General features: G+C 43.8%; 43 protein-coding genes (1 of these 43 running past the window's edge). 23 read left to right on the plus strand and 20 right to left on the minus strand.

The window, feature by feature from the left end:
- Window position 1 precedes the first annotated feature (1 nt).
- The gene (locus DB520_RS02945) at window positions 2–1,300 is read left to right on the plus strand and encodes a nucleoside hydrolase-like domain-containing protein (RefSeq protein WP_114748140.1); all 1,299 of its coding nucleotides are present in this window, start codon (window positions 2–4) and stop codon (window positions 1,298–1,300) included.
- Window positions 1,301–1,549: 249 nt separating this feature from the next.
- Here the strand turns inward: DB520_RS02945 and pruA are convergent, their stop codons facing one another.
- The 3 genes from pruA to DB520_RS02960 all read right to left on the minus strand — a co-directional run bounded on the left by pruA (window position 1,550) and on the right by DB520_RS02960 (window position 4,489).
- The gene (gene pruA / locus DB520_RS02950; protein WP_114748141.1) at window positions 1,550–3,187 is read right to left on the minus strand and encodes an L-glutamate gamma-semialdehyde dehydrogenase; all 1,638 of its coding nucleotides are present in this window, start codon (window positions 3,185–3,187) and stop codon (window positions 1,550–1,552) included.
- 219 nt (window positions 3,188–3,406) lie between these two features.
- Window positions 3,407–4,105 carry a YjjG family noncanonical pyrimidine nucleotidase gene (locus DB520_RS02955; protein ID WP_114748142.1) on the minus strand — a complete coding sequence of 233 codons (699 nt, stop codon included), beginning with the start codon at window positions 4,103–4,105 and terminating at the stop codon, window positions 3,407–3,409.
- The gene (locus DB520_RS02960; protein ID WP_114748143.1) at window positions 4,106–4,489 is read right to left on the minus strand and encodes an ArsR/SmtB family transcription factor; all 384 of its coding nucleotides are present in this window, start codon (window positions 4,487–4,489) and stop codon (window positions 4,106–4,108) included.
- Between the two features lie 195 nt (window positions 4,490–4,684).
- Here DB520_RS02960 and DB520_RS02965 point away from each other — a divergent pair, with 195 nt between their 5' ends.
- Window positions 4,685–5,269, plus strand: a complete 585-nt coding sequence (locus DB520_RS02965) for a carboxypeptidase-like regulatory domain-containing protein (RefSeq protein WP_114748761.1) — start codon at window positions 4,685–4,687, stop codon at window positions 5,267–5,269.
- 111 nt (window positions 5,270–5,380) lie between these two features.
- On the opposite strand, the gene DB520_RS02970 is transcribed toward DB520_RS02965, so the two are convergent.
- The 3 genes from DB520_RS02970 to DB520_RS02980 form a co-directional block, all read right to left on the minus strand.
- Window positions 5,381–5,812, minus strand: a complete 432-nt coding sequence (locus DB520_RS02970; RefSeq protein WP_114748144.1) for a UPF0158 family protein — start codon at window positions 5,810–5,812, stop codon at window positions 5,381–5,383.
- A gap of 290 nt (window positions 5,813–6,102) precedes the next feature.
- Window positions 6,103–6,963 carry a type IX secretion system membrane protein PorP/SprF gene (locus tag DB520_RS02975; RefSeq protein ID WP_114748145.1) on the minus strand — a complete coding sequence of 287 codons (861 nt, stop codon included), beginning with the start codon at window positions 6,961–6,963 and terminating at the stop codon, window positions 6,103–6,105.
- Window positions 6,964–7,072: 109 nt separating this feature from the next.
- Window positions 7,073–8,269: an alpha/beta hydrolase family protein gene (locus DB520_RS02980; RefSeq protein WP_114748146.1), complete on the minus strand. Its 1,197-nt coding sequence runs from the start codon at window positions 8,267–8,269 to the stop codon at window positions 7,073–7,075.
- 542 nt (window positions 8,270–8,811) lie between these two features.
- Between DB520_RS02980 and htpG the strand changes: the two genes are divergently transcribed.
- Window positions 8,812–10,695, plus strand: coding sequence for a molecular chaperone HtpG (gene htpG / locus DB520_RS02990; RefSeq protein WP_114748147.1), 1,884 nt, complete (start codon window positions 8,812–8,814; stop codon window positions 10,693–10,695).
- A 626-nt stretch (window positions 10,696–11,321) separates the two neighbouring features.
- Here htpG and DB520_RS02995 read toward each other — a convergent pair.
- Both DB520_RS02995 and DB520_RS03000 read right to left on the minus strand, forming a co-directional pair.
- A complete protein-coding gene (locus DB520_RS02995; RefSeq protein WP_114748148.1) occupies window positions 11,322–13,055 on the minus strand; it encodes a M56 family metallopeptidase in 1,734 nt (577 codons plus the stop codon).
- Window positions 13,055–13,441 carry a BlaI/MecI/CopY family transcriptional regulator gene (locus DB520_RS03000; protein ID WP_394340925.1) on the minus strand — a complete coding sequence of 129 codons (387 nt, stop codon included), beginning with the start codon at window positions 13,439–13,441 and terminating at the stop codon, window positions 13,055–13,057. Before DB520_RS03000 ends, DB520_RS02995 begins: the two co-directional genes overlap by 1 nt.
- Window positions 13,442–13,596: 155 nt before the next feature.
- Here DB520_RS03000 and DB520_RS03005 point away from each other — a divergent pair, with 155 nt between their 5' ends.
- A complete protein-coding gene (locus tag DB520_RS03005) occupies window positions 13,597–14,355 on the plus strand; it encodes an NRDE family protein (protein WP_114748149.1) in 759 nt (252 codons plus the stop codon).
- Between the two features lie 49 nt (window positions 14,356–14,404).
- Window positions 14,405–15,385, plus strand: coding sequence for a YpdA family putative bacillithiol disulfide reductase (locus DB520_RS03010; protein WP_114748150.1), 981 nt, complete (start codon window positions 14,405–14,407; stop codon window positions 15,383–15,385).
- Here the strand turns inward: DB520_RS03010 and DB520_RS03015 are convergent.
- Together DB520_RS03015 and ade are read right to left on the minus strand one after the other, a co-directional pair.
- A complete protein-coding gene (locus tag DB520_RS03015; protein ID WP_114748151.1) occupies window positions 15,379–16,695 on the minus strand; it encodes a sensor histidine kinase in 1,317 nt (438 codons plus the stop codon). The two genes, DB520_RS03010 and DB520_RS03015, sit on opposite strands and share 7 nt — an antisense overlap.
- 43 nt (window positions 16,696–16,738) lie before the next feature.
- Complete coding sequence (ade, locus tag DB520_RS03020; RefSeq protein WP_114748152.1) at window positions 16,739–18,364, minus strand: adenine deaminase; 1,626 nt, start codon at window positions 18,362–18,364, stop codon at window positions 16,739–16,741.
- A gap of 151 nt (window positions 18,365–18,515) precedes the next feature.
- On the opposite strand from ade, the gene cmk reads away from it, so the two are divergent.
- From cmk to DB520_RS03070, 10 genes are all read left to right on the plus strand, one after another.
- Window positions 18,516–19,193: a (d)CMP kinase gene (cmk, locus tag DB520_RS03025; RefSeq protein ID WP_114748153.1), complete on the plus strand. Its 678-nt coding sequence runs from the start codon at window positions 18,516–18,518 to the stop codon at window positions 19,191–19,193.
- Between the two features lie 12 nt (window positions 19,194–19,205).
- Complete coding sequence (locus tag DB520_RS03030) at window positions 19,206–20,105, plus strand: 4-hydroxy-3-methylbut-2-enyl diphosphate reductase (RefSeq protein WP_114748154.1); 900 nt, start codon at window positions 19,206–19,208, stop codon at window positions 20,103–20,105.
- A gap of 115 nt (window positions 20,106–20,220) precedes the next feature.
- A complete protein-coding gene (locus DB520_RS03035; protein WP_114748155.1) occupies window positions 20,221–21,585 on the plus strand; it encodes a Na(+)-translocating NADH-quinone reductase subunit A in 1,365 nt (454 codons plus the stop codon).
- Window positions 21,586–21,591: 6 nt separating this feature from the next.
- Window positions 21,592–22,794: an NADH:ubiquinone reductase (Na(+)-transporting) subunit B gene (locus DB520_RS03040; protein ID WP_114748156.1), complete on the plus strand. Its 1,203-nt coding sequence runs from the start codon at window positions 21,592–21,594 to the stop codon at window positions 22,792–22,794.
- Window positions 22,781–23,548, plus strand: coding sequence for an NADH:ubiquinone reductase (Na(+)-transporting) subunit C (gene nqrC / locus DB520_RS03045; RefSeq protein ID WP_114748157.1), 768 nt, complete (start codon window positions 22,781–22,783; stop codon window positions 23,546–23,548). The genes DB520_RS03040 and nqrC overlap by 14 nt, the downstream gene beginning before the upstream one ends.
- A 27-nt stretch (window positions 23,549–23,575) precedes the next feature.
- Window positions 23,576–24,262, plus strand: a complete 687-nt coding sequence (locus tag DB520_RS03050; RefSeq protein ID WP_114748158.1) for an NADH:ubiquinone reductase (Na(+)-transporting) subunit D — start codon at window positions 23,576–23,578, stop codon at window positions 24,260–24,262.
- 12 nt (window positions 24,263–24,274) lie between these two features.
- Window positions 24,275–24,886, plus strand: coding sequence for an NADH:ubiquinone reductase (Na(+)-transporting) subunit E (gene nqrE / locus DB520_RS03055; protein ID WP_114748159.1), 612 nt, complete (start codon window positions 24,275–24,277; stop codon window positions 24,884–24,886).
- A 102-nt stretch (window positions 24,887–24,988) separates the two neighbouring features.
- Window positions 24,989–25,606, plus strand: coding sequence for a DUF502 domain-containing protein (locus DB520_RS03060; protein ID WP_114748160.1), 618 nt, complete (start codon window positions 24,989–24,991; stop codon window positions 25,604–25,606).
- Window positions 25,607–25,894: 288 nt separating this feature from the next.
- Window positions 25,895–26,353 (plus strand): (2Fe-2S)-binding protein, encoded by a 459-nt coding sequence (locus DB520_RS03065; RefSeq protein ID WP_114748161.1) that lies wholly within the window; start codon window positions 25,895–25,897, stop codon window positions 26,351–26,353.
- Window positions 26,354–26,363: 10 nt separating this feature from the next.
- On the plus strand, window positions 26,364–28,649 hold the full coding sequence (locus tag DB520_RS03070) for a xanthine dehydrogenase family protein molybdopterin-binding subunit (RefSeq protein ID WP_114748162.1): 2,286 nt from the start codon (window positions 26,364–26,366) through the stop codon (window positions 28,647–28,649).
- A 40-nt stretch (window positions 28,650–28,689) separates the two neighbouring features.
- Here the strand turns inward: DB520_RS03070 and DB520_RS03075 are convergent, their stop codons facing one another.
- The 4 genes from DB520_RS03075 to DB520_RS03090 form a co-directional block, all read right to left on the minus strand.
- Window positions 28,690–31,884, minus strand: coding sequence for a VCBS repeat-containing protein (locus DB520_RS03075; protein ID WP_232834813.1), 3,195 nt, complete (start codon window positions 31,882–31,884; stop codon window positions 28,690–28,692).
- 219 nt (window positions 31,885–32,103) lie between these two features.
- Window positions 32,104–33,720 carry a SusD/RagB family nutrient-binding outer membrane lipoprotein gene (locus DB520_RS03080; RefSeq protein WP_114748164.1) on the minus strand — a complete coding sequence of 539 codons (1,617 nt, stop codon included), beginning with the start codon at window positions 33,718–33,720 and terminating at the stop codon, window positions 32,104–32,106.
- 101 nt (window positions 33,721–33,821) lie between these two features.
- A complete protein-coding gene (locus DB520_RS03085) occupies window positions 33,822–36,887 on the minus strand; it encodes a SusC/RagA family TonB-linked outer membrane protein (RefSeq protein ID WP_114748165.1) in 3,066 nt (1,021 codons plus the stop codon).
- 525 nt (window positions 36,888–37,412) lie between these two features.
- On the minus strand, window positions 37,413–38,681 hold the full coding sequence (locus DB520_RS03090; RefSeq protein WP_114748166.1) for an Nramp family divalent metal transporter: 1,269 nt from the start codon (window positions 38,679–38,681) through the stop codon (window positions 37,413–37,415).
- 309 nt (window positions 38,682–38,990) lie between these two features.
- On the opposite strand from DB520_RS03090, the gene DB520_RS03095 reads away from it, so the two are divergent.
- The 4 genes from DB520_RS03095 (at window position 38,991) to DB520_RS03110 (ending at window position 43,810) form a co-directional block, all read left to right on the plus strand.
- Window positions 38,991–40,238 carry an amidohydrolase/deacetylase family metallohydrolase gene (locus tag DB520_RS03095; protein ID WP_114748763.1) on the plus strand — a complete coding sequence of 416 codons (1,248 nt, stop codon included), beginning with the start codon at window positions 38,991–38,993 and terminating at the stop codon, window positions 40,236–40,238.
- A complete protein-coding gene (locus DB520_RS03100) occupies window positions 40,235–41,491 on the plus strand; it encodes an amidohydrolase/deacetylase family metallohydrolase (protein WP_114748167.1) in 1,257 nt (418 codons plus the stop codon). The genes DB520_RS03095 and DB520_RS03100 overlap by 4 nt, the downstream gene beginning before the upstream one ends.
- 4 nt (window positions 41,492–41,495) lie before the next feature.
- A complete protein-coding gene (locus tag DB520_RS03105) occupies window positions 41,496–43,103 on the plus strand; it encodes an aminotransferase class V-fold PLP-dependent enzyme (protein ID WP_114748764.1) in 1,608 nt (535 codons plus the stop codon).
- A gap of 134 nt (window positions 43,104–43,237) precedes the next feature.
- The gene (locus DB520_RS03110; protein WP_114748168.1) at window positions 43,238–43,810 is read left to right on the plus strand and encodes a RidA family protein; all 573 of its coding nucleotides are present in this window, start codon (window positions 43,238–43,240) and stop codon (window positions 43,808–43,810) included.
- 27 nt (window positions 43,811–43,837) lie between these two features.
- On the opposite strand, the gene DB520_RS03115 is transcribed toward DB520_RS03110, so the two are convergent.
- Complete coding sequence (locus DB520_RS03115) at window positions 43,838–44,773, minus strand: mechanosensitive ion channel family protein (RefSeq protein ID WP_157971912.1); 936 nt, start codon at window positions 44,771–44,773, stop codon at window positions 43,838–43,840.
- 198 nt (window positions 44,774–44,971) lie between these two features.
- On the opposite strand from DB520_RS03115, the gene DB520_RS03120 reads away from it, so the two are divergent.
- The 4 genes from DB520_RS03120 (at window position 44,972) to uvrA (ending at window position 51,338) form a co-directional block, all read left to right on the plus strand.
- The gene (locus DB520_RS03120) at window positions 44,972–45,679 is read left to right on the plus strand and encodes an LOG family protein (protein WP_114748765.1); all 708 of its coding nucleotides are present in this window, start codon (window positions 44,972–44,974) and stop codon (window positions 45,677–45,679) included.
- Between the two features lie 3 nt (window positions 45,680–45,682).
- Window positions 45,683–46,636 carry a lytic transglycosylase domain-containing protein gene (locus DB520_RS03125; RefSeq protein ID WP_232834814.1) on the plus strand — a complete coding sequence of 318 codons (954 nt, stop codon included), beginning with the start codon at window positions 45,683–45,685 and terminating at the stop codon, window positions 46,634–46,636.
- Between the two features lie 73 nt (window positions 46,637–46,709).
- Window positions 46,710–48,374: a DUF748 domain-containing protein gene (locus DB520_RS03130; protein WP_114748170.1), complete on the plus strand. Its 1,665-nt coding sequence runs from the start codon at window positions 46,710–46,712 to the stop codon at window positions 48,372–48,374.
- A 120-nt stretch (window positions 48,375–48,494) separates the two neighbouring features.
- Window positions 48,495–51,338 carry an excinuclease ABC subunit UvrA gene (gene uvrA / locus DB520_RS03135; protein WP_114748171.1) on the plus strand — a complete coding sequence of 948 codons (2,844 nt, stop codon included), beginning with the start codon at window positions 48,495–48,497 and terminating at the stop codon, window positions 51,336–51,338.
- 282 nt (window positions 51,339–51,620) lie between these two features.
- Here the strand turns inward: uvrA and DB520_RS03140 are convergent, their stop codons facing one another.
- The 5 genes from DB520_RS03140 to DB520_RS03160 all read right to left on the minus strand — a co-directional run.
- Window positions 51,621–54,050: a TonB-dependent receptor domain-containing protein gene (locus tag DB520_RS03140; protein WP_114748172.1), complete on the minus strand. Its 2,430-nt coding sequence runs from the start codon at window positions 54,048–54,050 to the stop codon at window positions 51,621–51,623.
- Between the two features lie 304 nt (window positions 54,051–54,354).
- A complete protein-coding gene (locus DB520_RS03145) occupies window positions 54,355–55,215 on the minus strand; it encodes a nucleoside phosphorylase (protein WP_114748173.1) in 861 nt (286 codons plus the stop codon).
- Window positions 55,196–56,191: an oxygen-dependent tRNA uridine(34) hydroxylase TrhO gene (gene trhO / locus DB520_RS03150; RefSeq protein WP_114748174.1), complete on the minus strand. Its 996-nt coding sequence runs from the start codon at window positions 56,189–56,191 to the stop codon at window positions 55,196–55,198. Before trhO ends, DB520_RS03145 begins: the two co-directional genes overlap by 20 nt.
- A gap of 45 nt (window positions 56,192–56,236) precedes the next feature.
- Window positions 56,237–56,875: a NeuD/PglB/VioB family sugar acetyltransferase gene (locus DB520_RS03155; protein WP_114748175.1), complete on the minus strand. Its 639-nt coding sequence runs from the start codon at window positions 56,873–56,875 to the stop codon at window positions 56,237–56,239.
- A 50-nt stretch (window positions 56,876–56,925) separates the two neighbouring features.
- Window positions 56,926–57,671, minus strand: partial view of a DUF2851 family protein gene (locus tag DB520_RS03160; protein ID WP_114748176.1) — the 3' portion only. Its footprint extends 553 nt past the window's final position; only the last 746 of its 1,299 coding nucleotides appear in the window; its start codon lies off the right edge, out of view; the stop codon is at window positions 56,926–56,928.

The raw sequence follows: 57,671 nt of genomic DNA on the forward strand, positions 1-57,671 counted from the left end.
AATGTTCAGTACACAAGCACCAAATAGCCCTTATAAGATAGCATTAATTTTCCTTGCCTTTGGATTCTTTGTCGTTGTGGAATCAACTGCACAAAAAAAGCCACGGGTAATTGTGAGCAGCGACATAGGGGGCACGGATCCGGATGATTTCCAGTCCATGATCCACTATCTGATGTATGCGGACTGCTTTGAAACAGAAGGCCTAATTGCCTCTCCCTATGGGCCAGGCAGGAAACAAGACATTTTGGACATCATCGCTCTGTACGAAAAGGATTATCATAAACTTAATGCCCATGGGGATTTTCCTTCCCCGTCATCCTTGAGGGAAGTAACCAAACAAGGAGAAACGGAGAGGGCACCTTTAAAAGGGTATAGCTCAGCTACCGAAGGTTCGGATTGGATCATTTCCTGTGCGAGAAAAGAGAGCGATAGCCCTCTCTGGGTATTGGTTTGGGGAGGGTTGGAAGATGTGGCTCAGGCCCTCCATGATGCTCCTGATATTGCCGATAAACTCCGGGTATATTGGATAGCGGGACCAAACAAAAAATGGGGAGCGGATGTCTATGACTATGTGGCGAGTAATTTCCCTGAATTGTGGATGATAGAAACCAATTCGACGTATAGGGGTTGGTTTGTGGATGACCAATCCAACAAGCCAACCAACGTCAAGTCCTTTTACGATAGCTTTATTAAAGGGAAAGGAGCCATGGGCCGGGATTTTGTCAATTATTATGATGGGGTGATCAAAATGGGGGACACCCCTTCGGTGGCCTACCTCTTGAACGGGGACCCGGAGGATCCGGAGGGAAGGAGCTGGGGAGGAAGCTTTGTCCCATTGACCTACAGCTCAAAGAGGATATTCCATCAGCACAGCAGCACATCGGATACCATACCCGTATTTTCGCTGATAGAATGGGTGTTTGATGGTCCTGACGACCCCACCAAAGACAAAGAAAAACCTTGTTTTACCTTGCATATCAGTGGTCAGGAGTTTGAAGGTTATTATGCTGGGGAGGGAAAGTATATCGTACGATTTGTGCCTAAAGCCATAGGAGAGTGGGACTATTCCATCAAAAGTGAAATAGAGGTATTGGACGGCCAAGCCGGCGAGTTTGTTGCTGTGGATCCATGGCCGGGGGCTCCGTCCGATGATGACTATCGAGGGTTACGACAGTGGTGGGGCGACCACCCCGACGACTCCCTTTTTGAGGGAGCTCATCAAGGAGCTAAAAGTATTTTCCGTTTCCAGGAGGATTTCCTTATGGATTGGGCCAAGAGATGGGAATGGTTGGCGGATTAACACAGTGCTAGCACCTGTAGAGGGAACTTTTTTTCACGCAACGCTCGCTACGTTCTTTTCTTCAGTACCATCGTTGCGGCCGTTGCGTATTCGTTGCGAACGTTGCGAGAAATTATTTTTCACGCCACGACCGCTAAGAGTCCACACGCAACGCTCGCTACGTTCTCTTCTTCAATACCCTTTGCGGCCGTTGCGAGAACTTTCACCGTAATCCTATCCTAGAAATCTATTTTCAATTGATCCCTGAGTTTATTTTTCATCCCCAAGGAAAGGATACCTGTAGTCACTGGGAGGAGTAAAGGTCTCCTTGATGGTCCTGGGGGAAACCCAGCGCAGCAAGTTGATCATAGAGCCGGCCTTATCGTTAGTGCCGGAAGCCCGGGAACCACCAAAAGGCTGCTGCCCTACCACAGCGCCTGTAGGCTTGTCGTTGATGTAGAAATTGCCCGCCGCATGCCGCAGCTTCTGGGTTGCCAACTCAATAGCATAGCGATCCCTGGAAAAAACCGCACCAGTCAGTGCATAGGGACTAGTCTGGTCCACCAGCTCCAAGGCCTCCTCGTAGTGCTCTGCATGGTACACATACACCGTAAGTACAGGGCCAAAGATTTCTTCCTGCATGGTTTTGTACATGGGATCCTTCACCAAAATTACAGTGGGAGCAATGAAATAACCCTTGGACTTATCGTAAGTACCTCCAGCAAGGATTTCTACATTGTCGGCTTTTTTGGCTTCTTCTATATATCCCGTGATCTTGTCAAAGGCTTTTTCATCGATTACCGCATTGATAAAATTGCCAAAATCCTCCGTACCTCCCATTTTCATGGATTTCAAGTCCTCCAATAAAAAGGTTTTAACATGTTCCCAAAGATTAGTAGGAATATAGGCTCTTGAAGCTGCGGAGCACTTTTGACCCTGGTACTCGAAAGCCCCCCGACTTAGTGCAGTGGCCAATTCCTTGGGGTCGGCGCTTTTATGGGCGATCACAAAATCTTTCCCTCCCGTTTCCCCAACGATACGGGGGTAGGTCTTATAGGTGGATATATTCTCCCCAATGATTTTCCAGATGGTCTGAAAAACCCCTGTGGAGCCCGTAAAGTGGATGCCCGCAAAATCAGGGTGGCTAAAAACCACCTCCCCGGCAGCAGGCCCATCCACAAAAATCAAATTGATCACCCCATCCGGAAGCCCTGCTGCCTTAAACACTTCCATCAAAACATTCGCTGAATAAATCTGGGTATAGGCCGGTTTCCACAGCACCGTATTCCCCATCATGGCAGGGGCAGTGGGGAGGTTGCCGGCAATGGCAGTAAAATTAAATGGCGTAATGGCGAAAACAAAGCCTTCCAAGGGCCTTTGTTCCACCCTGTTCCACACACCCGGGGAATTTTCCGGAGGCTGTTGCCCATAAATCTCTGTCATGTATTTCACATTGAACCTGAGAAAATCGATCAGCTCACAAGCGGAATCAATTTCTGCCTGAAAGGCATTTTTGGATTGCCCCAGCATGGTGGCAGCATTAATCTTATCCCTGTAGGGTCCTGCCAGAAGGTCCGCTGCTTTCAAAAATATGGCTGCACGTTGTTCCCATTGCATGTTTTCCCAAGCATGCTTAGCCCCAAGGGCTGCCTGTATGGCCTGTTCCACATGAGAGGCATCCCCCTCATGAAAATGCCCCAGCAGGTGCTGGTGGTCATGGGGTGGGTGTAGGGGCAATTTCTTTTCTGTCCTTACCTCTTCACTGCCTATATGCATGGGGATATCCAACACCTTGGACCTGGCATCTGCAATTGCGTGTTGCAAGGACTCCTTTTCAGGACTTCCAGGTGCATATTCACGGACGGGTTCGTTGTAGGGTGTGGGTACTTCAAAAAAACCTTTAAGCATGGTCGATCAGTTTTGGTTAGTTTCTTCCAAAGTTAATGGGTTCAAAAACCTGACCAAAACACCCTTTGAAAAAGATAATCCCAAAATCGGTAACTCATTGCGTAAAGATGAGGTGTTGAAAAAATGACTTGCAAAACTCTTTACTGAGAATATGAAGAATCCTATTTCGCAGCATTAGAAGCTAATGTCGAGCAACATCCGAAACTCTATCCAACTCTATTACAAAATCCCCTCAAGTTCCTTCAATTGCTTGATGGCATGGGTGTAGGGTTGGGAACAAGGGAGGTTCTCGGGATTGAAGAATATGGCATCCATGCCCACTCGATTCGCTCCAAGCAGGTCGGATATGGGATTATCCCCAATCATCAGACATTCGGCCGGATTGGTATTAAGGGTTTTGATGGCATACTCAAATATCCGCTTGTCCGGCTTCTGGTATCCTGTGGTCTCTGCCGTCACCACCAGGTCAAAATAGGGGGAAAGGCCAGAAGCTTCGATTTTCAATGTTTGGCTCTCATTAAATCCATTGGTGATGATATGTAACCCGTATTTATTTTCCTTGAGGTAACGGAGAATTTCAAGGGCTCCAGGAAAAACATGGGGTTTAGAGGAAGTGCGAACCACAAATTCATGTTCCAACTCTACAGGGATTCCCAAAGGATCTGCACCTACCTGTGAAAATATCCGCTGGAAACGCACCTTCCTCAGGGAAGCTTTATCTAGTTTTCCCTGGTTAAAGTGATCCCAAAGCTGAAAGTTCACCGCTACAAAGGCGTCAAAAAACAACTCGAAGCTGGCAATGCCCTTTTCTGTCAGCGCAAAGTCCGTAAAAAGCTCAGCCAGTGACTCCCTGGCATTTTTATTATAATCCCAAAGGGTATGATCCAGGTCAAAAAAGAGGTGTCTATACGTTTTCAATTATCTGCGATAAGGGTTGTTTTCAATTTTATTGATGGCCAGTTCCCTATTTGAGTACAGGATTTCGTAGATTTCCTGGTCTCTGATCAGGTGCTGGTCCTTTTGGATAAACTTCAATATTTGCTGAAGAATTTCGTAGGCCTCCTCCAGCATATAGTAGAACGTCCATTGGTCCACTTTCTTGCTGCCTACCAGTCCGGCATTTTTGAGATAGCTCAGGTGCCGACTTGTTTTGGTTTGTGTGAAATCCAAGATATGTTCCAGGTCGGAGATACAAAGTTCCCCGTTTTGCATCAGCAAATGCAAAATTCTTACCCTAGGTTCCTCGGACAGTGCCTTAAACACACGCATTCCATAGCTAAGGCTTATGTTTTTTAGCCGCATTTAATTAACTTTAACAATTAAAAACAGTTCAAATTAATGAAATGATTTGAAAATGCCTTAATATAGGGTTTTCATCTCTTGAAACCGTATATGGGTTGGTTTCGTTAGTTTAGAAAGAAGGATTTGCTAGTGAAGATAACTATACTGACATTATTGCTTACATTCCTGGTTCTGCTCTTGGCAGGCAAAAAGGCCATGGCTCAAGATGATCCCGAAAGGAAAGTGGTACAGCTTTCTGGGATTATCCTCAATGCAGACAGCACAGAGGCCGTTCCGGGTGTGAATATTTACGTGCCCAAAATGGGGAGGGGAACCAGTAGTAACCGCTTTGGTTATTTTTCTATGCCCGTGGTGGCAGGAGATTCGGTGGTTTTTTCATTTATAGGACTTAAAAGGCAGGCTATAAAGGTCCCCGATGACATAAACGAGGACAAGCTCAGCTACATCCTTACTATGGTGGAAGACGAATATGCCCTCGCAGAGGTGGAAGTGACTCCCTATCCCACCGAGGAGGAGTTTAAAAATGCTGTCTTGGCATTAAATATCGAGGAGCAAAACCCGCTAAACAGGGGCAACCTGAGTCCTCAATTACTGTTGAGGTATGCGGAGGAAATGCCCGCCTCCGGAAACGAAAACTTCCGCCAATTCACCAACCAGCAGATGATGCAGACCATGGATCGCTACGGCCCCAGGCCTTTGCCCTTGCTTAATCCATTTGCCTGGTCGCAATTTATCCAATCCATCAAACGGGGTGATCTGAAGGGTAGGGATAGGGATTGATTTTGCCAATTAAAAGTAAAACAGTGGCAAAACTTAGTACACTGCACAAACTTTTCCTTTCTCCTACCGATATTGGTGATACAGCCTTTCCCTTCTATCTCTAAATCTGGGTTATTTAAATTTCTGGTTATTTAAATCAATCTGTTCTTTAACCCACTGAATATAACGCATTTTTTTGAAATCAAACCACTGTTGCCGATACTCGCCAGAGTTATCAATCTGCCACTTAAAATTCTGAAAAGGCTTCGGCCTGTTTAATGCGTTAATCAGTTTTTTTCGAAGTCCATTATCCTCCATGCTCTCTGCAAAATCCTCCATTATTTGAAAGGATTCATGAGAATCAAATCTATCGAATTCAAAAAAATCAGCCCTATTTGCATCAATTTCATTAGCTTCTTCCTCCCATAGTTCTTCGTCAGCCCCAATCCAACTATCCGAATCGAGAAATGCCTTTATTTCGCCAGTCTTGAGATTATAAAAGCATCTCATACCGCAATCCAGATTTTCCGCAATTTCTTCTATTTGTTTTTCAGTTAATTTCATATGATTATAATTTGTTTTTTAAAGGCCATATAGCCTGCCCCGAACTCGCTTCGGGGGAATCTCGCATCTCCCCGATAGCTATCGGGGCATCCCAGTGTGTGACGTTTTCGTCATGCCCTGACTGCCGTCAGGAAAGGCTCGATTTCATAGGATTATAATTTGCTTTTTAAAGGTCACATCTGCCCGACTCTCAGGGGAATCTCTCAACCCTTATAGCTATTCGAGGGGCATCCACCACTGTGTTGCTTGCGTCATGCTCAATTTTAACTGTGTGTTTTTGAAAACAATTATCAGAAAAAATACCTCACAAAAAAATCTAAATTATTGCTTGGAAGTAAGGGGGATTGGTCGTAAGCAGCACCAATAGATAGGCCTCGGTAAATTCGCCCTTCTAAAGTAAAAATACTCCTTAATTCATTGATCCTAAGCAGGTAGGAGAAATTTACTTTTTTGTCGTAACTCAGAAAAACCCCGGCATCTATTTCCGTTTTTAATTCGGTATACAAAAGCACATACGGGGCTACTATTAACCTATCATTAATTGCGAAATCATAAGATGTATTCACAACAAAGGCTCTTTGGGTGGTTATAAAACCTTCATCATCCAATTCCTGGGTTACTCCTATTGTATTTCTATAGGAGGCTCCAAGTTTAAATGCTTTCCATTGAAATTGAGCCCCCAAATCCATATCTGGCGAAAGCCGGAACGAACGCCCTGTCTCATTGTGGGGCAATTGGTAGTCGGACCAATTGACTATATCTGAATGTAAAGCAAGCCTGCCACCTAACGTCAAATTACTATTAGTCCCTAGCGAGATAATTTTACCATACCCACCATATAGAGAGTTTCTACTGAAAAAAGAGTAATTATCATTCATATAACCAACGGTGAAGTAGGAATTCTTATCTTCATTTATGCTCAAATAATCCGCATAGAATGTTGGGCTTTTTTCCCATATGCCTTCATTTTCGGGAACGATTTTGGAGCGGCTGTAGAGCAATAGCCGTTGGCTTTCCTCTCCCATTTCAGGAAGTGAAGCCGGGTTGTAAAATAGCATGTCCTGCTGGTATGCGCTTGGCCGCATATTGTACTGAGCCATGGTGAATATTGGCAGAAGAGTGCAAAAAGCAAATAATAAAAGTCTTTTCATCTGTTTATAATTGTTTTTTAATGGTCAGATGGAATCTCGAATGTTCAATAATCCTCCCTCTGTGTGTCGTCTTGGTCATACCCTGACTGCCGTCAGGACAGGCTCGATTTCATCTAAGCAAATTAAATTCTGTTGTGGTATTGATAATAAAATTCCCCAATTCTGATGTATGGCCTCCCCCTGGGTAAGTGTAAAACTCAACTTCACCTCCAGCCGCAAGAATACCGTCTCTGGCGTCGATGGAGTTATAGTAAGGGACAATCTGATCATCGTCACCGTGATGCAAGATGACTTTTCCGGTAGGCAACCAGCCCTCATGGTTGGAATTGCGTTGCAAAACAGTTTCATAAGCTACATCATTCCCATTAAGTAGGTTTGTTCTAAAATAGGGCTTGAACACTATTTCAGGATCAGAAGAAGGGGTGAGAATGGATGACATCTGGTCGTAAACCGGATAGTTATAAAGCTGGTCTGTAGGACGCTTTAGTTCTGAGAACTTGTTGATCGAATAAACTGCCCAAGAAAATATAGGCATAATCAATACTTCTTCACCCGCTCTTCCCATCTTATCATTATGAAAACGTTCAAAGTTATGGGGGCCAGCCAAATGCGAGCTTCCTAATACATTAAATTCGGAAGGGTATTGTTCTTGGACGAATCTGTGCGTAGCCAAACTTGCCGCACCACCTTGTGACCAACCGGCAAGGAATAATCTGTTGTCATAGGACAACTCTGTGTTATTCAGGATAAATTGTTTTGCGGCCAGTAATCCGTCCATATTGGAAACAAACATTTCTTCCATATACATATAGGGATGATCGGTGCCTATCGTGATGCCATAACCTATATAATCTGGCATAAAAACTGTGTAGCCAGCGGAGGCCCAACCCAGCCCCATATTTCTAACATCTCTGTTTTTGTCTGTTTCCCCGGCGTAGTTGGAAGGCGAAATATCATTGGCTCCTAATATTTCAGAAGGCAATTCAGTACCATGGGTGTACATTAGTAAATCGGCTCTATCTACCCCCTGAGGCACAATAATCAACCCACGGGTATCAATAGGTCTTCCCATGTATTGGGTTCTATAGGTCAGCGCATAAAATTCAACACCATATTGAGCAACTGTACCTCCATCCAGTTCATTCATCCTGGATACTATCTCGTCTCTGCTCAGGCTTCCTCTTTCAATTATTTCCACAATAACACCTCGCTCTGCAGGAGCGAAGGATTCTTCATTTGTGCAGCTTGATATAAAAAACCAGAGTAGAAATGCTGAAAATACCACTTTCTTGCTTTTTTTCAACATAGGTGCCTATTTTTGGGTTAATTGAAATAAATAAAATAGCAATATTAAAATCTTAACTGTCTTAGGCTCTGAATGTTTAGTAAGGAGGAGAAATTTTTTTGTTTATTTTAAATATTTGTGGATTAAGTAATACTAAATACGACTATAGGCTTTTTATTCTCTTTAAAACCTCCTTGAAGAGTCCGATGCAGAAATAAGTCCGGCAGCCATCATAATTACTTCTTTTACAAGCAATAGTCCGGTAACAGATAAATAAGGAAAATCCATAATATGGGGCTGTAAAGTCCCCGCCAAGATTTGGAACATACACTTCGGGATTGGAAATTAAAAAGTAGATGTAACCAATGACATTACAAGTTTTAACAGATCGACAAATGCCCTGTTCCAAAAACAATGCTCCATCATCTGTTTTCGATCCTATATTATTTATTCAATCGGCATTGGTTATGCCAATTTGGCAGAAATTCAAAATTGGAACATGTCTTGATAATCCGATCTTGTTTAAGGTAAAGAATTGTTTCATTTCATAAAATAGCGTAACCATGCAGGAGAAAGGTACCATCTCGATCCATACCGAGAATATTTTCCCCATCATCAAGAAATTCCTCTATTCAGACAACGAGATTTTCCTAAGAGAACTGGTCTCCAATGCCGTGGATGCCACCCAGAAAATCAAAAGGCTGGCCTCCCTGGGCCAATACAGCGGAGACCTTGGGGACACCACCATTGATGTGAGCTTCAACAAAAAGAAGAAAACTATCACAGTGTCGGACAAGGGCATAGGCATGACTGCCGAGGAAATCAAAAAGTACATCAACCAGATCGCCTTCTCCGGTGCCACCGAGTTCGTGGAGAAGTTTAAGGAAGCCAAGGACGCCAACGAAATTATCGGGAAGTTTGGCCTTGGTTTCTACTCGGCCTTTATGGTGGCCGACAAGGTGGAAATCCACACCCTCTCCCGAGAGGAAGGAGCCGAGCCCGCCAAGTGGGTCTGCGACGGTAGCACCGAGTTTGAAATCAGCCCCGGAGACAAAAAGACCAGGGGCACGGATGTGATTCTGCATATCAACAAGGATTCAGAGGAATTTTTGGAAAAACACAAAATCCAGGAAATCCTGGATAAATACGCCAAGTTCCTCCCCGTACCCATACGCTTCGAAAAGAAAAGCGAAAGCGTGGAAGACGGCAAGGACGAGGAAGGCAACACCAAGTGGAAATCCGTGGAAGTGGACAACATCATCAACGATACCACTCCCATCTGGACAAAATCCCCCAACGACCTCAAGGACGAGGACTACCTGAAATTCTACAAAGAACTGTATCCCTTCAGCGAGGATCCCCTCTTTTGGATACACCTGAATGTGGATTACCCCTTTAACCTCACCGGGGTGCTTTACTTCCCCAAGATCAAAAACGAGTTTGAGCTCCAGAAAAACAAGATCAAGCTTTTTAGCCGACAGGTCTTTATAACCGATGAGGTGAAAGACATCGTGCCGGAATTCCTGATGCTGCTGCACGGGGTGATCGACTCCCCGGATATTCCGTTGAACGTCTCCAGAAGTTTCCTTCAAGCCGACAGCAACGTAAAGAAAATCAACAACTACATTACCAAAAAGGTGGCAGACAAGTTGGCCGAACTGTACAAAAAAGACAGGAAAGCCTACGAGGAGAAATGGGGGGACATTGGCCTCTTTGTAAAATACGGCATGATCAGCGAGGACAAGTTCTACGAAAAAGGAAAGGATTTCACCCTTCTGAAAAACACCAAAGGGGAGCATTACACCCTTGAGGAATACAAGGATAAGGTAAAGGCCATTCAGACCGACAAGGACGAGCAGACCATCTATCTGTATGCCACCGATACCAATAAGCAAGATGCCTTTATCCAGTCAGCCTATAAAAAGGACTATGACGTGCTCCAGATGGACTCGCCTATAGACAGCCACTTTATCCAGCACCTGGAGGGCAAGCTGGAAAAAACCCAACTGAAGCGGGTGGATTCCGACGTGGTGGAGAAGCTTATCAAAAAGGACGATGGCTACGCCAACCTGCTTAGTGAGGAGCAATCCACCAAAGTAAAGGAGATCTTCGAAAAAGCCATCGACAATAAGACCTATTCAGTGGAAGTGGAAGGCCTAAGCCCGGAGGAACTCCCGGTCACAGTGACCATGGACGAATTTATGCGAAGGATGAAGGATATGGCGCAAACCGGAGGGGGCATGGGCTTCTACGGTGCTATGCCGGACAACTACAAAGTGGGCGTAAACGGCAACCACCCCGTGGTGGACAAGATCCTCAAGACGGAAGACGAAGAAAGCCAACTCAAATTGGCCAAGCAGTCCTTCGACCTGGCCCTGCTATCCCAAGGCCTGCTTAAAGGCAAGGATCTTACGGCCTTTGTAAAAAGAAGCGTGGATTTGATTTAAGGGCAACTATTCCAAAGTTTTAGGACTTTGGAATAGTTTTTTTACTTAATAAACCTACCAAGTAAAAAAACCTGGAGATCTGGGGTCGAATGATAATTTCTCAAAAACCACTAAAGAGGTTAGGCCCCATAAGCTCCCTGTTTTAGGAGTTACTATATTGGTAACTCCTAAAACAGGGAGCTTTTTTGGTTCTATGCTCTATGCCCTAATATATTGATGCAAAATTGAAAAACCACCGATCCACACAGTGCAGATAGGCAGGTACTATATTGATGCCCCGTAGCCAACTCCATCAAAGAGGTAACCCCTTTCTTTTCCCGATGCACCGGGTATATCGGTCCTGCCTTTGGCACTTTGTCTTTTCGTGTTTCATTGGAAGATCCATTGGTTGAAACCCATGGTTAGGACATCAGCCGTACCTAACACACTTGGTATTTCCATGCTTCCACTCTGAAACCGTGGATTGAACCCCAACTGTGCACAATATAGGACTTCCTTACCTTTTTAAGGTTCGTGCATTTTTTGAATTACTCGGCCTTTGTAATTCCCCTACCAAGCCTAAGGCTTATGGAGTTAAAAGCCTGCTGGTTATTTTTGTGCTTACAAGGAAATTTTCTATTACGCTTTTAAGGCTTAAACCTTTCCTCCATCTTTCTGGCAAACTCCTCCGCCCATGCTTTCATCTTTTCCTCATATTCTTGGATCTTGGGGTCGTTTTCCAGTTTCCAAGCCTCCATTTGCTTGGCATACTCCTGCCACTTGGGTTCCATTTCCTGCTGCCAAACCTCCATTCTTTCCGCTATTTCCTTTTGCTTCTCGGCCATGCGTTCCTGGGAAATCTCCAGTTTTTCCTGCAGCGCCTCCAGCTTGGCCTCCATTTTCATGCGCATCTTCTCCCCGTCCGGACTGCTGTCCATCTGTATCATCACGATTTTGGAAATGGCCTTCCCCAGGCTATCCCCAAAATGCCTGTCCAATTTAAAATCAGTAGAAAGCTGTCCCAAAAAAGAAAGGTCTATGGGTGGTGCTGGGAGCGCTGTCAATTCCAGTTTCCCCGGTGGCAAAGAATCCCTGTCTGCTACCTTTTGCTTATAAATCACAATGGTCTTGTTTCTTTTATTGATGGAGTCTTGGCCGGCAACCTGCTCATTGGAATCTTTACCTTCCTCATGATAATCCCTCAGGGATCTGCTGTTGGGGGATAGGAAGCCCCCAATGGCGGATCCTACTTTTGGATCCTGTTCCTTTAGCATATCCCTGATTTCAGGTACCGGGGAGGAAATGTCGATTTCTTGATGAATGGAGGTGAAGGGCCAATGGCCCTCCTCCTTTTCCAAGGTAAAGGCGCCTAAGCTTATTACCAGGAGGGTTATTATCATGGTGATCATGATGGAAGGAGTTAGAGGTGAAGGATGATAGGGTACCTTGTACCCAAGAATTCTTTTGATCCTATTTAACAAGGGGAAGTTTTTTCCCTGTGCTGCGAGTACCAACGCCGGGGTTTGTTCGGCAGAATGATTTGCCACATGGGCAAGGCCTTTGGCCAAGTCTTCCGGCAAAATTCCGGCACCAAGCGCCATTTCATCTGCCGCTTCCTCCCTGGTCTCCTTGAGCTGCTGGTTGAGCCACCAGAAGCCAGGGTGGTAAAAAAAGAGCACCTCCATAAAGGACTGTATTAGGTTGCTGCCAAAATCCATCCTTTTCACGTGCGCCAGCTCATGGGCCAATATGGCCTCTAACTGCCGGGAATCCATCTGCAGGGCCAAGGCGGCAGGAAAGAGCACCACAGGTTTGAGCATACCGAAGGTGACAGGTGAGGAAAGTTCAGCCAGCACCCCTATCCTTACAGAAACAGAAAGGGATAGGCCTTGCTGAATACGACCCAAGGCTGAGGAAAAGAAGGAGGGCAAGGGCTGGGAGGGTTGCTTTTTCAAGTGGTTGAATGCCGCCACATCACCAGCCAGCCTTATCACAAAAACGAGTGCCCCCAACAGCCAGATATTTACCAAGGCTGGAATATATCCGGATAGGCGTAGCAAAAAGACATTTACATACCCCAGCAGCCCAGTCTCCATCGGCAAGGCAGATTTGTCATTAAGCATTTCCGGTAGCGTTACTACCAATAGGGGAAATTGTACCTGTTGGAATTCATAGATTAAAGTACCCACAAACACCAACAACATCAGCAATAGGCTTGCGAAGCCTATATTAAACCTTACTGCGGCTTTGCTGTTTTTCAGCAGGGCAGTAACTAGGGCAACTACCAGTGCGATTAGGGCAAACTGCCAAAGAGAATGCAGCAGGGTCCAGCCCAGGGCCTCTATCCAATGCGGAGGAATGAAAACGGGTAACTTTTCCATCAGGGTTTGGGGTTATTTTCAAGTTGGTCGAGGAATTTCCTTATTTCCTTAATTTCTTCCTTGGAGGGATTGGATTGTCCCAAGGCCTTCATTACCAATTTCTTAGAGGATCCGCCAAACGTCGCAGACATAAAGGTCCTGACCAGGGAATTTTGGGTGTCGGATTCATTAATCAATGGCCGGTAAATATGGCTTCTGCCTTCCTCTTCCCTTGCCAAAAAGCCCTTGGAGTGCATATTCTGCATCAATTTAAGAGTGGTGGTATAACCTGTGTCCTTGTTTACAGCTAATATCTCGTGCACTTCCCTTACACTGGCTTCTCCTTCACTCCAAAGCACTTGGAGGATTTCAAGTTCGGCAGCGGTGGGCTTGTTCGTTATATTCATATCTTCTGAAAACTTTAATACGATGCATTTCGTAGCAAAAATATACGATTCTTGTCGTAATCAAAAATCCTTTACGATTTAATTCGTATTAAATTTTGTTAAAATTTGTACTCAATTTGAAACTTTCTACTTTTGTCGGCACTTAATGGAGGGATATGTGTTTGATTGCGTTTAAATGGATGGATCATCCCGTTTATAAATTGGTGCTAGTAGCCAACCGGGATGAATATTATGACAGGCCGAGTCAGGGTCTGCACAAATGGGAGGAAGGATTTTATGCGGGCAAAGACCTAAAAGCGGGAGGTACCTGGATGGGTTTTCATCCAAGCGGAAAATTTGCTGCGCTTACCAATTATAGGGATATTCCAAATGAACTGAATATGTCCCAAAGCCGTGGTGATTTGGTGAAAAACTTTCTTACAGGCAATCTGGGCCCCAAAGAATACACTAAGGAGCTGGAATCAAAAAAATTTGATTATAATGGTTATAATCTACTGGTAGCCGAGGGAAAAGAAATGTATTATTCCTCCAATTACATGGAAGGTAACTTGAAGGTGCCAAGTGGTCTGCATGGATTGAGTAATGCTTTGTTAAATGTACCCTGGCCAAAGTTGTCCGCGGCAAAGGCCCAGCTGTCCAAGAAAACAGATGCAACTCAGCTCTGTTTGGATAGTTTGTTACAACAGCTTCAATCCAAAGATACCGTTGAAGACTTGTTCCTCCCAAAGACAGGATTGGAATACCAACACGAAAAGGCAGTTTCGGCCCAGTTTATAGAAGTGAAGAATTATTATGGTACGGTAAACACCACGGCCCTACTTTGGGGGCATGACGGGAAGGTGAGGATAAAGGAGCGAAGATTCATTCCAAAGCTAGAAGAGAATTCAGTGGAATTTGGGGTTAAATCCCTCTAATCACGGGGCTAATTGGAACTACTTAGCCCTTTTAACGCTTTATTAACAAATGAAAAAATTGGAAGTTTTGATAGTAGGTGGAGGCCCAATTGGCCTAGCCTGTGGAATAGAGTCACAAAAAAGCAATTTGGATTACCTGATTGTGGAAAAGGGGGTCTTAACCAACTCTATTTTTCATTACCCCTCCAACATGACGTTTTTCTCCACCTCGGAGAAGTTGGAAATGGCCAACATCCCTTTTATGTCTATTGCCAACAAACCAACCCGAACCGAAGCACTAGAATATTACCGCAGGATAGTAAAGCACTACAAGCTGAAGATTAACCTCTACGAGGAGGTGAAATCGCTGGAAAAAGTGGAAGGGGGATTTAGGGTTAGCACCAGCAAGGACGAATACTATACCGAAAAATTGATACTGGCTACTGGGTTTTACGACTTGCCCAACAAGATGAACGTACCTGGCGAGGACCTTCCTAAGGTTTCCCACTACTATAAAGAGCCCTGGCCCTATATTGGTCAAAAGATCATTGTGGTAGGAGGGGGAAATTCTGCTGTGGATGTGGCCTTAGAGACTTGGAGGAAGGGGGCAGATGTAACCATGGTGGTAATGAAGCCTACTATCGACCAAACCGTAAAATACTGGGTACTTCCGGATATCGAAAACCGCATCAAGGAGGGTTCCATCAAAGCCCATTTCAATACCACTATAAAATCCATTGAAAAAAGTACTGTCACAATTTCCACTCCAGAAGGGGAACTAACTTTGGAAAATGATTTTGTACTAGCCATGACAGGGTACAGGCCCAATTTCGCTCTGTTGGACCAACTAGGCGTAGAACTGAGCTTAGATGAGCGAAAACGCCCTTGTTTAGACGGAAACAGCCAAGAATCCAATGTACCGGGTCTTTATTTGGCAGGGGTGGTATGTGGAGGATTGAATACCAGGGAGTTTTTTATTGAAAACACCATTGTACATGCAGAATCCATAATAGGTGATATCGTCAAGAAGAAAACCTTACAGGCTCAATGAGGATTGGGTAATTGATAGCTCAAGGGCACTGCCAGAATAAAAGTAGTTCCCTTCCCTACTTTACTGGTCACGCTTATCTTTCCCCCAAGTTTGCCGGCATTTTGATAACAAAGGTACAAGCCCATACCCGTTCCTTTTTCGTTTGCCGTTCCAAAAGTAGATTTTACTTCCAATTCAGAAAGACCGCTGATTTTGTTTGCCGGAATTCCTATTCCCGTATCTTCCACCTTAATCAAGGCCTCCTGCTCATTGTGGTTGATGGTTACCTTTACCTTTCCTCCTTCCTTGGTGAATTTTATGGCGTTTTGGATGAGGTTTCTCACTATAAGCAAGAGCCGGTCGGTTTCGATTTGCACCTCGGGGTTGTTCACATATTCCACCTCAAGTTCCAAGCCTTTTTGGTGAGCGATGGTGTTCATGATGCCAAGGGTATCAGTGAACAAGGTCTTTAGATCGATGGCCTTTACCTTGTTGGTTTGGTTTTTGAGTTCAAGGGTGGACCATTCCAGGATGTCTTCTAGCAGATTGTGCGTTCTTTTGGTGCTTTTTAGCAACTCTTCGTGAAGAAAGGAGATTTCTTCCTTGGTAAGGTCATGGGAAGAATTGATTAGCTCCAAGGCCTGAAGTATGGACATCAGGGGATTTTTTAGGTCATGGGAAATGATAGCAATGATCTTGTCTTTTTGAAGGTTTGCATTGGATAGTTCCCGGTTAGCTACTGCAAGTTCCCTTTTCTTGATATCTGCATCCCTTTTTTGCACGGAGTAAAAATTCTTAAGGGTAAGTACCAAAAAGGTCAGTCCTATAATGGATGCAATGTAGATAAAGGTGTGATCCAGATAAACCAGATTATCATCCCCGTAATGGTTGGATATCCTATCCCCATAAAAAAGGCCTATGTAAAATAAAACCATAAAAAACACAAGGTTGACCAAGGTCCAGAAATAGGCTAATTTAGTGGGAGAGATGCATACCAGCACCAGTTGCATAATGAAAAAGAGATATACTGTTGGGCCTGATATCCCATCCTTGAGAAAGAAGCTGATAGCAATTGCAGGATAGGTCAGCCCACCAAAAATACACAATGCCAACTGGTACCTCTGCTTTACTCTAAGCTGGTACCATATCCACCAGAGAACTGGTAAAATAACAAAGGCTGCTATAGAAATGGCAAATTGACTGATAAAAAAATTATATACAGCCAATATAAAAACGTAAGCAGTCAAAATCCCAAGGGTGAGGTTGAATACCCACTTCTCCATCAAAATGGTCTCTTGCCAAAAAAGTAGTTTTTTTAGGGCCTTGATCATCTACTAATCGAAGTTATTATCCCGTTTCTCATTAGCTATCTGATCATTCGAAGACTGAAACAAATTTAAATTTGCGACCATCAAAAAGTCCTTTGTCACTTAATTTCAATTCAGGAATGACCAAAAGGGCCATAAAACTCAATGTCATGAAGGGAGAAGCCAATTTACTCCCCATACCTTTGGCCATCTTATCCAATTCCATGTAGGTTTTGGCCACTTCATACCCATCCTCTGAGGACATAAGGCCAGCTACTGGAAGGGGTAGGGACTTAAGCGAGCCTCCATCATAGGCCGACAAGCCCCCTTTGGTCTCAATTACAGCATTTACGGCTTCCTTCAAGGCTTCATCACTACTACCCACTGCTATAATATTATGGGAATCGTGTGCCACCGAAGAAGCAATGGCACCCTTTTTAATGCCGAATCCTCGAATATAGGCTAAGGAAGGTGCTGCTTGTTGATATCTGTTGATTACGGCTATTTTCAATATGTCATTTTGTAAATCCGGCAAACCTCCATTTCTAACTGGGATTTTTTCCCAATCTGTCATTAATTGACCTTCTTTGGCAACAATAACATTTAAACTACCCCCCTTTGTTTTGCATGAAAATTCGTCTGTACTTAATTTTCCAATATCAAATTTATTAATAATTTTATTATTTTCCGAATGAATATAATTTATACCTTTCTCATAGACCAATTGCCCAAAGATATAGGTGGCTTCCACCTCAAAATCCAACAAATCCCTGACTAGGATGAAATCCGCATGATCCCCTACCCGTAATAACCCAACATCTAGTCCGTAATGCTGCACTGGGTTTAGGGAAGCTGCCCTGAGCACGTCAAAAATATCTTTCCCCTTTGCCAAAGCCCTTGCCGCAAGTTGATTGATGTGCCCTTCCAACAAGCTGTCAGGGTGCTTATCGTCGGAGCAAAACATTAGGCGATCCGGATGCTTGTCCATCAAGTCGATCAATGCCTCGAAGTTCTTGGCCGCACTACCTTCCCTTATGGCTACCTTCATTCCCAACCTTATTTTATTTTGCGCCTCCTCGTAGGTAAAACACTCATGATCGGTACTTATACCTGCTGCTGCATAACGGTCCGCCTCTTCTCCCAATAAGCCTGGGGCATGTCCATCTATGGGTTTACCGAATTTCTTAGCCAAGGCCAATTTTGCCATCACTTCTTCGTCCTTATGGATTACACCTGGCCAGTTCATCATTTCAGCCAAATAGCAAATTTCCGGTCTGGAAAGCAATTGTTCGGTTTCCCCTAGCCCAAAATTTGCGCCAGCAGTTTCGAAGGAGGTAGCTGGCACGCAGGAGGGGGCACCAAAATAAAATTTCAGTGGAACACTTTTGCCGTTTTCAATCATATAATCCACTCCCTCCAATCCACAAACATTGGCAATTTCGTGAGGGTCTGATACGGTGGCTACTGTGCCGTGGACCACCGCCAGTTTGGCAAATTCAGAGGGGACTAAAAGGGAAGATTCAATATGCACATGCGCATCCACGAAGCCCGGTAAGATAAATACCCTGGGCGCATCATCTAACTTGATGATACTGTGTATCTTGTTGTTTTTGACAATTACCTCTGCCGGATAAATGCTTCGCTCAAAAATGTCAACCAATTGGCCTTTTATGCTAAAATTGTTGTTTTCCATTCTATCCTAGTTATTCAAGTTGAGTGAAAGTCCTTCCTTAACGGGGTAAATAAAAACTCCATTAGCTCCCCAGATATTCCCATAATCGAATTAAAACCACTATATTTGCACCCGAATGTTCAATAATGGCCATATTTCTGTTTCACTTTTAATGAAAAAAATCATAATAGCGATTGATGGATTTTCCGGTTGTGGCAAAAGCACAACGGCAAAAGCGGTGGCCAAAGCTCTTCAATACACCTATATTGATTCAGGTGCCATGTACAGGAGTGCAACCCTTCATTTTTTAAAGCAATCCACCAATTTAGACAATCTTGACGAAATAAAGCAATCCATAGGCCAACTACAGCTTGAATTCAGGGTCAATGGTGAAGGTGGAGCACAAAAGGTTTTCTTAAACGGGATAGATGTAGAAGAGGATATCCGTGGGATGGAGGTAAATACCCAAGTAAGTAGGGTAAGCAAGATAAAGGAAGTAAGGGTACAGTTGGTGAATATGCAGCGTAAACTGGGCAAGGCCAAAGGGGTAGTAATGGATGGCAGGGACATCGGCACGGTGGTTTTTCCCGATGCGGAGCTCAAGGTTTTTATGACTGCGGACTTGGATATCAGAGCAAAGAGAAGGCAGAAAGAAATGCTGGAAAAAGGCAAGGAAGTTTCCTTGGACCTTATAAAACAAAACCTTTCGGACAGGGATTTACAAGATAGTACTCGTGAAGAAAGCCCGCTCAAAAAGGCAGCGGATGCTGTGGAGCTAGACACCAGTAACTTGGCCTTTGATGAGCAGGTAAATGCCATCCTTAATCTTGCCAAAGAGAGAATGAACTGAATCGAATTCGAAATGGAAGTTACGATAGACAAAAACTCAGGGTATTGCTTCGGCGTTGAATATGCCATACAGATGGCAGAGGACGAGATGCGTGATTCCGATAAGCTTTACTGCCTTGGGGATATCGTCCATAATGACATGGAGGTGAAGCGCCTGAGCGGCAAGGGACTTGTTGTGATAGACAGGGAGCAGTTGAAATGCCTTCGCAATTGTAAGGTACTTATCCGGGCACATGGAGAGCCACCGGAGACTTACAAAACGGCTATCGAAAACAACATTGAACTTATTGATGCCTCCTGCCCAGTGGTGCTGAAGCTACAGCATCGGGTGAAGACCGCGTTTGATAAGATGGAACGGGAAAAAGGGCAAATCGTTATCTATGGCAAAAAGGGACATGCCGAGGTGATAGGGCTCACGGGTCAAACCTTGGAAAAGGCCTTGGTAGTGATGGAGGAAAAGGACCTTGAAAGCATAGATTTTACACGTCCAGTGACCCTTTTCAGCCAGACTACCAAAAGCACAAAAGGGTTTTATGAGTTGAAAGAAAAGATTGAGGAAAGAATAAAAGCTACCAAAGGAAGTTTAACAGAGGTGGACTTTAACGCAAATGACTCCATTTGCCGACAAGTTTCCAACCGAGAACCGCAATTGACGCAGTTTTCAAAAGTAAACGATGTAGTCATCTTTGTGGCAGGGAAAAAGAGCTCCAACGGAAAAGCCCTTTACCAAGTATGTAAAGGAATCAATCACAGGAGTTATTTTGTGGAGAGCGAAGAAGATATAAATGTGGATTGGTTTTACCCGGAAGACAAAGTTGGCATCTGTGGTGCCACTTCCACTCCAATGTGGTTAATGGAAAGGGTGAAAGAGTATATACTTTCTAAATCCGGCGAATATATCTTAACAGAATAAGCAGATAAAAGTCCTTTAGGACTCTTAATATTCACAGAATTATCTTCTCAAAACTGATGTAATTTATTAGATTTGAGGCGTTTTTAACAAGATTATTCAGTTATAAATTAAAAATATGTCGAAACTTATTAAGCTTAAGAAAGGGTTTGATATAAAATTGGCAGGAAAGGCCAAAACGGAAGTTAAGTCCTTTCCTTCTGTCAAAACCTTCGCCATAAAGCCAACTGACTTTGTAGGGATGCAAAGACCTAAGGTTTTGGTTAAGGAGGGTGATACCGTGAAAGCAGGTACCCCGATCTTGTATGACAAGAAGATGGAAAAGGTTCAGATTGTGGCTCCTATATCAGGAGAAGTGGTTGAAGTAAAACGGGGTGAGAAACGAAAATTGTTGGAAATCAAGATCCTTGCAGATGAGGAAAACACCTTCGTACAATTTGAGAAATATTCGGAAGCCGATTTACAAGCCGCCAGTAAGGAGAAATTAGTGGACCATATGGCCCAAGCAGGTGTATGGCCACAGATCATCCAACGTCCTTTTGGCATCGTCGCCAACCCGGATGACAATCCCAAATCCATTTTCATTACAGGTTTCGATACACATCCACTTGCTCCGGACTATGGCATGCTGCTTAAGGGCCAGGAGCAATACTTCCAGGCAGGGATAGAAATCCTCAAAAAACTTACCACCGGAAAGGTCCACCTTGGGCTTGACGGAAGCAAAGAAACCCCGGTAGTTTTTGCCCAGACCAAAGGCGTGGAAATAACCAAGTACACGGGTTCCCATCCTGCTGGCAACGTGGGCGTTCACATCCACCACCATGACCCCATTAATAAAGGGGAGATGGTATGGACAGTAAATCCTTTTGGTGTTGCACAAATCGGAAAGCTATTTCTCAACGGCGTCTACGATGCCTCCAAGGTAATTGCCATTACCGGTTCTGAAGTAAAGGATGCTGTATATACCGCCACCTATCTCGGGGCTTGCGTGGATAGTTTCGTAAAGGGCAACTTGAAAAATGAACATGTACGAGTGGTTTCCGGTAATGTGCTCACCGGAGAAAAAATCAACAGAGATGGGTATATCGGTTATTACGACCATCAAATCTCGGTGATCCCTGAAGGGGATTACTACGAATTCCTGGGGTGGATGAAGCCCACAGCTGAGAAGTTGAGTTACCACAAGGCCTTAGGTCTCCTTTCCTTCTTATTTCCCAATAAGGAATATGTGCTGGACTCCAACACCAGGGGAGAAGAAAGGGCCTTTGTACAAACAGGTGTCTTCGAAAGTGTAACTCCCATGGACATTTTTCCGGTCTATTTGCTTAAAGCCATCATGGCAGAGGATTATGATGACATGGAGGAACTGGGCATCTATGAAGTCATAGAGGAAGACTTGGCTCTCTGCGAATTTGTAGATGTGTCCAAACACCCTGTCCAGGAATTAGTTAGAAAAGGTATAGAACTGATACAATATAGTTAATACAATATGAAGTTTTTACGAGACCTGTTAGATAAACAGAAGCCCCTTTTTCAGAAAGGTGGCAAATTGGAAAACTTGTATTATTTGTATGAGGCAGGAGAGACTTTTATGTTTACTCCTAACCATACAACTGCTGCAAGAGGTGCCCAAGTAAGAGACGCCATAGACCTTAAACGGATGATGATCACGGTGGTGATTGCCATGATCCCCTGCTTGCTCTTTGGTATTTACAATACCGGACATATGCATTTCCTGGCAGTGGGAGAAGATGCCAGTTTCGGGGATAAAGTGTTGTTGGGACTGGAATTGGTTTTGCCCATCGTATTGGTTTCCTATGCTTCTGGAGGGCTGGTGGAGGCAATCTTTGCGGTAGTCCGTAAACACCCCATTAACGAGGGTTTTCTTGTTACAGGCATGTTGATACCCTTAGTAGTGCCTGCTACCATCCCCTTGTGGCAAGTTGCTCTGGCGACGGTTTTTGCAGTAATTATTGCAAAAGAGGTATTTGGAGGAACTGGAATGAACATCCTTAACGTTGCTATGACTGCAAGGGCGTTCTTATACTTTGCTTATCCTGCTCAAATTTCAGGTGACCAGGTGTGGACTTATATTGGAGACAAAACACCGGTAGATGGGTTTTCTGGTGCTACTGCTTTGGCAGTAACCTACCAATCTGGTCAGGATGGTGTCAACGCCGTTTCCGAATTGGCGGAACACAATTCTTCCATAATGGAGGGAATGTTTGGCTTTGCGAATATGTTCTTCGGGTTTATTCCGGGCTCCATTGGAGAAACATCTACCTTGATGGTATTGATAGGAGCGGCCATACTCCTGCTTACAGGAGTGGCCAGTTGGAAGGTGATGTTAAGTGCCTTCGGAGGGGCTTATGTGATGGCCTTAGTTATGCAACTACTTGCAGTAAATGAATTTATGGCCTTACCTGCCCACTACCACCTGGTAATTGGGGGAATCGCCTTCGGAATTGTCTTTATGGCCACTGACCCTGTCTCTGCCGCGCAGACAGAAAAAGGGAAATGGATATACGGAGCAATGATCGGAATCCTAACCATAGTAATCAGGGTCACAAACCCCGCCTATCCGGAGGGTATTATGTTGGCCGTTCTGTTTATGAATGTTTTTGCTCCGCTTATTGACCACTATGTAGTATTAGGAAACAAAAAAAGGAGGTTACAACGTGCAACAGTCTAATGCTTATGTGATTACATTTAGTGTAATCCTTACCGTAATTTTGGGTTTATTGCTCTCTGGGACATCAGAGGTGCTTAGACCCATACAAAAGAAGGCCGAGGAACTCGATACCAAAAAGCAGATTTTGGGAGCGGTGATGCAACCATCTGAGATCAGGAACATGAAGGATGAAGAAATAGAAGCATTCTATGATAGCCGGATCGCATCTAAAGTAGTGAATATTGAAGGTGAAGAGGTGGAGGAAGACAAGGACGGAACGCCCGTAAATGCGGAAACCGTGGATGTAGGCAAAAACTATAAAAGGGCACCGGAAGATAGGCTGTATCCAGTGTTTATTTACCATGAAGATGGAAATGAAGAAGAAGTTATCGCATATATCCTTCCTGTGTATGGAAATGGACTTTGGGACAACATCTGGGGATACCTTGCCTTGCAAACGGATTTATCTACTATAGAGGGAGTTACATTCTCCCACGCTGGTGAAACACCTGGTCTTGGAGCCAGAATCACTTCATCAGACGTTCAAAGCAGGTTTACCGGGAAAACCATCTACGACGAAGGAGGATCTCTACAATCTGTTTCCATGCAGAAAGGGGAAGGCCGAGATTATTCTGATGATCCTCATAAGGTGGATGGACTCTCCGGAGCCACCATTACCGCTGAAGGGGTTAACAAAATGATCAGGAGCTACATGAGTCATTATGAGGCCTACCTCAACCGCAAAAAAGACGAAAAAGAGATTGCCCTAAACTAATCGAGAACGTTTCAATACAATCTTATTATGAGTACAGAAACCGCCGAAAAGAAAGAAGAAATAAAAAAAGACGCAGAAGCTTTATTGTCCAAAAGGAGAAAAAAGCTGATTAGCGACCCTTTGGTTGACGATAACCCTATTACCATACAGGTATTGGGGATCTGTTCTGCACTTGCGGTGACCACCCAAATGCAACCAACCCTGGTGATGGCGCTGTCTGTGATATTTGTAATGGTGATGGCCAACCTCACCATTTCCCTACTGAGAGACAAAATCCCCACACGGGTGAGGATAATTGTACAGTTAGCCGTGATCGCCACCTTGGTGACATTGGTAAATGAAGTTTTGAAGGCCTTCGCCTTCGATATGTACAAAGAGCTTTCTGTCTTTGTGGGACTTATCATCACCAACTGTATCGTTATGGGTAGGTTAGAGGCATTTGCCTTGGGCAACAAACCTTACGATTCTGTTTTAGACGGCTTCGGAAGTGCCTTGGGTTACAGTTGGATCATCTTGGCAGTAGCCTTTTTCAGGGAGCTATGGGGGTCCGGTTCGCTATTCGGAGTACCTATCTTTGATGCCGTTTCTGGAATTTTTGGAGAAGACTTCCAGTTGGCTACCAATGGCCTAATGGTGACACCCGTGGGTGCATTTATCATCCTTGGGCTTATCATTTGGGTACAGCGTACCAAGACTGGTTATGTAGAACATTAAATCTCAAAAAGAATGGAATTATTTAATTTAGGAATTCGATCTATCTTTATAGATAATATGGTTTTCGCTTACTTTTTGGGAATGTGTTCTTTTCTGGCCGTTTCCAAAAAAGTAAGTACAGCACTAGGTCTAGGTGCAGCGGTAATCTTCGTATTGTCCATCACTGTGCCCCTAAACTGGTTTCTCAACGAGTTTGTCCTAAAGGAAGGAGCATTAGCCTTCTTGGGAGAGAATTTCGCAACCGTTGACCTGAGTTTTCTACGGTTCATCATGTTTATTGCCGTTATTGCGGCCATGGTGCAATTGGTAGAAATGATAGTGGAAAAGTTCGCACCGGCTTTATATGGTGCACTTGGTATTTTCTTGCCTCTGATTGCAGTAAACTGTGCCATTTTAGGTGGCTCCTTGTTTATGGCCCAAAGGGATTATACATTGGCTGAATCTGCCGTTTATGGCTTTGGGTCAGGTACCGGCTTTTTCCTCGCCATTGTTGCCTTGGCAGCCATCAGAGAAAAATTGAAGTACTCCAATGTGCCAAACGGATTGAAAGGCCTAGGTATCACCATGCTCATTACCGGGCTTATGGGCATCGCCTTTATGTCCTTTATGGGTATAGATTTATAGCATTTAATATCCCCATTGATAAAACCCTGTTCGACCCGCTCGGACAGGGTTTTTTTTGGTATAGTTTTTAAGGCATGTATTTGAATCAACATCTTGGAAACAATGTCGGACTTTACCTCTAAACGGATCCTAGGTTATTTCTTCCGGGGACTTTTGCTTGTGGTGCCATTTTTTGTCACTGGATACATCATCATTCTGGTAGTACAGTTTTTGGACAACATCATACCTATCAGTGTGCCAGGCTTGGGCATCCTGCTGATGCTACTTATCATTACGGGGGTGGGTTATATGACCAGCTTGTTTTTGACGAAATCCCTACTTGACGAAATCGAAAAAATTGTCTTTAAAATCCCCTTGGTCAACATCTTATATACCTCCATAAAAGACCTGATGTCTGCTTTTGTGGGAGACAAAAAGAAGTTCAATACTCCCATCATCGTAAAACTATCTGACAACATGTCCAGATTAGGATTCATGACGCAGGACGACTTGGGTGTTTTGGAAGAAGTTGGTATGGTAGCGGTTTATTTTCCCCATTCCTATAACTTTAGCGGCAACCTGTACCTAGTGCCTAGGGAAAACGTGCGCATACTCAACAATGTAAACAGTACAGAGATAATGAAATTTATCGTGTCTGGAGGGGTTTCACAGCTCAATTATTACCAACATCCTGAAACCAGGGATGGTGCCGGACCCTTGGAAAAGGAGGAAATAGTATAGATCCTATTCCTAATTTCCAATATTCAAGGATTCTTATTTTTTTAATATGCCCTATTTTACGTATATTGATTGGAATTTAAAGGCAAGTGCTTATGTTTTCCTTGCCATTAAGGAAAATACCTAACGAAAATATCTATCTAGGGTGTGTCCATATACACCATTTTGGACAGTATTCATTTCATTAACCCAACCTTTCTTTCCATGAAATGCCCATGAGAAAGAATTCTCACACAGGGGGATGATTATTCTGGGCATTCCATCTGACCATTAAAAAACAATTATAAACAGATGAAAAACTATACGATTCAAGTGAATGGCAAAAGCCATGAAGTCAATGTCCCGGAAGACATGCCCTTATTATGGGTACTTCGGGACATCATAGGGCTCAAAGGGACAAAATATGGATGTGGCCAGTCTCTGTGTGGTGCTTGTACAGTACATCTAAATGACGAGGCTGTGCGCTCTTGTACCCTCCCAATTTCTTCTGTGGGTGAAAAGGAAGTGACGACCATAGAAGGATTGTCCGAAAATGGTGACCACCCCCTGCAGGAAGCTTGGACAGCGTACATTGTACCTCAATGTGGATATTGCCAGACAGGCCAAATCATGAATGCGGCTGCACTTTTAAAGAAAAACCCAGATCCAAAAGAAGAGGAGATAGAGCAGGGTATGGCTGGCAACCTCTGCCGTTGTGGTACTTACAACAGGATAAAATCCGCTATCCTTTCCGTCTCTAAATCCAGTTAAGCCCAAAGCCATGAACAACAGACAACATATTCCCTTTATTAACAAGGCAATAAATAAGGACAGAAGCACCCTTTTCAAACCTTCTAGAAGAGAGTTTCTCAAGCTAGGCAGTCTGGCAACAGGGGGCTTATTGATAGGAATTAACCTAAAATGCAGCGGGCCTTCCAAGGATACAGAAACCTTCGCCCCAAATGTTTACCTTTCCATTGGCAAGGACAATACAGTAACCATTGTTGCCCATAGGTCTGAAATGGGCACGGGCATAAGAACGACTTTACCCATGGTCTTGGCCGATGAGTTAGGAGCCGATTGGAAAAATGTGAAGATTGAGCAGGCTGTAGGCGACGAAGAAAAGTACGGAGATCAGAATACCGACGGTTCCTACTCCATAAGGATGTTTTATGATCCCATGCGAAAAGCTGGAGCAACAGCCAGGCACATGCTCCTAAAGGCTGCCTCCAAGCAATGGGATGTGAAAGTGGAAGAGTGCGAGACAAAGGATGGTGCCGTAATTCATTCTTCTAGTGGAAATCAAGCCACATTTGGAGAATTGGTGGAAGAGGCTTCCAAATTGGATTTACCCTCTGAGGGAGAAATTAAGTTCAAACCTTTTGCAGAATATAAGTTGATTGGGAAAGATATTCCCATTTATGACTTGAAAGCTATCGTCATGGGTAAGGCCACCTTTGGGGCAGATGTATCTCTTCCGGATATGCTTGTTGCTGTAATTGGCAGAAGCCCTGTGGTAGGAGCAAGTATTAAGGGCTTTGATAAGAGCAAGGCCATGGAAATTCCAGGTGTAAAAGAAGTCCTGCAAATAGACGGTTCGGAAGGCGTAGCCCCAGGTCTGGACAAGCCCTTGCCGGGAGTGGCAGTACTTGCCACCAATACTTGGGCAGCCATCAAAGGTAGGGATGCTTTAGAAATCGATTGGGACTTGGGAGAAAATCAACAGTTTGATTCGGACGGACAATTGACCGAAATGCTGGAAAGTACCCGAGGTGAAGGAAAAACCAGAAGGGAAAGGGGAAATTTCGCCCCTGTCAATTTAATGCAGGGAAACTCCCTGGATAAAACCTATTTGGCACCTTTTTATGCCCATGGCACCATAGAACCACCGGCAGCCATTGCTAATTATGCGGATGGTAAACTGGAACTATGGGCTCCCACCCAACACCCTCAATGGGCCAGGGAGGCAGCAGCCACCGCCCTAGACCTACCAATCGAAAATGTAAAGGTAAATGTAACCCTGCTTGGCGGCGGGTTTGGCCGGAAGTCCAAACCGGATTTTGTTGTGGAGGCGGCACTGCTTTCCAAGGCCATGGGCAAGCCTGTAAGGGTGCAGTGGACCAGGGAAGACGATTTGCATCACGATTTTTACCATAGCCACAGTGCACAGCGCATACAGGCAAGCCTGGATGGTTCGGGTAAAATTTACAGCTGGAACCACCACACAGTATTCCCGGCCATAGGTGCAACCTCCAACCCGGACGAATTGCATCCCTCGGATGGAGAAATGGGTTTAGGAGCATTGGACTTCCCCTATGACATCCCACATATCCGTCTTGAGTCTCATGAATCCAAGGCACATACAAGGATTGGATGGTTAAGGTCAGTGAGTAATATCCATCATGCCTTTGCCATTTGCTGCATGCTGGATGAAATGGCGGAAAAAAGAGGAATAGATCCCATTGCGCAAGTCCTGGAATTACTTGGGGATGATCAAACGCTTTCCTTTGAGGAGGAAGTTAGTGGAGACTTCGGCAACTATGGAGAACCATATGACAAATTTCCTTGGGAAACCGGAAGGATGAAAAATGTGGTAAGGAAAGTGGCTGAGGCTTCAGGATGGCAGAATGCCAAAAGAGAAGGAAAGTATATCGGGTTTGCAGCCCATAAAAGCTTCCTCACCTATGTCGCGTGTACCGTAACCGTGGAAAAAGACAGTAAGGGGAACCTTATCATCCCGGAGGTACATTATGCGGTGGATTGTGGGATAGCGGTAAATACGGATCGCGTGAGATCTCAATTTGAGGGAGGAGCACAATTTGCCCTGAGTTTGGCCACCTCCGCCATCACCTTCAAAGACGGAAAAGTACAGGAGAACAACTTTAGTGAGTATAAGATTATCCGTATGCCTCAGGCGCCTAAAAAAACCCATGTGCACATTATAGAGAGCCAAGAAAAACCTACTGGGGTAGGAGAACCCCCTGTGCCGCCTTTCATTCCGGCACTTTGTAATGCACTGTATCAAATGACGGGCAAAAGGATATACGAACTGCCAATTAAAGTATAATTTAAACCATCATTTGAAAGGAAGGGAAATTATCCCTTCCTTATTTTTTTCTTAGGAATAGAAGCCCTTGGGAATTTCTTGCCACCAAGACCATTTCTTCACCCCCTATGGTAATCTTCTGCATATCGCGGATTTCCCCTCGAATCCCAAGGTTAGAAAAACTTGGAGAACCTACATCAAAGCCATTCTCTTTCTTTCCTAAAAAGTAAAACCCGGGATTGGCATCTTGCTTGCCCACGCTTACGCGTACCCTGCTGCTATTTCCACCTGTGATCAAATCCAGGATTCCATCTCCATCCATGTCCCAAAGTACCGAAGCAAACAGGGGAGAAAACTGAGCCGGCCTTGGAAGGGGCCGAAACTCAAATTTACCTTCACCATTATTATACCCTACCAAGGAATAAAGCATATCCGCTTTTAAACTATCCGCACCCTTCCAATCCTCCTTTTGGAAAAATTCCTCCACCGGCGTTTTGGAAAAAGACCGGTAATCCGGAAATCTCCCTTTCATATTAGGGATTTGCCCTATCAGCTCATCTCTGCTAAATGCAAAGGCGTTGGTGTCAGCTTGGTAATAGGTGAATATGGGATCAATAAACCCATTTCCATCAAAATCTTTGTAAATCAAGCGCAGAGGCTGTTCTTCATTGGCCTTAAAATGGATATTCGTCCCATGGTTCCCTAGTACTATATCCAAGTCCCCATCCCCATCTATGTCTTCCAAAGCTACATGCTTCCACCACCCCTGCAATGGATTTCCAGAAAGTTTTAAATCCTCTATTTTAAAAGATTTTCCATCCACATTTGTAAATAGGGTGACGTCCATCCATTCACCCACTATCATCAGGTCTTGTCTTCCATTTCCATTTACGTCACCTATGGCAGCATCCGCCACCATGCCTATTCTTCCCAAAGAGGGGTGGAATTCAGAAGTAGCATCACGGAACCTTCCCTCGCCGCTGTTGATCAACAAGTGGCTTTCCGGTGCCAAGGGGTATTGGCCGGGAATAAACCTAGCACCAACAAAAAGATCCTCCAAACCATCCCCGTTGAAATCCCCAGCCACCACCACGGAGGTACTGGAATGAATGGTAGGAATGGCATCCTGTGAACGGGAGAAATTTCCCCGGCCATCGTTGACATAAAATCTGTCCAGGTAATTCGCTTGGGCACTTGGATAATCGCTACCCCCACTTCCAATATAGAGATCCAAATGCCCATTTCCATTAATGTCTATTAGTACAAGCCCGGTGTCTGTAAACGCTTTGTCTGTTTCAAAATCTGGCTGTTCAAAAAGCCGAAATCTTCCGCTTTTTTCCTGAAGAAATATCCTTGTGGCCTGATCTTTTCCGCCCCCTGCGACGATATCCTCTAGCCCATCCCCGTTGAGATCTCCAATGGCCAGGCGAGGACCATATCCCGACATGGCATTTGGCATTAATCTATCCTGCGTGAAATCCAGAAAACCACTCTCTTCATGCCTGAAATCAATACCAAACACCTCTGCCTCTACTACCTCCACCTTCTGAATGGGGGAAGGATTAAGCGTAGCCTTCGAAGCGGCTTCAGCTTGGCTAAGGGTAAGTAATTGATCAGTGCCTACCTGGTAAAAGATCTGTTCGCCTCCGTCGGGCCAATTTACCACAAGACTGTCTAGCTCACTCACTCCTCCCAAACCCATTACCAGGGTATGGTCCACCGAGGATTGGTAGCCCCTTACGGGAATTTGTTCTTGAAAGATGGTTTCTTCCCCAGCATAAGCCCATAATTTAGCACCTACTCCTGTGGTATTTCCGTCTTGACCTTCCAGTTTTACTTTAAGATAGTGATGTTCAAATAATCTTTCGGAATTGTTTCGGTAAATGCTTACTTCTTCATTGGTATGGCAGACGATTAAATCAAGATCCCCATCCCCATCCAAGTCCGCATAGGCAGAGGCGTTGGAAACATTAAGCCCTCCAAGGCCCCATTCCGAGGCCCTATTGGAAAAGGTCAAATCCTTGTTATTGTGAAAGAGGTAGTTTTCCACATAGATAGGCGGCATTTTCTCTATAAGATCAATAAGTGCGGCATCCTTTCCTATTTGGTTGGGCTGTAAGCGTTCGCTAACCATATAATTGAGAAAATCCATGTCCAGGTAATTCCTTTCATACCCATTGGAAATAAAAATGTCCTTGTGGCCGTCGTTGTCAAAATCCGCTGCTAGCACCGCCCAACTCCAATCTGTCTGTGCCACACCAGCAAATTGGCCTATCTCACTGAAGTAGCCATTTCCTAGGTTGAGATGAAGCATATTGCGCATGCTTTGCGGGAAAAACCCTTTTTGCAAAAGCTCCCGGTACTTGTCATAATTTTCGGGGCCTATGATGGATTTTTGGTTAAAGCTAAACTCCGGCATCATGTCCATGGTGATAATGTCAGGTAATGCGTCGTTGTTGATATCTGCTGCATCGGCACCCATAGAGAAGAGCGATACATGCCCCATATAGTCGTCAACGGACTCTTTGAATGTACCGTCGCCTTGATTGATATAAAGATAGTCTTCCTCATTATAATCGTTACTGACATATATATCCAGCCAGCCGTCTTGGTTGATATCAGAAATGGTCACAGCAAGGCCAAAACCGAGCACATTGCTAATGATACCGCTATCCTCGGTTACATCTACAAATTTTCCCCCATCATTGCGGTAAAGTTTATCTCCCAAATACTGCCCCTTCCGCTTCTTAAAACTTCCATCTATTCTGGAGAACCCCGCAAATTCCTGGGTGGAATGGTTGAGTAAAAACATATCCAGGTCCCCATCCCCATCGTAATCAAAAAAAGAGGCCTGTGTGGAATACCCTGGATCATCCAAGCCATATTCCTTTGCACTTTCGGTGAATGTGTTATTCCCATTATTGATAAAAAGCAGGTTTCTCCGGTTATTGGGGTCGTTGGCCGCAGACCTACAAATATAAATATCCAACCAGCCATCCCCATCTACATCCACCATGGTGACTCCTGTGTTCCAGAGTCCCTCTGCAGCTACACCGGCTTGCTTGGTGATGTCTTCAAATTCGAAATTGCCTTTGTTGAGAAAAAGCTTGCTGGCCACCATATTGCCGGTAAAATAAAGGTCAGGTAAACCGTCGTTATTGATATCACCCACCGCAACTCCTCCACCCTGGTAAAAATAGCTATACGTTAATACATTGAAATCTTCCGATTCCTTGACAATATTCTTGAAACTCACACCCGTCTTTTTGGAGGGCATTTTCGTGAATAATGCATTGGGATCATCCTTTTGGCAGGCAAAGGAAAAACATAAACAAAAGACTAGACACACTACCAACAAAGGCCTAGTTTTCCACGTATTTTTAATTACCATCACTTAAAATTAAAAAAAGTGCCGTTCAAAACGGCACTTTTTTCTTTATTAATTACATCTCTTATTTATTAAATCCAATTTGGCTTAGGGTTTAGCATCCCACCATAATCTAGTGGAGTTCCTATCCCCACCGCGGCTCGTTAATTCAGGTAGTTCCTGAGCTGCTTCAACAGCCGCTCTATTGTTGTCATATTCACCTTCTACGAAAATAAGCCTGGACATCACCTGATCCCTAGGTACATCCACGTTGTCAGAGGCAACCCTAGGATAAGGCCTTGGATATTTTGTCCTTCGAAGTTCAGCCCAAGCTTCCCATCCATCAGGGAACAAAGCAAGCCATTTCTGGGTGATGATCTGCTCCAACTGAGTTTCAAGATCGGCCCCACTTTGAAATTCAATGGGTATATTGGAAGAGGGACCTAAATCCCAACTTGAGTCTTCGGGATAGGTTACCCCAGCAGGAGAATTGGTACTGGATAAGTAAGCCTGTACCGCATCGCCATCTGCACCAATCCTGCTTTCTGTCATAGAAAGCTCCACTCCCCTTTCGTATAATTCCTGGGCTGTACCTCCCATGTTCCATCCTTCTAATGCGCCTTCTGCCCTGAGGAAAAACACCTCTGCGGAACACATCATCCTGAATGGAGGGCCAGCAGCACTTCCACCTCTGCCTTGGTTTAGCCATCTTACTCCCAAATCAGAAAAAGCACGATTGAGGGCACCTTGGTCCAAATCTCCACGAGGCAAACCATTTCTCAAACCTCTGTAGGGTTGTCCTTCATCATCATCCATATAATCATCCGTTTGCCTGAAATAAATAGAAAGTCTAGGATCTTCAAATCCTACCAAGATATTTTCCATAAGCGCACTCATCCTGAATTCACCCCAGTCCGTAATGGTCCAATAGGGGTGACGGCTATTTATTGTGGTAGTGATTGCAGCATTATCATCATTATTCATCATCACTCCATCAGCAACAGCCTTCTCAGCCTCAGTTCTGGATAGTTGAGGATCAACATATTTTACTCTCATGGCGAGTCTGAGGCGAAGGGAATTTGCGAAGGTAAGCCACCTGTCTGCACTCCCTCCAAAAACCTGGTCATGCGCAGTGAAAGCCTGGCCTCCAGAATGTTGTTTCAATACATCAACTGCCTCATCCAACACCCTGAAGAAATCCCTATAGATAAATTCTTGTGTATCATACTGAACCGTAGTTTGGGCATTACCAAATTCCGTATAGATAATTGGTCCAAAATAATCCGTATACCTATGGTAAGCCTGAACTTTCAGAATCTTAGCAAAGGCATTCTCAACGGGCATTTCGTTTACTTCGGTAAAATCCTCTACAAACTTGATAATAGGTGCAGCTTGAGCATAGAAATAATTCCAAAGTCCATTGGACCATCCTCCTACCTGAATGTGCCTGTCGGAATCGAAATTTGTTGCGGTATTGGCAAAGTATTGCGAATAAATATCCGAAAAAAGACTTTGTGCCAATTGGAAGTTTCCTGCCCCACCTCCTGGGGCACCAGTCATGGCTCTCATTTGCCCGTTGGCAAAAGCCTGTCCCAATAATCCAATGTCCAAATTGTCTGCAAGAAGAACATCGGGTTTTGTGTTTATTTCTTCAAAGCTTTCCGTACAGCCTACTAATACAAGTACTGCAACTGAAAATGCAAGAATTTTATTTATCTTTTTCATCTGTTTTTAATTTTATTTCAGCGGTCTGATGGAATCTCCCAATCCTAATCATTTCTAAATACAATGATTACTTCATGCTCGATTTCATAACGGAGATTACTTTAAAATCCTAGATTTAGGTTTAGACCAAATGACCGAGCAGTAGGAGGTGCAAATGAATCAAATCCCGCAGCCGAAGTACCAGTACCAACGGTAACATCTGGATCAATATTTCCTGCCCTGTTCAACAAGAAAAACAGGTTCCTAGCAACGAAGGAAATATTTACACTACTGAATGGAATTCCCTCTAACTTAGTGGAAGGGATATTATAGCCTATTACTGCTTCTCTCATTCTAACATTGGTAGCCGAAACGGAAAATACTTCCCCAATAGGAGCGTTTCTTCCTCCCATCTGTACCCAAAAGGTCTCTGCGTTCATGGCTATATCATTAGGAGCATAGGTTCCTTCTCCAGTCTCAACAACAGCTGTTTCATGCTGAAAGAAATTCTCCCCAAAAACTAGGCTTCCATCTCTACCTTGTAAAGTCTCCTCTGTCAAACCATCCGCATAAATAATGGCGTTAGTTAAGGAAGCAATACTACCCCCTTGACGGAAATCAATGGTGAAATTTGCCCTAAAGTTTTTATAGGTGAAGGAGTTCTGAATACCTCCCAACCAAATTGGGTTGTAATTGGCCACATTTACAGTAAACCCAGGAGTGGTTCTTGGTATACCATTCTCATTTACGATTACGCTTCCTTCATCATTACGGAGAAATCCTCTTGAATAGACCTCCCCAAACATGGCTCCTTCTTCCACTCTGTATTGTCTTAAGAAATCAGATCCTACCACTATGCTAGGACGCTCATCGTTGATTTCATTTACCGTGGAAATATTTCTGGCAAAGTTTGCAGTAATATTCCAGTTAAAATCAGATCTCCTAATAGGAGTAAATGTAATTATTGTCTCTATCCCCTCATTCTCCACATCTCCTCCATTGGTGAAAAACTGCGAGGCACCTGAGCCAACTGGTAGACCTACTGTAAAGAGCTGATTAAAGGAGTTGGTTTTGTAATAAGTAAAGTCAACCCCTATTCTATTGTCAAGAAACCTCATGTCCGCACCTAACTCTATGGATTGAGTGGTTTCAGGCAACAGGTTCTCATTGGGGAGCGTAGGATTTAAGGAAACATAGCCACCTAAACCACCGGCTCCAAAACTTGCTTGTCTTTGCAACTGGAAGGGGCTGGTGTCATTACCCACTTCAGCAAAAGAACCCCGTACCTTGGCAAAGGTAAACCAAGTTGGAAACTCAACCAGATCTGATATCACAGCATTCAAACCTACTGAGGGATAAAAGAAAGACCAGTTTTGTCTTGGCAAGGTGGAACTCCAGTCATTCCTAGCCGTAATGTCCAAGAATATGGCGTTTTTCCAAGCAATCTCTGCAAAGGAATATAAGGAGTTTACATTCCTAGGGGCACCTACATTGTAAGTGGATAATACCTGTTGGGTATTTTGCATGGCAAAGAAGTTTGGAACAGTCAAGGCAGGGCCTGTATTTGAACTCAAACCAGTGTTTCTATCCATCCGGGCATTCCCTCCTGCGTTGATATTGAAATACCAGTCTTCACTTATTTGCTTCTCATAACTGATCAAGAAATCAGTGTTAATTTCCATGGCTTCGCCAAAACCCTCGGTATACCTTCCGTTTTGGGCAATAATGTAAGAATCAGCATAGAGGGTTTCCGAATTTGTAGTGAAAGACCTATCTAATGCAGCTCTTGCTAACACGGTCAAGCCTTCTGCAACCTCATAGTTTAAGGAAGAAAAAGCGATAATCCTATCCAAAGTGTTTTGCCGAAGATTTCTGTTTACTGCCCAATAAGGATTCGCGCCTCCATTAGAACCAGGATTAAAATAGTTCTGGCGGAGCAACCCATTTTGGTTTACGTATTCAAATTGAGAAATATCCGCCGTGGCAATATTTCTTGGCAATCTGTATGCATGTCTAATTGGATTGGAAAAGTTTTCACCTTGGGCCAACTGATTGTCAATGTCTTGCCTGATATAATTTACTTTAGAATCCAAAGTCAACTTATCCGATAATTGATTCGTTAACCTCAAATTTAAGCTGTGCCTGGAAAGCTCATTGCCAGGCACTACACCTGCCGCATCAGAAAAGGTGTATGAGAAGTAAGTTTGGCTTTTCTCCGTTCCACCAGCAATGGAAAGAGTAGTGGCCAAATTATGACCCCTATTGAAGAAGTCTCTCACATTGTTTGGCTGAGGAGAAAATGCGTAAGATTCTACAGGCCAATTAGGATCTGGAGACCAATGGTCTACTGATTGCCCATCCATCCTAGGACCCCAAGCAAACTCAGAAGCAGGTGAATAGGATCCACCACTTCCTTGACCGTAAATATTTTGGTAATTGGTCAGCAAAATGGGATCATCCATCATAAAACTGGTGTTCAAGTTAACCTGAAACCCTTCCTTACCCCTTTTGGTATTGACCACTATCGCACCATTATTTGCACGGCTTCCATAAAGTGCGGCGGCATTTGGTCCCTTAAGCACGTTGATACTTTCGATATCATCCGGGTTTAAGTTCTCAATGCCCCTTGCAGGTACCCCATCTACGATGTATAGAGGTTGGCTATCACCAGAAATGGATCGGTTACCTCTAAGGATTACACGTGTAGGAGCTCCTACTCCACTTCCTGCCCTGTTAATGGACAAACCAGCAACTTTTCCGGATAAGGAGTTCATCACATTGAGCTCTCTTGCTTCGGTTAGTTCCCTTGTACTTACGTCCTGTACGGTATAGGTAAGCGCTTTTTTATCCCTTTCCAATCCAAACGCCGTTACTACCACCTCACTAAGGGCAGATTGTTCAGCGTCTAGGGCAACGTTTATCGTGTTACTATTGCCAATGGGTATTTCCTGTCGGCCATATCCCAAATAAGAAAACACTAAGGTATTGCCAGTTGTGGGAATACTTATGCTGTAATTACCATCGATATCCGTGACGGTTCCGGTGTTGGTCCCTTTGACCAAAACACTTACACCTGGGAGTGGTGAATCTGCATCTGCATCTGTAACCGTCCCGGTAATCGTTCTATCCTGCGCAAATCCCGCAAAGGAAAATAAAAGCAGCATAAAACCCAGTAAAGATTTTTTCATAATTTTTAGATTTATTTTGTAGTGTTAAAGTACCGCACCCTATAGATACGGAATTGCATGTAAAAACTGCGTGTCAAACAGTACCCTGAAAATGAATCATAAATGTGGGAAGCACTCTTAATTTTAGACCATTTTTCATTCTAATCGGTTGGAATAACCACTAAACGAGTCATTTGACCACTTAGCTAACCATTCCTCCTCACACATTGTTAGTTGTGGTGATGTTATTTTCGCCTAATATTACAAATAATTTTATTTTGAAACAATTACGGTATTACTTATTTAAATTTTTTAATTAAAACTAAGAAGTTATAATTAAAATTTTCTTTAAAATTACCTAAATAAAAAATTTATGATCTTTAAAGGCCAAACTTAAGTAATACCTTTTTATAAATAGGGTCTGAGAAAAACATTATATCCTCTAGCTATTTGAATATTTATTTCCCCCGATTTTCTATTGGACAAAGAAAAATTGGTAGAAATAACTATTTGATTAGTCAAACAACGTGCTTTTTAATTTTAGTGTCAAAGTAACTCTATCAATGCTACTGCTGCCGTATACGAAATTACTATGGAAAAGCCGAAAGCGGCTGACAAGCCCAAGTTCATCTTCCAACCAGCACGGTAAGTCCCCATCAGGTCTTTTCGATTTATAAGATATAAAATACATCCTATTACGAGGGGAAGCACAAATACAGCCGCCACTTGGGTAAGGATCTGGGCAAATATGGGGTTGGCACCCAACACAGGTACCGTGAGCCCTACCAAACTGGCGACCCCGGTAAGTATCTTAAACCTTCTGGAGGAGGTATCCAATTCTCCAGCCTGATAATCGGCAATCAACAAGGGAGCCACCATTAATATAGGAAAGATAGAGGAAAGACCTGCACTTAGGGCTCCTGTCATAAATAGAGCCACTGCAAATTTTCCTGCCACAGGCTCTAAGGTGTACACCATATCCATGACCTTCTCAATGGTTTTGCCCTCCGCATACAAAGCCCCAGTAGCGGCTGCCATGATTGCTATATTAATAATGAGCATCAAAGATGCGGATAACAAAGCATCCTTGGACTGTTCCTTGGTATGGTTTTGGTTCCAGCCCTTTCCCTTCATCAACAATGGCCTTACCACAAAAGTAGGGGCGGCCATTGTGGTGCCCACAAATGCCGCGACGAGTAGTTTCCCCCCATCAACCTCTGGAACGGAGGGTATCAGGCCCGAGGCAATTTGAACTGGTTGTGGCAACACCACAAACATGGACACAATGAAGGAAATGCCCATAATGGTTACAAAAATCACCAATACCTGCTCAAAAAAAGAATACTGCCCTACCCAAAGCAGGCTATACATGATACAAATAAGGGTAATGGCCAGTCCCAGTACCGCCCAGTAACTCTCTGCTGGTAAACCCGGAAAGAAAAGAAGGACTACCTCGTAGATAGCATTCGCACTAAGCCCAAGAATACCAGAAAGCGAGTTCCATTGTGCAATGATAATTCCTGCCACGACTAAAATAGCGATTGTTTTACCCCTTTTTATTTTAGTTTTAAAACTGTAGATGGACGTGTTGCCTGATATAATGGCATATCTTCCATATGCCTCCATCATGATCCAGGAAAAAGTACAGCTCAAGACCAACACCCACAATAACTGCATTCCAAATTGACTACCGGCTTTGGCCATAGCCGTGACACTGCCCGTTCCTACTGTGTACCCGATACAAAAAATCCCGGGACCAATGCTGAGCATCCACAGCCAAATCTTTTGAAAAAACGAGTCCTTCTGTTCACTCATTTGTTTAGTGTTATTTTGGGTGATGACTGAAAGTAAGATTAATTTTATCCTTCCTGAATAAGAAAAATCCTTCCTTGTACTGTTAAATCATAAACTTATAAAATAATACTTTGCCAAAACAAATTTTAATGTAATATTTAGAAAAACCAATTTCTTTCTTTAAGGAGGATGGTTGACCCCTTAACACTTTCTTCTCCGGTTCATCGAATTATACCTCGAACCCAAAAACACATGAAAATGGCAATCCCTATTTCCCCTTTGGAAAAATCGAAAATAAAGCGGTCTTCATCCAGGGCATTTCAGCATGCAATGGTGGCCTGTTTTCTCCTTTTGGCAAGCATCCCTTTTACCTCAATAGCGCAGGATATCGATTTATTATTGAAGGGGGGACATCTTATCGACCCCAAAAACAAGATTGATGAAGTGATGGACGTGGCAATTGCCAATAGAGCAATATATAAGGTAGGCAAAAACATTCCAGAATCGGAGGCAAAGCAGGTGATTGACATCTCAGGCCTCTATGTCACGCCGGGGCTTGTGGATATGCATGTGCATGTTTTTCACGGTACAGAGCCATTGTCCTATATCGCCGATGGAGCTACCAGCCTTCCCCCGGATGGGTTCACCTTTAGGGCAGGGGTCACCACTGTGGTGGATGCAGGGTCAGCCGGATGGAGAAATTTCCGCTTATTTAAACAACAAACCATAGACCGGTCCCAGACTCGGGTTTTGGCTTTTCTAAATATTGTTGGTACCGGCATGTTTGGTAGGTTTGAGGAGCAGGATGTCTCGGATATGAACCCCACCATGACCGCACACATGATCAACAGGCTTTTTCCCGAGCTATTGGTAGGCATTAAATCCGCCCATTACTGGGGGGATTTTACCCAAGTGGACCTTGCAGTAGAGGCCGGCAAACTTGCCGAAGTACCGGTGATGGTAGATTTTGGGGAACATCAACCCCCTAATTCCATAGAAGACCTGTTTATGAAACATTTACGTCCCGGCGATATATTCACCCATACCTATTCCTATGGCCCTGCAAATAGGGAAACTGTAGTGGATGAAGCATTACAGGTAAAGCCCTTTGTTTTTGAGGCTCAAAAACGGGGAATAATTTTTGACGTGGGCCACGGGGGAGGGGCATTTTCGTTTAGGCAGGCCATTCCTGCATTGGAACAGGGGTTCCTGCCAGATGTCATCAGTTCTGACCTACACAAGGACAGTATGAACGGGGCCTTTAAGGATATGGCGAATTTACTGTCCAAGTTCTTAACTATGGGGATGTCCCTCTATGACGTGGTGGAGAGGTCCACCTGGCGTCCTTCACAGGTAATCTCACGCCCTGATCTTGGCCACCTTAGTGAAGGGGCAGAAGCGGACGTTGCAGTATTTCGGCTAAGGGAAGGGACATTTGGGTTTCAGGATATCCGGAAAACAAAGATCGATGGCACGCACAAGCTGGAAGCCGAACTTACTCTTCGGGCAGGTAGGGTAGTATGGGATTTAAATGGTTTGTCTGCTGTACCTTGGAAAACAGAACTGGAGGGACAATGAAGGAACCAAGGAGCAAATTGAACCTGAATATATTTCTATCCCTCTTTTTTGCAGGCATTCTGCTTTCTTCCCCTTGCGTATGCCAGACTTTTGACCTATTGATCAAAAATGGTCACCTTTTAGATGCAAAAAACAACATTAACAAGAGCATGGATATTGGTATCCGTCAGGGGAAGGTTGCATTGGTGTCCGAAAGCATATCCTCATCCAAATCAAAGGTGGTGGTGGATGCAAAGGGTTTGTTTATTACCCCCGGACTCATTGACCCTCACACCCATGTTTATGTAGGAGAAAATCCCCGGGTTTTCGCTGCTGGAAGTTCCAGCGTTTACCCAGATAGCTTTACTTTTCGTTCAGGTGTTACCACTGTGGTGGACGCAGGCACCTCCGGCTGGAGGAATTTTGAAGACTTCAAGGCCAAAGTGATTGACCTCTCGCAGACAAGAGTACTTGCTTTCCTCAATATTTCCGGTGGAGGCATGCAAGGGAACCCTTCTCAAGAAGACCTAGAAGATATGGACCCAATGGCTACTTCAAAAATGATAAAAAATTACTCTGAATATATCGTAGGGGTAAAAATAGGGCATTATGAGGGGGAGGATTGGACGCCCTTTGAACGGGCAATTGAGGCTGCGGAGCTAGCAACGCTCCCCCTGTTGGTAGAATGCCACCTTCCCAACTATTCCTTGGCTGACCAATTGGAAAGAATGCGTCCAGGAGATATTCTAAGTCATACCTTTGAGAATGTAAAAGATCGTGAACCCATCATAGATACAGAAGGAAAGCTTCTTCCGGAAGTCATCCAAGCAAGGGAAAAAGGAATTCTGTTTGATGTGAGCCATGGAGGTGCAGGGTTTTGGTTTAATCAGGCCATCCCCGCCATGAAACAGGGGCTGAAGCCGGATACTTTTGGAACTGATCTGCACCGATTCAGCATGAATGCTGGAATGAAAAATTTTTCAAATGTTTTATCTAAGTTTATGGCCATGAACATGAGCTTGGAAGAAGTAATTTCCAAGGCTTCTTGGGGAACGGCATTGGCAATAGGCCGGGAAGATCTGGGGCACCTTAGCGAAGGGGCAGTAGCTGATATTGCCTTATTTAGGTTGCGGGAAGGAGAATTTGGCTTTGTGGACGCTGGAGGTGAAAAAATCACCGGAAAAAATATGTTGGAAGCAGAAATGACCATTAGGGAGGGGAGAATTGTATATGATTTAAATGGGCTTTCAGCCCGTCCCTTTAAAACGGATTAATAAAATGGATAGAAGAAAAGTTATTAAAAATTTGGCGCTCTTACCTATGGGAGGGAGCTTTATATCCCTATCAAAAGCTGAGGGTAAAGAACCCATAGGCCCCATTTCCTTGGATAAGGATATATATGAATCCATAGGAGTAGAAACCATCATCAACTGTAGGGGAACCTTTACCATAATTGGAGGGTCAAGGGAAAGGCCAGAAGTATTGGATGCCATGAAAGCTGCCGCGGGCAATTTCATCCAATACGATGAGATGGCTCATGGGATAGGCAGACGGCTTGCTGAAATCACCCAAGCAGAATGGGGGATAGTGACAGCGGGATGTGCCGCGGCAATGAAGCATGCTACTGCTGCATGCATAAGTGGTGGAAATCCCGAAATTCTCCTACGCATACCCGATCTTAGTGGTCTTCAAAAAACAGAGGTGATCATCCCCAGGTATGCCAGAAATGTATATGATGCCGCCATTCGAAACATTGGGGTCACCATCGTAGAGGTAAGCACGGCAGAAGAGTTGGAAGCAGCAATCAACCCAAAAACTGCCATGATTTATCTTATGACAAACAGGCATTCTTTACCTGGGCAGCCTTTTTCTTTGGAGGTCATTGCATCTATCGCCAACCCCAAAAAAATACCCATTCTGGTGGATGCTGCCGCCGAGAACCTAAGTATTCCTAACATTCACCTCCAACAAGGAGCTACTATGGTGGCTTATTCTGGTGGCAAGGCCATTTGTGGCCCCCAATGTGCTGGGATCCTATTAGGTAAAAAAGACATTTTGCTCTCGGCATGGCAGGCCTCTTCTCCGCACCATGGACCTGGACGGGACAATAAGGTGGGAAAGGAGGAAATGATGGGAATGCTCGCTGCGGTAGAAGCCTGGGTTACCCGAAATCATGATGAAGAATGGAAAACATGGGAAAGCTGGCTGGATCAGATTGGGGCTCAAGTAAGAAAAATTAAGGGGATAAGCACTGAGATACAACTTCCTACAGATCTCAACAACAGAGCTCCTGTACTTCAGATAATGTGGGACCCCAATCAATTGTCGATTACAGGTCCTGAGCTGGCGGAATACTTGGGCAGAAACAAACCAAGATTGGCAGTAGGGGGAAGAGACAACGGGGAGGAAGTGACCATGATCACCATTAATCCAAGCCAAATGATAGCTCCCGAAGTTACTATTGTGGCTGAAAGACTTCATGAGGTATTAAAAAAGAAAAGAAGTCCCAAAAATCCTATGAAAGCCCCAATCGGAACACTGGCTGGCCGGTGGCAGGTGGATATTGAGTTCTTTAGCAGTACATCTACCCATAAATGGTTTTTAGAGCAGGATGAAAATTGGCTTTTGGGTAGACATGAAAGTGACTTTTCCTCTCAGGACATCCTGGGTACCATAGAGGGTAAGGAAGTGAAATTGCACAGTACTTACCGTGAACCTGGCAAGCAAGTGCAGTATATGTTTAACGGGAGTCTTGAAGGAGACACCATAAGTGGTAACATCCATCTTGGAGAATATCAAACAGCAGTTTTCACAGCAAAACGCCTGGATTTCTCCCCCAAACGGAAACCCATATTGATTCCGGATGGACCACCTCTGGCTACCTGAATCAGCAGCTAGGAAAAGGAAAAGTTTGGTATCTGCCAAGCCTTATCAGTGAAAATGGAAGGGAATATTGGGTACCATTGTAAAAATTTGTGAATCTTTGTCTCGGTTTTATCAACACCTCATTTAAAACAACTATGAAAAATATTCTGTACCTAGCTGTCTTGCCATTCTTTCTAATGATGAATTGCACGGCAGAAAAAAAAGATGGTCAAAACCCAGTGAATGTAACCCAAGAAAATGACGATATCGATGCCGAAAAACGAATCGAGGAACTTGGAATAGAACTGGTCATGCCTAACCCACCCACGGCAAACTACTTGAAAGCCAAAAGGGTTGGAAACGTAGTTTATTTAGCAGGCCATGGCCCAGATAGGCCAGACGGTACTCAGGTGATCGGGAGACTTGGAGAAGACTTGGAATTGGAGGCTGGCTATGAAGCCGCCCGCTTCACAGGAATTTCCCTTCTATCCTCCCTAAAAGCTGAAATAGGGGACCTCAACAAAGTGAAGAACATCGTCCGTGCACAGGGCATGGTAAATGCCCATCCTTCCTTCAAACAGCATTCCCAGGTAATCAATGGCTATTCCGACTTGATGGTAGAGGTATTTGGGGAGAAAGGCAAACATGCCAGAGCGGCTATAGGAATGAGCTCCCTTCCAAACAATATAGCAGTGGAAATTGACATGATCGTGGAACTGAAGGAGTAGGTTTTACTCCTTCTATTCCCTCTTTAGTCATTTCTCTTTACCATTTTGCCCCTTTCTTGACCATCCCGACTCCGCTACTTCTTCATGGAGCCTGACACCACCTTTGATTCCAAAATCCATGGTGCGGATTGGGAAAGGTATAGTGATATCATTCTCGTCGAAAGCCCTTTTAATATTTTTGATTGCCGCATTTTTGGCGGACACAAAAGCTTTGTTTTCCCTGCTATATTCAAGCCAAACGTTTACGGAAAAATCGATCGAGCTATCTCCAAATCCTTTCCAAAATACGGTGATGTCCTCATTTTCGATTCTTCCGGGTACTCGCCCCACGGCTTCCTTTACTAAGTTTTCTACTTTTTCCAAGTCATCTCCATAGCTTACCCCCACATCCACCCTTAGTCTTCTGCGACCATCTTCCGTAAAATTGATAAAGTCTTCTTGAAAAAGGTACCGGTTGGGAACGTGCACTACAGGTCCATCAAAAGTTTTTACCTTGGTAACCCTTAAATCTATATCCACCACATTTCCCATCACCCCATTAGTGGTTTCTATAACGTCTCCAATGGCATAGGGCTGCTGAAAAGTAATGTATATCCCAGAGATGAAATTGGCTGCAGTTTCTTGAAAAGCAAAACCAAGTGCCAAACCTATAATCCCAAGTCCGGCCAGGATAGAAGCGACCGTTCCGGTCAACTGTAAAATAGAAAGTGCCATCATAAACCCCAATATGATGACTACCAAAAAAATCAACCGGCTGAGAAAACCACTAATGGTTTCGTCCAGATTAATCCTTTTTAGTTGTTTCTTCGAAAATTTTTCTATGGTCCTAGCCACAAATAAGAACATAAACAGCACCAATATGGAGATGATTAGGTTGGGAAGAAGCCGTACAAGGGCAATCATCCAATTTTCCAGTTCGTCGAATAAGGTATTGAGTAGTTCTGTGGTTTCTATTTCTTCCATAATGGTTCGGTTTGTATGCGAAGAGAATTTTAGGGGCATTAGACTATTACCTTCATAGCCTGACATTAAAATATGCGAACAAATAATGCTCCAAATAGCCTTATCCTTTACAAAAGGTTGATTTTGGTTAGCCAGGGTTTGTTTTTAGTGGCTAATCCCTTTACTTTTATCCTGACAAGCAATATTTTTATCCGGTATATGGGAGAAGAAGAGAAAATCAGGAAGGCTTTTAAAGAAAGGGACTGGGCTGAAATAAAAAGTGCCGACTCATGGGTGGTATTTAAGGTCATCTCGGAATTTGTGGAAGGCTTTGAAAAATTGGCTAAAATAGGGCCGTGTGTATCCATTTTTGGTTCTGCCCGTACCCAACCTGACAACGAGTATTATAAAATGACCGAAGAAATTGCGGCCAAGTTAGTGCGGCATGGTTACGGGGTGATCACCGGAGGAGGGCCTGGCATCATGGAAGCAGGCAACAGAGGAGCACATTCAGAGAACGGCAAATCGGTAGGGTTGAACATCAAACTACCCTTTGAGCAGTTTGACAATATTTATATAGATAGAGACAAACTCATCAACTTTGATTATTTCTTTATCCGAAAGGTAATGTTTGTGAAATATTCACAAGGCTTCATTGTCCTTCCTGGAGGATTTGGGACTTTGGATGAATTTTTCGAGGCACTTACCCTAATTCAGACAAAAAAAATCGGGCGTTTCCCCATAGTTATGGTAGGTAGCAAGTATTGGCAGGGTATGATTGACTGGATAAAAGAGGTGATGCTTCATGAACACGGTAATATTTGCGAAGAAGACCTGGATCTTTTTTCCGTTGTGGATACCGCCACTGATGCGGTAGCCGTCATTGATAAATTCTACAGCAAATATTTACTATCCCCCAATTTCTGAGCCTTGGAAAATCGTCGACTTACACCAATATATGTCCTACTCGGCATCTTGTTTTTGGGCTTATTTTACCTATGGGGTCAAACACCCAAAGGGGATGGCCCTGTCTATTATAACTTTGAAACCGATGCCCCAGAACCCAGCAGCGTGGCGCCCTTAGAAATGCGCTTTCCGGCAAGGGTGAGGATTTTCGACAAGCCTGAACAGGTGGGCTTTGCCGGGGAGGTAGCTCCACTTCACACCCCGGATGTTTGGGAAAGGTTTGAGAGGGAAGTCTATGTGAATGCCTACTGGGAGTCGAATACACTTTTGATGATGAAGAGGGCGGGAAAATTTTTTCCCTATATTGAGGAAACCCTTAAAAACAACGGTATCCCTGAGGATTTTAAATATGTTGCGTTGATAGAATCCGGTTTGATGAATGTGGTTTCACCCGCTGGGGCAAAGGGATTTTGGCAATTTATGGAAGGGACTGCCAAGGATTTTGGGCTGGAAGTAAGTAGTGAAGTGGACGAAAGGTACGATTGGGAAAAATCCACTATTGCGGCCTGTAAATACCTCAGGTCGGCATTTGGTAGGTTTGGAAATTGGACCAGTGTAGCGGCAAGTTACAACATGGGTATAGCTGGTCTTACCCGAAGAAAAAACGAGCAGCAGGTTCCTAATTACTATGATCTTCATTTAGTGGAAGAAACTAGCAGGTACGTTTTCCGAATTTTAGCACTTAAGGAGATTTTTGAAAACCCTTCCAGCTATGGTTTTGAACTTCAACAAGATGACTTATATGCCATCCCTGCCCTCAAAGAAATTGAGGTGGGCAGCTCCATCCCAAACCTTGCACAGTGGGCCATTCAGCAGGGTAGTAATTACAAGGAACTTAAGATTTACAACCCCTGGCTTAGAAGTGATAAACTGACAGTAAGGAGTGGAAAAACCTATGTCATTAAACTTCCCGTTTAAATATTTTCTTAAAATCAGTCCATTGTACTAAAAAATATGGCTATATTTAAAGAACAGCTATGGCCATCCCCCAATGAAAAATAAAAAGACCCTCATTATTATAGGCAGTATTTTCCTTTTCTTTTTGTTGATTTTAACTTTTACCCCTACCCTTGTAAACTGGTACCTAAACCGAAATGCAGAAAAGATCGTCTCGGACATGATTACCAGAACCGATCATATGGCCGGGCACGAGGTTCATTTCGGAAATATTCGTTTTGATTACAATTTCAGGGGGACCTTTTTAAGGCTGGAAGATGTGGATATACAACCCGGGGAAGCCTTGGAGGATAGGGACAAGATAAAGTTTTACCTAAACATGAAAAGTGCCAGCCTTACCGGCTTTCAATGGGTGGATTTCCTTTTTTTCAATAGTATAAAATTGGATTCGGCCAATCTAGAAGATGCAGTGCTGGAAACCCATTCTCCTCCTTTGGATTCCCTGGATCTTGACAATGGGGATTTGGAGGAAAACGGGCAGAACTACAACCGTATAGGGGTAAATCATATCCGCGTAAACAAGGTTTCTTTTGAAAACCGAGACACCTACAATGATTCCACCCGATTGTTTATCCAAGATTTATTTGTTTATGGGGATGATTTCCTTTTGACGGACGAGGACCTGGCGGATCCCAATGCGGTTTTTGAAATCAGAAAAATTGAGGGATATATGGATCAAGCTGTTGTGCATTTCAATACATACAGAAACGCAATCCTGGCAAAAGACATGTCCTTCAACACGGACGACAAAAAGTTATCCATTGAGAAGGTCATCTTGGACAACAAAATGGAAAAATATGAATACATCCGGCAATTTGACTATGAGACGGACTGGATTGAGTTAAATCAAGGGAAGGTGGAAATTGAAGGCATGGACTTTCAGGCCTATATTCGAGAAAGAAACCTTATTGGGGAAACCTTAAGTTTATCCGGGTTGGAATTAGAGGTGTTTAGGGATAAAAGGAAGCCAGAAGATACCGAAAGGCGACCGGACATGATCCATGAAATTATTAAAGGGTTGTCAAAAAAGGTTCGGATAAAGGAAATCCAAATAGAAGATGCCTACATCGCATATGAGGAGCGGCCTGATAACGATGCTCCAAAGGCCGGTAGAATTTACTTTGACCAAGTAAGTGGCACAATAGGCCCATTCAGCAATTTTTCGGAAGATTTGGAGGAAGATGACAAAATGGAAGTTAAGGCAAAAGGGAGATTGATAGGCAAGGGATTGATCAACCTGCATCTCACCTACTTTATCAATGATGAATCAGGGAAGTTTCTGATGCGGGGTGATATAGGTGGTATGGATATTACACCCCTAAACCAGATGATAGAACCAGCTACCCAAGTCGCCTTAAAAAGTGGAAATTTATTGAGTGTGGATTTTAACATTGAAGCAAATGATATTGAGGGAAGAGGGGATCTGATAGTAAAATATGCAGACTTAGAGATAGAAATTTTGGATAAGGATTTTGGCAGAAACCAAGGTCTATTCCGAAGAATCGGTTCCTTTTTGGCCAATAAAATCGTGGTTCGCAACCAAAATCCAAACCCTAGGGGCTCCCTTAGCGAGGGGACAGTTTACTTCAAAAGGGAACAACACAAATTTATTTTTAGCTATTGGTGGGACCTGGTTCTTAGTGGGCTACGCACCACCATTACCGGAGAGAGTGAGGAGGACCTTCGAGAAAGCAGCTGATTATCCTGTTTTTGCTGAACCAATTCTTTCCCTTCAAGTTTAATGGTATACGGTTAACATTTACGCCCTTAATTCCATAATTTTGCAAATTGAAAAATTCGCAGCAGGGAAATCCTTTTTATGACAGCAGAAAGCCAACGCCAGCAAGAAATAATAGAGATTTTTGGGGCCAGGGAGCATAACCTCAAAAACATAGACCTGAACATACCCAGAAACAAACTGGTGGTGATCACTGGCATCAGTGGAAGCGGAAAAAGCTCCCTGGCGTTTGACACTATCTACGCTGAGGGACAAAGGAGGTATATGGAGAGCTTTTCTGCCTACGCACGTTCCTTTCTTGGGGGCATGGAAAGGCCAGACGTGGATAAAATCAATGGGCTGTCACCTGTGATTTCTATAGAGCAAAAAACCACCTCCAAAAACCCGCGTTCCACAGTAGGCACTGTCACTGAAATCTATGATTTTATGCGTTTGCTCTTTGCAAGAGCCGGGGAAGCCTATTCCTATCTCAATGGAAACAAGATGGAAAGGCAGACCGAAGACCAAATTATTGAACAACTTTTCCAACAGTTTGATGGCAAGAAACTACATGTCCTAGCCCCAGTGGTAAAAGGGAGAAAGGGCCATTACCGAGAGCTATTTGAACAAATCCGAAAAATGGGCTATTCAAAGGTTCGTGTAGATGGAGAAGTAGTGGATGTAGTCCCCAAAATGCAGGTGGATCGGTATAAAATCCATGACATAGAAGTGGTGGTGGATAGGATTGTGGCTGACCCTGAGGACAGATACAGGATAGTTCAGTCCTTAAAAACCTCCCTGCAGCTTGGTAAAGGCATCATCATGCTAAAAGACGATAAGGGGGAAATCCATCATTTTTCGAAGTATTTGATGGATCCCCTTACCGGGTTAAGCTACGATGAACCTGCCCCAAACAGCTTTTCCTTTAACAGTCCCTATGGGGCTTGTCCTACCTGCAACGGCTTAGGCATCATAGAGGAAATCACCCAAGACAGCATTATCCCTGACCCCAATCTCAGTATTAGTCGTGGGGGGATTGCCCCATTGGGGGAGTATAGGGATATTTGGATATTCAAAAAAATAAATGCCATATTAAAAAGGTATAAAGCTAGCATCTCCACGCCCATCAACAAACTGGAAGATGAAGTGATAAAAACCCTGCTGTATGGGGACAAGGTGGAAGTGGCAGTGGACTCTGTGAAGTACCCAGGTACGAAATGGAATACCACTTTTGAGGGCATTATCAACTTTTTGCAGAAACAGCAAGAAGGTGGGTCAGAGAAAATCCAGAAATGGGTAAGTGATTTCACTGTTTCCAACACCTGTCCAGATTGCCATGGATATAGGCTGAAAAAAGAATCCCTCCATTTTAAGATCGCCGGTAACCATATTGGAGAATTGGCTGAAATGAACATTCGACAACTAGGAGAATGGTTTGAGGGAGTGGAGGAAAGAATGACCGAAAAACAACAGATTATCGGTAAAGAAGTCCTCAAGGAAATCAGGAAAAGGATAGGATTTTTGCTGGATATCGGCTTGGACTACCTTACCCTTAACCGTCCACTCCGTACACTTTCCGGGGGTGAGGCACAGCGAATCCGGTTGGCCACCCAAATCGGCACTCAGCTGGTAGGAGTCCTTTATATTTTGGATGAGCCAAGTATCGGGCTCCACCAAAGGGACAACGTGAAACTCATCAAGGCCCTGCAAGACCTCAGGGACCTGGGAAACACGGTCATTGTGGTGGAGCATGACAAGGATATGATGGTAGAGGCAGACTATGTGATAGACATAGGCCCAGGTGCTGGTAGACACGGAGGCCAAATCGTGGCCAGTGGCCACCCCCAGCAAATCCTTCAATTGGATAGTCTTACCGCCCAATACCTAAACGGAATTAAAAAAATTGCCGTACCCAAGAAAAGGCGGAAAGGAAATGGTAAACACCTGCTATTGAAAGGTGCAAGTGGTCATAACTTGAAATTTGTGGATCTGGATATTCCCTTGGGAACCATGGTCTGTGTGACAGGAGTTTCTGGATCCGGGAAAAGTTCCTTGATACACGAAACCCTTTATCCCCTATTAAACCAGGCCTTTTACCGTTCCAAGAAAGAGCCACTCTCATACCAGGTGTTGAGGGGAATAGAGCATTTGGATAAGGTCATTGAAGTGGACCAAACGCCCATTGGAAGAACCCCAAGGTCTAACCCAGCCACTTACACCGGAGTCTTTACGGATATAAGAGCATTGTTTACCGAACTTCCTGAATCCAAAATTCGGGGATACAAGCCCGGTAGGTTTTCTTTTAATGTAAAAGGGGGACGGTGCGAGGACTGTGAAGGTGCAGGGATGAAATTGGTAGAAATGGATTTTTTGCCAGATGTTCATATCCCTTGCGAATCCTGCAAGGGCAAACGTTACAACCGGGAAACACTGGAAGTCCGCTTCAAAGGCAAATCCATTTCTGATGTATTGGACATGACAGTGGAACAAGCTGTGGAGTTTTTCGAAAATCAACCCAAAATTCTTAGAAAGATACAGACCCTTCATGAGGTTGGACTGGACTATATCACTTTGGGCCAGCATGCCACCACCCTTTCAGGTGGAGAAGCCCAAAGAGTTAAACTGGCCACTGAACTTTCTAAAAAGGACACAGGGAAGACCTTTTATATCCTCGACGAACCCACTACTGGCCTGCATTTTCAAGATATTGAGCATTTATTGAGTGTTCTTCAAAAACTGGTGGATAAAGGAAACACGGTATTGGTAATAGAACATAACATGGATGTCATCAAGGTGGCCGATCATATTATTGACCTAGGCCCTGAGGGAGGTGATAAGGGAGGACAAATCATAGCCACCGGTACACCTGAAAAGGTGAGTAAAGTACCAGAAAGTCACACAGCAAAATTCCTGAATCAGGAATTGCTGGAATTTCAGAAAGTGTAGGTTGTGCAGCTGGAAATAGTTGCTATTTTTCGGACCAACCAAGAATGTGCGACACTCCTATTTACAAAATAAGCATCAGTAAATTAACTGGGGTATAGCTTGACCAATAGCATATTATACTATAAACTCCTAAAGCAATACAGGAAGTCCTGATTGGTATAGAATCAAACCCTATATTTACAAAATTATAAGAAAAAACCAACCCCATTTGTCCCATGGGGCTGGCTTAACTATTCTATGCTTAACCTGATCTTGATGGAAAGCAGCTTTTTTTAGGCCAAATTAAAAATCGCTATCATCATCATCAAAGTCCCTGTCTCCCCTGTCGTCTCTTCCATTCCTATCCCTAAATCCTCCAAATCTCCAAGTAAATGCAATGGTACCTATCCTCGTTTCCCTGTTAAACATCCGATCCTGAACAAAACGCTGGTCATCGTTTCTAATCCTGAAGATACGGGTGTTAAAAATATCACTAACATTCAATGTTATGGTTGCATTATCGTTGAATAGGTTTTTCCTGATACCTGCATTGATTCCCCAAAATGGCTCTAACTCCCCCTGTGGGAAAACAATAGGCCCCCTGTAATTGCCTTGAACTTGTAAGGTAAATAAATTGGGTATGGCCATGCTGGACAACAGGTTTACAGTCCAACTAAAGTTGCTATTGTTGAACCCCTCCTCAATATTATCCCCAAATATTTCTGAATAGAAAAAGTTTCCAGTCACGGTTGCATCCCACCAGTTGTTGATCTGCAACTGGTTAACTATCTCAAACCCGGTGCTATTCCTACGAGCCGCGTTTTCCCTGGTTTGAATCGCTATATTTTCATCTGTCAACCTTATGACTCGGGTGAGCACATTGGTGGAGGCCCTATGGTACACTGTAGCATTCATAAGATACCTTTCCCATCCTTTCATATAGCCAAACTCATAACTGTCTGTAAACTCAGGTTGTAAAAAGGGGTTTCCTATACTCAAATTAAGCAAATCCCTAACCCTGTATATAGGAGACAATGACCACAGGTTTGGCCTTGAAATCCTTCTGCTGTAGTTGGCGGAAAACTCTTGTTCCTCACCCATGTCATAGCTCAAATACATGGAAGGAAAAAGATTAAAATAATTATTGACAATGGCCGCCTCTCTATCTCCTGCAAACCCAATTGTCTCTGTATATTCTGCTCTTAGCCCACCCTGATAACCAAATTTTCCCAAGGTGTTTCTGTAAGCAAAATATCCGGCATAAACATCCTCCTTGAATCTGTAGCTGTTACTTAAGGTATCAATCATTACCGGTTGAAATTCGGTACCCTGATCACCCTGAAAAAAGTCCTGCTCCCTGTCCCATAAGGAAAATGTACCTTTTAAACCGGACTCTAATTCTCCGCCATTTTCAAAAGGCTTTACATAGTCCAACTGGAAAACGTACAAATCACTAGTCTGAGGCCTGTCATTTATTTGAAGCAAATAATTTGCAGGTACTTCTTCCATGGAGGGATTAAAAAAAGACTGCTCATACTCCTCAGTCTGCACCCTTTCATCTCGAGAATAGGACAAAGAAGTAAACAACTTTTGTCCCAAGGTATCTATTTCCCAATCATAATTTAACCCGGTTTCAAAATTAAAGCTCTGCCTAACATCATCTTGATCCCGAACATACAGGCTATCCAAACCACGTTCGGTGTTGAGGTTTCTTTGGTTAAGCCGATTAAAGCTTGTACGATCCCTAAAGTTGCCTTGGGCATAAAAACCTAGGGTACCTTTATCGGTTACGTTATAATCAAAGCCACCTCGAATCAGATGGGTAATATCCACCCTTTCCCCGTAGGAATCCTGGTCCAAAAATTGGCTTATCCCAGGTATAAAATTTTCCCTAAAAGCCTCAGATTCCCTAAATGTCCTTCTATTTTGGTAATTATAGGATGCGTAGTAATTTACCCGTCCAGCACCATAGTTTACGTTTATTCCGGCATTATACTTATCTCTTGTTCCAACAGATATATTGGCCTGACCATTCAGTCCAGTCTTTTCGTTTTTCTTCAATATAATATTGATGATACCTCCTACCCCTGCAGCGTCATATCGGGAAGAAGGGTTAGTGATCAGCTCCACAGATTTGATACTATTTGCTGGAAACTGCTCCAATATGGATTCTGCATCATCCCCGGAAAGGTTAGATGGTCTCCCGTTGATATAAATCAAAATATCACCACTCCCTCTCATAGTGATTCCTCCTTCGTCATCCACCTGAATGGAAGGAAGGGTTTCCAAAAGCTCAGAGGCAGTAGCACCCTCTGCTACCACGCTGTTTTCTACATCGTACCTTCTCTTATCGATATCGGACTCAAAAATACTGGTTACTCCCTCCACCGTTACCTCATCCAAGCCAGTGGCACCAGAAAGCAATTCTATATTTCCGAAATTGACATTTCTTTTATCGCCTAATGACACTTCCTTATAATAGCCATCATAACCTATAAAGCCAACCTTTAAGATATAATCTCCGGGCTGAGCAACAAAGTTGAAAGTTCCATCGATGTCCGACATGCCACCAGCTACTACAGAAGAGTCGGATTTGTCCAACAAGGCCACATTTGCAAACTCTAGTGGTTCCTTGCTTTCCGCATCTCGCACTTTTCCTTTTAAATCAACATCCTGCGCTAATACCGGAAAAACGAAGGTTAAGAAAGAAACTATTGTTAATAATGCTCTCATTATGATTTGGTTTAGGTCAAAAAAAGCAATTTTTGCTTTGAACGTTATAGGTTAAATGGGCATATGAGAAACACCGATACCTGCGGTCAGGTACCAAATGCAAGAACTTAAAATGGGTTTTTACAGCCCTTAGGCTTTTTATGAACATCCCTTTAGCAACTAATGTTCACAATAAATGTATATACAATTAAAGTGCCGTAGGCTGTTCTAATATCTGATTTTATGTCAGTCCACAATATCAGGGATGAATGGAGAATAGCAATAAAGAAAGGTTTAAAATAAAATTTCCGATAAAGAAAAAATTTTAAATTTTTTCAAGCACGTGTTGGATCAATTTGTCCATGGCAAGGTCTGGGTTTTCAGAGAAATTTCCCTTTTTGCGATTGACTACCAACACGTTTAGGCTCAGCACCTCGTGACCCAATAGCTTCCCCAAAGAATAGTAACCTGCAGTTTCCATTTCAAAGTTGGTCATCTTCTTCCCATCAAAACTCATGGAGGACAATTGATCCAACAACAAAGGTAAGCGAGGTTCCAGCCTCACCTGTCGACCCTGTGGAGCGAAAAAACCAGGACAGGTAACAGTAATTCCTGAAAGCAAGGAACTGCCAAGCCTATGTAGAAGTTCAGGAGAGGCATGCGCCAAATAGGGGGTAAAACCCAGTCCTAACTTCTCCATTACCATGGAGGCAAAGGCCTGCTCCCCCGCTAGTTGAGGGAATGAGTAAAAATTCATCAAAGTATCCAGCCCCAATGCAGATGTGGAGGCCAAAAGGCCATCCACAGGAATTTCCTCCTGCAAACTGCCAGAGGTACCAACTCGGACGATTTCTAACTTTAAAAAGCGCTCCTTAGGTTTCCTTGTATTAAAATCCACGTTGAATAGTGCATCCAGTTCGTTCAAAAATATTTCAACGTTGTCGGTGCCCATTCCAGTACTCATCACAGACAACTCCTTCCCTTGGAATATGCCAGTGTGGGTCACATACTCCCGGTGTCTTTGCTTCAGGACAATTCGGTCAAAATGCTTTGAAATCTTTTCTACCCGATCCGGGTCACCAACGGTAATTATTTTATCGGCAACATCTCCCGGCCTAAGGCCCAAGTGGTAAATTCGGCCATCCGTGTTGATGAGTAGTTCCGACTCAGCTATTCGATTTGACATTCAAAGCTGATTTGATCCTGTCCTTATTCGGCTGCTGATAAAACCCTTTGTAGGGATTATAGCCATTGATGTTCTTTTGGTAGTATCCGGTACCGTTATAGGGTCTTTTTTCAGGATCTTCCTTACATTCCACAGAACAAGCTCCCTCATATTCCCATCCACAGGCCTCACAGATTGGCACATGGATGTTACAAGTAGGATTGGCACAATTCACCATCCTATCAGACCTGCTGCCGCAAATATGGCATTCGGAAACCACGGTTGGGTTAACATTATTTACTTCCACTGCCACCCTGTTATCGAAAACATAGCATTTGCCTTCAAAATCTTCTCCACCTGCTTCCATGCCGTACTTGATGATACCTCCATGAAGTTGATAGACATCCTCGAAGCCTTGATCCAGCAAAAAGGCTGAAGCCTTTTCGCATTTAATGCCACCGGTGCAATAGGTAAGCACCTTTTTCCCCTTAAGATGCTCAAGTTCCTTAACTTTCTCAGGGAATTCCCTGAAATTTTCAATATCCAACCTCAAGGCATTCTTAAAATGCCCCAGTTTGTGCTCATAATTAGACCTTACATCCAATATCACCACGTCCTCCCGGTCTTTCATCGCCTTAAACTCCCGGGGCTCCAGGTGTTTGCCAGTCCTTATTTTCGGATCGATATGCCTTAGCCCGGAGTGCACGATTTCCGACTTTGCACGTACATTGATTTTGGAAAAGGCATGAGAGTGATGGGTATCGATCTTAAATTCCGTATCCGCAAATCTAGGGTCACCCTGAACATACTCCATGTATTTTTCACAATCTGCCTTCAACCCAGATACAGTTCCATTTAGGCCCTCACCGGAGATAATGATCCTTCCCCTGATATTGTTTTGAATACAAAACAGATGATGCTCTTCCCGATAGGCCTCAGGATCCTGAATAGGAGCATAACAGTAATAAAGTAAAATGTAATACGCTTCTTTTTCCATAACCTATGTCCTGTTTCATGCAGGATGTTAATCTCTCTTCTTATCTTATGCCTCAATGGCTTTGGCGGGGTTTCCAAAAACGGTTTGGTTTTCCTCCACATCTCCAATCACCATGGATCCTGCACCAATACGGGCATTTTTGCCAATTTTTACCCCGGCTACAATATTGGCACCAGAGCCCACAAAAGCGCCATTCTCGATTACTACCCCTGCATTTATGGTGGCTCCCGCACCAATCTGTACATAGTCCCCAAGTCTGGCCTGATGTTCTACGTTGGCATTGGTATGGAAGATGCAATGGTTTCCCACTACGGCACCCGCTCCTATAGTTACCTTGGCATTAATAAAATTACCATGGCCAATGGCAGCATCCGTGGATATATAGGAAGTCTTGTGCAAGGCATTAACAGGTTGAACCTTTCTCCTTTCATTCAATAGCTTAACGAGGAATTTTCTGTAGGAGGCATCCTCCACGGCTACAAAGGCTTCACATTTCTTCCCAATGAGTTTTAAAAAGCCATCATCTTCAGGGCTGCCTAAGACTCCCACATGGTTAATCTCAGTATGGTGCAAGGCCTCATCCTCATCCAATAGCCCGTATACTACTATTTCGTTGCTGTTGAAGATTTCCAAAGCGGGATGAGCTATTCCTTTGGCCCCCAATATGATTACCGGTTTTTCCATATTTGAATTTTAATCCGCAAAATTACAGTAAAATAGCTTCCCAAACAACGTCAAGCCGTTTGGGGCCTTAGCAGGTTTTGTCCGATTTTACATTCCAGACACCTTTTGCTCTTACAGTAATTGTTGTACAGACCAATCATACCTTGCGTATCAAATGCCTGTTTGGCCTCCCAACCTACCTGCGAAAATTTTCTAATGATGCTGTTTTCTTCAGCCCCAATCTGTTGAAGGAAATCAAAACACTTTTCCTGCCATTCCGGCGCATCAATATATTGCCCATAGGCATACCAAAGGGGAACAGTAAAATTGATCGCTAGGAGGTCCAGGGTTTGGGCACTCAAGGTTCTTTCTGAAGACTTACCGGAAGATTTCCCAAAATGATAATGCTTCTGCCAGTAGGGGCTTACCTCTTGGGCAAACAACTCATGCATGCGGTGTCGGTTTTTCATCTCATACAATACGGTAGACAACAGGTTGGGACACTTATGTAGCAAGGCCGCAAGTTGCGCCAATCGTATGGTTGGGTAATTTCCTGGCCTTACCGCCATAAATTTCCATTCAGATGGGTAAAGACGGTTTTTTATGGAATATTTATTCTCTAAGAAAAGGTATTCGCTGACCAGGGACTGGGGATACTCTTCAAAAAGCTGATAATTCAACAATCCTGACTGCCCGAAAATCAAGGCTTCTTGGCCCAACCTATTGCCACTGTGCTTTTTTAAAAGCAAATAAGGAAGGGTGCGGGCAAGCCTCAACATGGGCTTACCATTAGTTTTGAATCCAAAACAATAAAATA

The sequence above is a fragment of the Pleomorphovibrio marinus genome (assembly GCF_003347495.1).
In the GTDB taxonomy this organism is placed as follows: domain Bacteria; phylum Bacteroidota; class Bacteroidia; order Cytophagales; family Cyclobacteriaceae; genus Pleomorphovibrio; species Pleomorphovibrio marinus.

What these genes read in the sequence shown, in the direction of transcription:
- DB520_RS03050 (WP_114748158.1), top strand. Translation starts at nt 23,576, where the DNA reads ATGAGTACAGAAACCGCCGAAAAGAAAGAAGAAATAAAAAAAGACGCA.
- trhO (WP_114748174.1), bottom strand. Translation starts at nt 56,191, where the DNA reads ATGGAAAAAGAAGCGTATTACATTTTACTTTATTACTGTTATGCTCCT.
- DB520_RS03100 (WP_114748167.1), top strand. Translation starts at nt 40,235, where the DNA reads ATGAAGGAACCAAGGAGCAAATTGAACCTGAATATATTTCTATCCCTC.
- DB520_RS03080 (WP_114748164.1), bottom strand. Translation starts at nt 33,720, where the DNA reads ATGAAAAAGATAAATAAAATTCTTGCATTTTCAGTTGCAGTACTTGTA.
- DB520_RS03060 (WP_114748160.1), top strand. Translation starts at nt 24,989, where the DNA reads ATGTCGGACTTTACCTCTAAACGGATCCTAGGTTATTTCTTCCGGGGA.
- DB520_RS03090 (WP_114748166.1), bottom strand. Translation starts at nt 38,681, where the DNA reads ATGAGTGAACAGAAGGACTCGTTTTTTCAAAAGATTTGGCTGTGGATG.
- DB520_RS03085 (WP_114748165.1), bottom strand. Translation starts at nt 36,887, where the DNA reads ATGAAAAAATCTTTACTGGGTTTTATGCTGCTTTTATTTTCCTTTGCG.
- uvrA (WP_114748171.1), top strand. Translation starts at nt 48,495, where the DNA reads ATGACAGCAGAAAGCCAACGCCAGCAAGAAATAATAGAGATTTTTGGG.
- DB520_RS02975 (WP_114748145.1), bottom strand. Translation starts at nt 6,963, where the DNA reads ATGAAAAGACTTTTATTATTTGCTTTTTGCACTCTTCTGCCAATATTC.
- ade (WP_114748152.1), bottom strand. Translation starts at nt 18,364, where the DNA reads ATGGAAAACAACAATTTTAGCATAAAAGGCCAATTGGTTGACATTTTT.
- DB520_RS03015 (WP_114748151.1), bottom strand. Translation starts at nt 16,695, where the DNA reads ATGATCAAGGCCCTAAAAAAACTACTTTTTTGGCAAGAGACCATTTTG.
- DB520_RS02965 (WP_114748761.1), top strand. Translation starts at nt 4,685, where the DNA reads ATGGCTCAAGATGATCCCGAAAGGAAAGTGGTACAGCTTTCTGGGATT.
- DB520_RS03115 (WP_157971912.1), bottom strand. Translation starts at nt 44,773, where the DNA reads ATGGAAGAAATAGAAACCACAGAACTACTCAATACCTTATTCGACGAA.
- DB520_RS03095 (WP_114748763.1), top strand. Translation starts at nt 38,991, where the DNA reads ATGGTGGCCTGTTTTCTCCTTTTGGCAAGCATCCCTTTTACCTCAATA.
- DB520_RS03065 (WP_114748161.1), top strand. Translation starts at nt 25,895, where the DNA reads ATGAAAAACTATACGATTCAAGTGAATGGCAAAAGCCATGAAGTCAAT.
- DB520_RS03110 (WP_114748168.1), top strand. Translation starts at nt 43,238, where the DNA reads ATGAAAAATATTCTGTACCTAGCTGTCTTGCCATTCTTTCTAATGATG.
- DB520_RS03120 (WP_114748765.1), top strand. Translation starts at nt 44,972, where the DNA reads ATGGGAGAAGAAGAGAAAATCAGGAAGGCTTTTAAAGAAAGGGACTGG.
- DB520_RS03010 (WP_114748150.1), top strand. Translation starts at nt 14,405, where the DNA reads ATGAAAAAATTGGAAGTTTTGATAGTAGGTGGAGGCCCAATTGGCCTA.
- DB520_RS03005 (WP_114748149.1), top strand. Translation starts at nt 13,597, where the DNA reads ATGTGTTTGATTGCGTTTAAATGGATGGATCATCCCGTTTATAAATTG.
- DB520_RS03000 (WP_394340925.1), bottom strand. Translation starts at nt 13,441, where the DNA reads ATGAATATAACGAACAAGCCCACCGCTGCCGAACTTGAAATCCTCCAA.
- htpG (WP_114748147.1), top strand. Translation starts at nt 8,812, where the DNA reads ATGCAGGAGAAAGGTACCATCTCGATCCATACCGAGAATATTTTCCCC.
- cmk (WP_114748153.1), top strand. Translation starts at nt 18,516, where the DNA reads ATGAAAAAAATCATAATAGCGATTGATGGATTTTCCGGTTGTGGCAAA.
- nqrE (WP_114748159.1), top strand. Translation starts at nt 24,275, where the DNA reads ATGGAATTATTTAATTTAGGAATTCGATCTATCTTTATAGATAATATG.
- DB520_RS03145 (WP_114748173.1), bottom strand. Translation starts at nt 55,215, where the DNA reads ATGTCAAATCGAATAGCTGAGTCGGAACTACTCATCAACACGGATGGC.
- pruA (WP_114748141.1), bottom strand. Translation starts at nt 3,187, where the DNA reads ATGCTTAAAGGTTTTTTTGAAGTACCCACACCCTACAACGAACCCGTC.
- DB520_RS03070 (WP_114748162.1), top strand. Translation starts at nt 26,364, where the DNA reads ATGAACAACAGACAACATATTCCCTTTATTAACAAGGCAATAAATAAG.
- DB520_RS03040 (WP_114748156.1), top strand. Translation starts at nt 21,592, where the DNA reads ATGAAGTTTTTACGAGACCTGTTAGATAAACAGAAGCCCCTTTTTCAG.
- DB520_RS03130 (WP_114748170.1), top strand. Translation starts at nt 46,710, where the DNA reads ATGAAAAATAAAAAGACCCTCATTATTATAGGCAGTATTTTCCTTTTC.
- DB520_RS02945 (WP_114748140.1), top strand. Translation starts at nt 2, where the DNA reads ATGTTCAGTACACAAGCACCAAATAGCCCTTATAAGATAGCATTAATT.
- DB520_RS02980 (WP_114748146.1), bottom strand. Translation starts at nt 8,269, where the DNA reads ATGTTGAAAAAAAGCAAGAAAGTGGTATTTTCAGCATTTCTACTCTGG.
- DB520_RS03140 (WP_114748172.1), bottom strand. Translation starts at nt 54,050, where the DNA reads ATGAGAGCATTATTAACAATAGTTTCTTTCTTAACCTTCGTTTTTCCG.
- DB520_RS02995 (WP_114748148.1), bottom strand. Translation starts at nt 13,055, where the DNA reads ATGGAAAAGTTACCCGTTTTCATTCCTCCGCATTGGATAGAGGCCCTG.
- DB520_RS03105 (WP_114748764.1), top strand. Translation starts at nt 41,496, where the DNA reads ATGGATAGAAGAAAAGTTATTAAAAATTTGGCGCTCTTACCTATGGGA.
- DB520_RS02970 (WP_114748144.1), bottom strand. Translation starts at nt 5,812, where the DNA reads ATGAAATTAACTGAAAAACAAATAGAAGAAATTGCGGAAAATCTGGAT.
- DB520_RS03030 (WP_114748154.1), top strand. Translation starts at nt 19,206, where the DNA reads ATGGAAGTTACGATAGACAAAAACTCAGGGTATTGCTTCGGCGTTGAA.
- DB520_RS03155 (WP_114748175.1), bottom strand. Translation starts at nt 56,875, where the DNA reads ATGGAAAAACCGGTAATCATATTGGGGGCCAAAGGAATAGCTCATCCC.
- DB520_RS03035 (WP_114748155.1), top strand. Translation starts at nt 20,221, where the DNA reads ATGTCGAAACTTATTAAGCTTAAGAAAGGGTTTGATATAAAATTGGCA.
- DB520_RS02960 (WP_114748143.1), bottom strand. Translation starts at nt 4,489, where the DNA reads ATGCGGCTAAAAAACATAAGCCTTAGCTATGGAATGCGTGTGTTTAAG.